Annotated in this window: 55 protein-coding genes (2 of these 55 cut by a window edge); 28 read left to right on the forward strand and 27 right to left on the reverse strand. The window is 68.2% G+C overall.

The genetic code is table 11. The features are described 5' to 3' along the window. The 3 genes in view from FBZ87_RS13900 to tsaE are tightly spaced (at most 4 nt apart) and all read right to left on the reverse strand, a layout consistent with a single transcriptional unit that may run on beyond the window. Positions 1-7: the 5' end (the start) of a nucleotidyltransferase family protein gene (locus FBZ87_RS13900; RefSeq protein WP_145610874.1), read on the reverse strand. The gene continues 791 nt to the left of window position 1, outside the view; the window shows 7 of its 798 coding nt (coding positions 1-7); its start codon is at positions 5-7; its stop codon lies off the left edge, out of view. A gap of 4 nt (positions 8-11) precedes the next feature. Next, positions 12-1055, reverse strand: a complete 1044-nt coding sequence (locus tag FBZ87_RS13905) for an aminoglycoside phosphotransferase family protein (RefSeq protein ID WP_145610875.1) — start codon at positions 1053-1055, stop codon at positions 12-14. Then, positions 1052-1591, reverse strand: coding sequence for a tRNA (adenosine(37)-N6)-threonylcarbamoyltransferase complex ATPase subunit type 1 TsaE (tsaE, locus tag FBZ87_RS13910; protein ID WP_246134397.1), 540 nt, complete (start codon positions 1589-1591; stop codon positions 1052-1054). The genes FBZ87_RS13905 and tsaE overlap by 4 nt, the downstream gene beginning before the upstream one ends. A 268-nt stretch (positions 1592-1859) precedes the next feature. Between tsaE and FBZ87_RS13915 the strand changes: the two genes are divergently transcribed. Then, complete coding sequence (locus FBZ87_RS13915; protein WP_145610876.1) at positions 1860-2903, forward strand: NAD(P)/FAD-dependent oxidoreductase; 1044 nt, start codon at positions 1860-1862, stop codon at positions 2901-2903. A 140-nt stretch (positions 2904-3043) separates the two neighbouring features. On the opposite strand, the gene FBZ87_RS13920 is transcribed toward FBZ87_RS13915, so the two are convergent. The 5 genes from FBZ87_RS13920 to FBZ87_RS13945 all read right to left on the reverse strand — a co-directional run bounded on the left by FBZ87_RS13920 (position 3044) and on the right by FBZ87_RS13945 (position 7343). Then, on the reverse strand, positions 3044-3391 hold the full coding sequence (locus FBZ87_RS13920; protein ID WP_145610877.1) for a HepT-like ribonuclease domain-containing protein: 348 nt from the start codon (positions 3389-3391) through the stop codon (positions 3044-3046). A 2-nt stretch (positions 3392-3393) separates the two neighbouring features. Continuing rightward, complete coding sequence (locus FBZ87_RS13925) at positions 3394-3681, reverse strand: nucleotidyltransferase family protein (protein ID WP_145610878.1); 288 nt, start codon at positions 3679-3681, stop codon at positions 3394-3396. 10 nt (positions 3682-3691) lie between these two features. Then, complete coding sequence (locus FBZ87_RS13930) at positions 3692-3973, reverse strand: BrnA antitoxin family protein (protein ID WP_246134398.1); 282 nt, start codon at positions 3971-3973, stop codon at positions 3692-3694. A gap of 90 nt (positions 3974-4063) precedes the next feature. Further along, complete coding sequence (locus tag FBZ87_RS13940) at positions 4064-6625, reverse strand: ABC transporter permease (RefSeq protein ID WP_145610879.1); 2562 nt, start codon at positions 6623-6625, stop codon at positions 4064-4066. Between the two features lie 7 nt (positions 6626-6632). Further along, positions 6633-7343 carry an ABC transporter ATP-binding protein gene (locus tag FBZ87_RS13945; RefSeq protein WP_145610880.1) on the reverse strand — a complete coding sequence of 237 codons (711 nt, stop codon included), beginning with the start codon at positions 7341-7343 and terminating at the stop codon, positions 6633-6635. Between the two features lie 76 nt (positions 7344-7419). Between FBZ87_RS13945 and FBZ87_RS13950 the strand changes: the two genes are divergently transcribed. The 5 genes from FBZ87_RS13950 (at position 7420) to FBZ87_RS13970 (ending at position 11364) form a co-directional block, all read left to right on the forward strand. After that, positions 7420-8079, forward strand: coding sequence for an arylesterase (locus FBZ87_RS13950; RefSeq protein ID WP_145610881.1), 660 nt, complete (start codon positions 7420-7422; stop codon positions 8077-8079). Positions 8080-8149: 70 nt separating this feature from the next. After that, positions 8150-9187: an aldo/keto reductase gene (locus FBZ87_RS13955; protein WP_145610882.1), complete on the forward strand. Its 1038-nt coding sequence runs from the start codon at positions 8150-8152 to the stop codon at positions 9185-9187. Between the two features lie 25 nt (positions 9188-9212). Continuing rightward, a complete protein-coding gene (thpR, locus tag FBZ87_RS13960; RefSeq protein ID WP_145610883.1) occupies positions 9213-9779 on the forward strand; it encodes an RNA 2',3'-cyclic phosphodiesterase in 567 nt (188 codons plus the stop codon). A 96-nt stretch (positions 9780-9875) separates the two neighbouring features. Continuing rightward, complete coding sequence (gene pyrF / locus FBZ87_RS13965; RefSeq protein ID WP_145610884.1) at positions 9876-10595, forward strand: orotidine-5'-phosphate decarboxylase; 720 nt, start codon at positions 9876-9878, stop codon at positions 10593-10595. Positions 10596-10722: 127 nt separating this feature from the next. Next, on the forward strand, positions 10723-11364 hold the full coding sequence (locus tag FBZ87_RS13970) for a phosphoribosylanthranilate isomerase (RefSeq protein WP_145610885.1): 642 nt from the start codon (positions 10723-10725) through the stop codon (positions 11362-11364). A gap of 69 nt (positions 11365-11433) precedes the next feature. On the opposite strand, the gene katG is transcribed toward FBZ87_RS13970, so the two are convergent. The 4 genes from katG to FBZ87_RS13990 form a co-directional block, all read right to left on the reverse strand. Next, a complete protein-coding gene (gene katG, locus FBZ87_RS13975) occupies positions 11434-13677 on the reverse strand; it encodes a catalase/peroxidase HPI (protein WP_145610886.1) in 2244 nt (747 codons plus the stop codon). A 228-nt stretch (positions 13678-13905) separates the two neighbouring features. After that, entirely contained in the window at positions 13906-14793 is an 888-nt protein-coding gene (locus FBZ87_RS13980; RefSeq protein ID WP_145610887.1) for a hydrogen peroxide-inducible genes activator, read from the reverse strand. A gap of 240 nt (positions 14794-15033) precedes the next feature. Next, the gene (locus FBZ87_RS13985) at positions 15034-15261 is read right to left on the reverse strand and encodes a hypothetical protein (protein WP_004274531.1); all 228 of its coding nucleotides are present in this window, start codon (positions 15259-15261) and stop codon (positions 15034-15036) included. Positions 15262-15324: 63 nt separating this feature from the next. After that, positions 15325-16416, reverse strand: coding sequence for a patatin-like phospholipase family protein (locus tag FBZ87_RS13990; RefSeq protein WP_145610888.1), 1092 nt, complete (start codon positions 16414-16416; stop codon positions 15325-15327). Between the two features lie 504 nt (positions 16417-16920). Here FBZ87_RS13990 and FBZ87_RS13995 point away from each other — a divergent pair. From FBZ87_RS13995 to FBZ87_RS14035, 9 genes are all read left to right on the forward strand, one after another. After that, positions 16921-17385, forward strand: coding sequence for an HPr kinase/phosphorylase (locus tag FBZ87_RS13995; protein WP_145610889.1), 465 nt, complete (start codon positions 16921-16923; stop codon positions 17383-17385). Continuing rightward, positions 17382-18296 (forward strand): RNase adapter RapZ, encoded by a 915-nt coding sequence (gene rapZ, locus FBZ87_RS14000; protein ID WP_145610890.1) that lies wholly within the window; start codon positions 17382-17384, stop codon positions 18294-18296. The genes FBZ87_RS13995 and rapZ overlap by 4 nt, the downstream gene beginning before the upstream one ends. Then, on the forward strand, positions 18293-18694 hold the full coding sequence (locus FBZ87_RS14005) for a PTS sugar transporter subunit IIA (RefSeq protein WP_088872337.1): 402 nt from the start codon (positions 18293-18295) through the stop codon (positions 18692-18694). Before rapZ ends, FBZ87_RS14005 begins: the two co-directional genes overlap by 4 nt. A 3-nt stretch (positions 18695-18697) precedes the next feature. Continuing rightward, positions 18698-19000, forward strand: a complete 303-nt coding sequence (locus FBZ87_RS14010) for an HPr family phosphocarrier protein (RefSeq protein ID WP_145610891.1) — start codon at positions 18698-18700, stop codon at positions 18998-19000. A gap of 7 nt (positions 19001-19007) precedes the next feature. Further along, positions 19008-20801: a phosphoenolpyruvate--protein phosphotransferase gene (gene ptsP / locus FBZ87_RS14015; protein ID WP_145610892.1), complete on the forward strand. Its 1794-nt coding sequence runs from the start codon at positions 19008-19010 to the stop codon at positions 20799-20801. Between the two features lie 227 nt (positions 20802-21028). Beyond that, entirely contained in the window at positions 21029-21322 is a 294-nt protein-coding gene (locus FBZ87_RS14020; protein ID WP_145610893.1) for a FitA-like ribbon-helix-helix domain-containing protein, read from the forward strand. Next, positions 21319-21759, forward strand: a complete 441-nt coding sequence (locus FBZ87_RS14025; RefSeq protein WP_145610894.1) for a type II toxin-antitoxin system VapC family toxin — start codon at positions 21319-21321, stop codon at positions 21757-21759. Before FBZ87_RS14020 ends, FBZ87_RS14025 begins: the two co-directional genes overlap by 4 nt. 180 nt (positions 21760-21939) lie before the next feature. Then, positions 21940-23235 carry an adenosylhomocysteinase gene (gene ahcY / locus FBZ87_RS14030; RefSeq protein ID WP_145610895.1) on the forward strand — a complete coding sequence of 432 codons (1296 nt, stop codon included), beginning with the start codon at positions 21940-21942 and terminating at the stop codon, positions 23233-23235. Between the two features lie 182 nt (positions 23236-23417). Next, positions 23418-25889: a sensor histidine kinase gene (locus tag FBZ87_RS14035; protein ID WP_145610896.1), complete on the forward strand. Its 2472-nt coding sequence runs from the start codon at positions 23418-23420 to the stop codon at positions 25887-25889. A gap of 161 nt (positions 25890-26050) precedes the next feature. On the opposite strand, the gene grpE is transcribed toward FBZ87_RS14035, so the two are convergent. Then, positions 26051-26623, reverse strand: a complete 573-nt coding sequence (grpE, locus tag FBZ87_RS14040) for a nucleotide exchange factor GrpE (RefSeq protein WP_145610897.1) — start codon at positions 26621-26623, stop codon at positions 26051-26053. Positions 26624-26785: 162 nt separating this feature from the next. Further along, entirely contained in the window at positions 26786-27820 is a 1035-nt protein-coding gene (hrcA, locus tag FBZ87_RS14045; RefSeq protein WP_145610898.1) for a heat-inducible transcriptional repressor HrcA, read from the reverse strand. Positions 27821-27994: 174 nt separating this feature from the next. On the opposite strand from hrcA, the gene rph reads away from it, so the two are divergent. The 3 genes from rph to hemW all read left to right on the forward strand — a co-directional run bounded on the left by rph (position 27995) and on the right by hemW (position 30642). After that, positions 27995-28714 carry a ribonuclease PH gene (rph, locus tag FBZ87_RS14050; RefSeq protein WP_145610899.1) on the forward strand — a complete coding sequence of 240 codons (720 nt, stop codon included), beginning with the start codon at positions 27995-27997 and terminating at the stop codon, positions 28712-28714. Between the two features lie 156 nt (positions 28715-28870). After that, a complete protein-coding gene (gene rdgB / locus FBZ87_RS14055) occupies positions 28871-29470 on the forward strand; it encodes an RdgB/HAM1 family non-canonical purine NTP pyrophosphatase (RefSeq protein ID WP_145610900.1) in 600 nt (199 codons plus the stop codon). After that, a complete protein-coding gene (gene hemW, locus FBZ87_RS14060; protein WP_145610901.1) occupies positions 29458-30642 on the forward strand; it encodes a radical SAM family heme chaperone HemW in 1185 nt (394 codons plus the stop codon). Before rdgB ends, hemW begins: the two co-directional genes overlap by 13 nt. Before the next feature lie 2 nt (positions 30643-30644). Here hemW and FBZ87_RS14065 read toward each other — a convergent pair whose 3' ends face one another. Both FBZ87_RS14065 and FBZ87_RS29195 read right to left on the reverse strand, forming a co-directional pair. Continuing rightward, the gene (locus FBZ87_RS14065) at positions 30645-31961 is read right to left on the reverse strand and encodes a P-loop NTPase family protein (protein ID WP_145610902.1); all 1317 of its coding nucleotides are present in this window, start codon (positions 31959-31961) and stop codon (positions 30645-30647) included. A gap of 119 nt (positions 31962-32080) precedes the next feature. Next, on the reverse strand, positions 32081-32218 hold the full coding sequence (locus FBZ87_RS29195; RefSeq protein WP_186454750.1) for a hypothetical protein: 138 nt from the start codon (positions 32216-32218) through the stop codon (positions 32081-32083). A gap of 99 nt (positions 32219-32317) precedes the next feature. Between FBZ87_RS29195 and FBZ87_RS14070 the strand changes: the two genes are divergently transcribed. After that, the gene (locus FBZ87_RS14070; RefSeq protein WP_145610903.1) at positions 32318-33085 is read left to right on the forward strand and encodes a hypothetical protein; all 768 of its coding nucleotides are present in this window, start codon (positions 32318-32320) and stop codon (positions 33083-33085) included. Between the two features lie 98 nt (positions 33086-33183). Here the strand turns inward: FBZ87_RS14070 and FBZ87_RS14075 are convergent, their stop codons facing one another. Then, entirely contained in the window at positions 33184-33750 is a 567-nt protein-coding gene (locus tag FBZ87_RS14075; protein ID WP_145610904.1) for a cysteine hydrolase family protein, read from the reverse strand. After that, on the reverse strand, positions 33747-35273 hold the full coding sequence (locus FBZ87_RS14080; RefSeq protein WP_145610905.1) for a YifB family Mg chelatase-like AAA ATPase: 1527 nt from the start codon (positions 35271-35273) through the stop codon (positions 33747-33749). The genes FBZ87_RS14075 and FBZ87_RS14080 overlap by 4 nt, the downstream gene beginning before the upstream one ends. Before the next feature lie 185 nt (positions 35274-35458). On the opposite strand from FBZ87_RS14080, the gene FBZ87_RS14085 reads away from it, so the two are divergent. From FBZ87_RS14085 to FBZ87_RS14095, 3 genes are all read left to right on the forward strand, one after another. Further along, a complete protein-coding gene (locus FBZ87_RS14085; protein WP_145610906.1) occupies positions 35459-36118 on the forward strand; it encodes an outer membrane protein in 660 nt (219 codons plus the stop codon). A 118-nt stretch (positions 36119-36236) separates the two neighbouring features. Further along, positions 36237-36578, forward strand: coding sequence for a hypothetical protein (locus tag FBZ87_RS14090; RefSeq protein ID WP_145610907.1), 342 nt, complete (start codon positions 36237-36239; stop codon positions 36576-36578). Next, complete coding sequence (locus tag FBZ87_RS14095) at positions 36524-36910, forward strand: outer membrane protein (RefSeq protein WP_246134416.1); 387 nt, start codon at positions 36524-36526, stop codon at positions 36908-36910. The genes FBZ87_RS14090 and FBZ87_RS14095 overlap by 55 nt, the downstream gene beginning before the upstream one ends. Positions 36911-36941: 31 nt before the next feature. Here FBZ87_RS14095 and FBZ87_RS14100 read toward each other — a convergent pair whose 3' ends face one another. Further along, positions 36942-37874 (reverse strand): replication protein RepA, encoded by a 933-nt coding sequence (locus FBZ87_RS14100; protein WP_145610909.1) that lies wholly within the window; start codon positions 37872-37874, stop codon positions 36942-36944. Positions 37875-38866: 992 nt separating this feature from the next. On the opposite strand from FBZ87_RS14100, the gene FBZ87_RS14105 reads away from it, so the two are divergent. Beyond that, positions 38867-39886, forward strand: coding sequence for an RICIN domain-containing protein (locus FBZ87_RS14105; RefSeq protein WP_145610910.1), 1020 nt, complete (start codon positions 38867-38869; stop codon positions 39884-39886). Between the two features lie 169 nt (positions 39887-40055). On the opposite strand, the gene FBZ87_RS14110 is transcribed toward FBZ87_RS14105, so the two are convergent. Next, positions 40056-41309 (reverse strand): histidine-type phosphatase, encoded by a 1254-nt coding sequence (locus tag FBZ87_RS14110; protein WP_186454751.1) that lies wholly within the window; start codon positions 41307-41309, stop codon positions 40056-40058. A 41-nt stretch (positions 41310-41350) separates the two neighbouring features. Then, complete coding sequence (locus FBZ87_RS14115) at positions 41351-43558, reverse strand: TonB-dependent receptor (protein WP_246134399.1); 2208 nt, start codon at positions 43556-43558, stop codon at positions 41351-41353. A gap of 243 nt (positions 43559-43801) precedes the next feature. Here FBZ87_RS14115 and FBZ87_RS14120 point away from each other — a divergent pair, with 243 nt between their 5' ends. Together FBZ87_RS14120 and FBZ87_RS14125 are read left to right on the forward strand one after the other, a co-directional pair. Beyond that, complete coding sequence (locus FBZ87_RS14120) at positions 43802-44407, forward strand: winged helix-turn-helix domain-containing protein (RefSeq protein WP_145610912.1); 606 nt, start codon at positions 43802-43804, stop codon at positions 44405-44407. A 95-nt stretch (positions 44408-44502) separates the two neighbouring features. Then, a complete protein-coding gene (locus FBZ87_RS14125) occupies positions 44503-45171 on the forward strand; it encodes a winged helix-turn-helix domain-containing protein (RefSeq protein WP_145610913.1) in 669 nt (222 codons plus the stop codon). Between the two features lie 47 nt (positions 45172-45218). Here the strand turns inward: FBZ87_RS14125 and FBZ87_RS14130 are convergent, their stop codons facing one another. From FBZ87_RS14130 to FBZ87_RS14140, 3 genes are all read right to left on the reverse strand, one after another. Next, a complete protein-coding gene (locus FBZ87_RS14130) occupies positions 45219-45827 on the reverse strand; it encodes a response regulator transcription factor (RefSeq protein WP_145610914.1) in 609 nt (202 codons plus the stop codon). Next, on the reverse strand, positions 45814-47787 hold the full coding sequence (locus tag FBZ87_RS14135; RefSeq protein WP_145610915.1) for a two-component system sensor histidine kinase NtrB: 1974 nt from the start codon (positions 47785-47787) through the stop codon (positions 45814-45816). Before FBZ87_RS14135 ends, FBZ87_RS14130 begins: the two co-directional genes overlap by 14 nt. Before the next feature lie 150 nt (positions 47788-47937). Continuing rightward, positions 47938-48489 carry a thioredoxin family protein gene (locus FBZ87_RS14140; protein ID WP_145610916.1) on the reverse strand — a complete coding sequence of 184 codons (552 nt, stop codon included), beginning with the start codon at positions 48487-48489 and terminating at the stop codon, positions 47938-47940. Between the two features lie 174 nt (positions 48490-48663). Between FBZ87_RS14140 and FBZ87_RS14145 the strand changes: the two genes are divergently transcribed. Next, positions 48664-49779: a winged helix DNA-binding domain-containing protein gene (locus FBZ87_RS14145; protein WP_211106941.1), complete on the forward strand. Its 1116-nt coding sequence runs from the start codon at positions 48664-48666 to the stop codon at positions 49777-49779. A 49-nt stretch (positions 49780-49828) separates the two neighbouring features. Next, entirely contained in the window at positions 49829-51511 is a 1683-nt protein-coding gene (locus tag FBZ87_RS14150; RefSeq protein WP_145610917.1) for a Na/Pi cotransporter family protein, read from the forward strand. On the opposite strand, the gene FBZ87_RS14155 is transcribed toward FBZ87_RS14150, so the two are convergent. The 3 genes from FBZ87_RS14155 to FBZ87_RS14165 all read right to left on the reverse strand — a co-directional run bounded on the left by FBZ87_RS14155 (position 51512) and on the right by FBZ87_RS14165 (position 54050). After that, positions 51512-52765, reverse strand: a complete 1254-nt coding sequence (locus FBZ87_RS14155; protein ID WP_145610918.1) for a serine hydrolase domain-containing protein — start codon at positions 52763-52765, stop codon at positions 51512-51514. It lies immediately after the preceding gene. Continuing rightward, complete coding sequence (locus FBZ87_RS14160) at positions 52765-53253, reverse strand: MarR family winged helix-turn-helix transcriptional regulator (RefSeq protein ID WP_145610919.1); 489 nt, start codon at positions 53251-53253, stop codon at positions 52765-52767. The genes FBZ87_RS14155 and FBZ87_RS14160 overlap by 1 nt, the downstream gene beginning before the upstream one ends. Positions 53254-53336: 83 nt before the next feature. Next, positions 53337-54050 (reverse strand): helix-turn-helix transcriptional regulator, encoded by a 714-nt coding sequence (locus FBZ87_RS14165; protein ID WP_145610920.1) that lies wholly within the window; start codon positions 54048-54050, stop codon positions 53337-53339. Positions 54051-54163: 113 nt separating this feature from the next. Between FBZ87_RS14165 and FBZ87_RS14170 the strand changes: the two genes are divergently transcribed. After that, positions 54164-54493, forward strand: the start of a protein-coding gene (locus FBZ87_RS14170) for a glutathione S-transferase family protein (RefSeq protein ID WP_145610921.1). It continues 432 nt past the right edge of the window; only the first 330 of its 762 coding nucleotides appear in the window; it begins with the start codon at positions 54164-54166; its stop codon lies off the right edge, out of view.

Raw genomic sequence — 54493 nt, forward strand, 5'->3', positions numbered from 1 at the left:
CGGACATCGCGTCAGAAACTCCGGACGATGGTATCGGCATCAAGGTTAGCGGGCAGATGGCGTTCCACCCAGTGGGCAATCGGCGACAAGGCGGGGTGGCGGATGGCGCCGGTGAACTGGCCCCACACCCGGGGCAGGAAGGACAGCTGCGGCGCGCCGGTGGTGGCCTGGATCAGTTGCGCCACCCGACCCAGGATGCGGGCGTGGCGCACAGCGCCCAGTATGGCGGCGGACGCCCTGAAGGTCCCCTGGTCGATGTCGGGGAAGGCGGCCAGATAGCGCAGGGTCATGGCCTGGCGCAACGCCTCCGGCACGTCGCGCCGCGCATCCTCCAGCAACGACACCAGATCGTAGGCGCGGGGGCCGATGCCGCCATCCTGGAAATCCAGCAGGCCGCAGGCGGCCACGCCGGCCCGGCCTTTCAGCCGCATCAGGTTGCCGGGGTGGTAGTCGCGCAGCAGCAGGGTGGGGGGTAGCGACAGGGCCGCGGGCAGCACCCCCTCCCACGCCTCGGCCAGCTCGTCCCAGGCGCCGGCCGGCAGGGCGCGGCCGCGCACCACGGGCGCGAAGGCGTCGGCGAACAGCATGACCTGGTCGCGGAACAGGCCGACGTCATAGCGCGACAGATCGGGGGCGGAGGCCGGCACGAAACGCTGGTGCAGGGTGACCAGCACGTCGGTCGCCACCTCATACAGCGGCTGCCACGGCTCTTCCCCGCTGTCCAGCAGGCGGGCGTAGTCGTCGCCGCCCAAATCCTCGATCAGCAACAGGCCCTGCGGCTCGTCGCCGGCCAGGATGACGGGGGCCGACAGGGCACAGTCGCGCAGCAGGCCCGCGATCTGGACGAAGGGCGGCACTTGGCTGGCGGCCACCTCGTCGCGGCAATCCATCAGGATGGCGGTGGCGTCGCGTCCTTCGCCTCCCGGCCGCGTCAGGCGCTCATACCGGCGGGCCGACCAGTCGGCGCCCATGGGCTGGCGCCGGGCCGTACCCCAGCCAGCCTGGTCCAGGAAGCGGCGGATGACCGTCTCGCGGGGCGGGGTGTCGCGTCTCATGGCTCGGCAGCTTTCCCAGTCTCAGGGGCCCCAGTCTCGGGGGGGCCAGTCTCGGGGGGGCCAGTCTCGGGGGTCCAATCAGGAGTATCCAGGCGGCTGGCCCAGGTGCCTTGACCCGTCAGGGTGGCGCGCCGGCTTTCAGGTCCGGTGATGGCAAGGTGCAGGTCAAGCCGGTTGGCAGGCAGCAGCGCGCCCAAGCGCACCGGCCATTCCACCAGCGCCACGCCCTCATGAATAACTTCCTCCCACCCCAGTTCCAGCACCTCATCCGGTTCCGTCAGGCGGTAGAGGTCGAAATGCCACAGGGGGAAGCCGGGCAGGTCATAGGTCTGCACCAGGGTGAAGGTGGGGCTGGGCACCTCTTCCTCGGCATCACCCAGGCTGCGGATCAGGTGGCGGGCGAAGGCGGACTTGCCGGCCCCCAGGTCACCCGACAGGGCCACCACGTCGCCCGGCCGCAACAGCCGGCCCAGCCGCGCCGCCAGGTCGGCCGTCGCCTGCTCATCAGCCAGATCCAATGTCAGCGCGTGGGGCATGGGGCTCCTGAGGGTGGGATGGCGGGGTGGAATGGCGGGGGGCCGCCGGCGGATACTGCGGCGGCGTACGTTACCGGAGCAAGCATCCAGGCGGGACGCATCCCGCAAACTGGGCCCCGCAAACTGGGCAGTTGATTAGCGCATCAATTCGCGTGATGAAAGCAACCCGAACCGCCGACCGGCCGTGCGTACCCCTTTGGGCGCACCCTGCGCCGCCGGTCCCCGCGTGCCGTATGCCCAAGTGCCGTTTCAGGAGTAGACCAGACCCATGTCCAGCCAGCTTGAGACCATCGCCCCCGGCGGCGTCCACCGCACCGACGTCTGCATCATCGGCGCCGGCCCCGTGGGCCTGTTCGCCATCTTCGAATGCGGCATGCTGAAGCTGGACTGCCACGTGGTCGACGCGCTGGACATGGTGGGCGGCCAGTGCACCGCGCTCTACCCCGAAAAGCCCATCTATGACATTCCCGGCTATCCGCAGGTGGAGGCGGCCACCCTGATCGACCGGCTGGCCGAACAGGCCGCGCCCTTCAAGCCCAACTACCATCTGGGCCAGCAGGTCACGACCCTGACCCCGGGCCAGGATGGCCGTTGGCTGGTGGGCACCGATAAGGGCACCACCATCGACTGCCGCGCCGTGCTGGTCGCCGCCGGCTGCGGCGCCTTCGGCCCCAACAAGCCGCCGCTCGACGGCCTGGGCGAGTATGAGGGCAAGTCGGTGCACTATCTGGTGCGCCGCCGCCAGGATTTCGCGGGCAAGCGCGTGGTCATCGCCGGCGGCGGCGACAGCGCCGTGGATTGGGCCATTTCCCTGTCGGAGGTGGCGGAGCGGGTGATGGTGGTGCACCGCCGGGCCAAGTTCCGCGCGGCACCCGAAAGTGCGGCCCGCCTGGACCAGCTGGCCAAGGACGGCGTCATCGACATGGTGGTGCCCTACCAGTTGGCCGGCCTTGAGGGGGAAGGCGGCCGGCTGAGCGGCGTGAAGGTCGCGACGCTGGAGGGGGAGGAGAAGACCCTGCCCGCCGACGCCCTGCTGGCGTTCTTCGGCCTGGCCATGGACCTGGGCCCCATCGCCAGCTGGGGCCTGAACGTGGAACACCACCATGTGGCGGTGAACCCGGCCACCATGGCCACCAACGTGCCGGGCGTCTACGCCATCGGCGACATCGCGACATACCCCGGCAAGGTGAAGCTGATCCTGTGCGGCTTCGCCGAGGCCGCCATGGCCGTGCACGCCATCCACCCCCTGGTCCACCCGGGCGAGGCGCTGCACTTCGAGTACTCCACCAGCCGGGGTGTTCCCGGCAGTTAAGTGTTCCCTCAAGTGCCGGGCGCGGGCATCCACCCGCTGGGCTCATCCTCAGTTTCCAATCCACCGCGTTTCCCGGAAACTTCCCGTGGACGCGGTCGCGTTCTAGAGGGAAGAAAGGGGACTGGGGAAGTGCTCCTGCCCTACCGGCCTTCCTCCCGCACGATCAAGCGGTCGATGGCGTCGGACAGCGGGGGCAGGTGTTCCAGCACACTGTTCCACAGCACGCGGGTAGCCACCCGGCGGTCGGGGGGATGCAGCAGCTGGCCCATGGCCGCGATTTGGCGCCAGGGAATGTCCGGCTCCGCCGCCGTCACGTCGGGCGGCAATTGCCGGACGGCGGCCGACACCATCTCCAGCGAACGTTCCACCGCCCGCTGCAGGCCCCAGCTTTCGGCGAACTCCGGATAGGCGATGCCGGCGGTGATGCCGCTGATCCCATCCAGCATTTCACGCAGGTCGCCCAGGCGCAGAATGACGCTCCGCCGCATCGTCAGAACACGCGCAAGGCGTCGGCCTCGATCCCCGGGCGCAACTGGGGGTGCAGGCCGTCGCGGGTGGTGACTTCGGATTGCCGGCCCAGGATGGCGCGCACCTTGTCCTGGATGTCCGCCAGTTCGATCAGGCTGAAACGGGGGTTGTCGCTGTCCAGGAACAGGTCCACACCGCCTTCGCGCTCCGGCGCCGCCAGGCCACCCACCAGGAACAGATGCGCGACACCGGCCCGGTGCAGTTCGGCCTCATGGGCCCGCAGCTTGCTGACCGCCTGTTCCTGGTTCATCGCCGCCTCTTCAGCCGTTCTTGAGGGAAGCTAACATCTCCCGTCGCAGAATGGCATTGATACGGGATTGGTAGCCCTTGCCCTGGGACCGCAGCCAAGCCAGCACGTCGCTGTCAATCCGCACGGTGGTTGACGTCTTGGTCGGCTTGTAGAAGCGGCCGCGCACGGCGTCCTTCCAGAACTCATCCGGCAGCTCGGGGATGTCACTGGTGTCGATCTCGCTGTCCGGCCGTTCGGCCAGGGCCCGCAATTGGGCTTTTTCCTCCTCGGTCAACGGAGGAAGATCGGCCATTCGCATCCTAACGATCTTCGTGCTCATATTGGTGTCTTTCCATCCGCGTGGCTCTTCGCGCTGAAATGATCCGGACGACGGAAAGGCACCTCACTCCTCCCGCAGCAGCGGGGCCGCCGGTTGGCTGAGCGCCCGCCAGGTGGCGACCAGGCCTAGGGCCAGGGTGATGGCGGTGCTCAGCAGGGCGGTCAGCACCAGGGTCTGGGGCAGGAACACCCACTTCATGTTCATGACCTTTGTAAGCACGGCCCAAGCGGTCAGGGTGCCCAGCGCGCCGGAGATCACGGCCGTTACCAGGCCCAGGGCGCCGTATTCAATGAGGAAGGTGCGCAGAATGGTGGCTCGGACCGCCCCCAGCACCTTCAGCACCACGGCGTCGTAGACGCGGCGGCGGTGGCCGGCGGCGATGGCGCCGGCCAGCACCAGGGTGCCGGCTACCAGGGTCACGGCCGCCACCACCCGCACCGCCATGCCGATGTTGACGATGATGGTGGACACGGTGGCCAGCGCCTCCTTCACCCGAATGGCGGTGATGTTGGGGAAGGCCTGGATGACGGCGCGCTGGATGGCGGCCTCGGCCTCCGCCGGAGCGCGCACGGTGGCCAGGTGCGTCTGCGGCGCGTGCTCCAGCACGCCGGGGCTCATCACCAGGGTGAAGTTGATGCCTAGGGTGGTGAAGTCCAGGTCGCGCACCACCGCCACCTCCGCCTCGATCTCGCGGCCCAGGACGGACAGGGTCATGTGGGCGCCGGGGCCGATGCCGAAGGCCTGCGCCACGTCCTTGGAGATGGCCAGCTTGGGCGGCCCGCTGTAGTCCGCCGGCCACCAGGCGCCGGCCACCACCTTGTCGCCGGCGGGGGCGGCGGCCTGGTAGGTCACGCCGCGATCGCCGTTCACCACCCACTTCTTGTCGGGGTCGTGCACCTGCTCCTGCGCTGGCTTGCCCTCCACCCGCACGATGGTGCCGCGCAAGCTGGGCGTGGTTTCCAGATCGTGCGCGCCGGGCACGGCCAGGACCGTCCGGCGGAACTGGTCCAACTGGTCGGGCTGGATGTCGACGAAGAAGAAGCTGGGGGCGTTGGCTGGCAGGCTCTCCCCCACCTCGCGGCGGAAGTTGCCCTCGATCAGGGCCACGGCCACCAGCACGGTCAACCCCAGGCCCAGCGACAGCACCACCATGCCCGACAAATTGCCCGGCCGGTGCAGATTGGTCAGGGCCAGGCGCAGGGCCGGCCGCCGGGGGCGCGGCAGCAGGCGGGCCAGGCGGGTGATGCCGGTGCCCGCGCCTAAGAACAGCAGCAGGGTCGCCGCCGCCCCGACGACGAAGAAGGCCGCCAGCTTTTGGTCGACGGAGGTCAGCACGGCCAGGCTGCCTAGGGCCGCCGCCAGCCAGGCCAGCGCCGCCAGCACCAGGGCCGGCGGCCGGCCCCTGCGCCCCGCCGACCCCTCGCGGAACAGCCGCGCCGCCGGCACGCCCTGCGCCTGCCCCAGCGGCCAGAGGGAGAAGACCAGCGCGGTGGTGAGGCCGAACAGCGCGGCCAGGGCCAGACGGCCGGGATAGACGCCAATCTCCGCCGTGATGGGCAGCAGGCCCGCCAGCGCGCGCCCCGCCGCCAGCGGCAGCACGGCGCCCAGCACCAGGCCGGCGGCGATGCCCAGCCCGGCCAGCGCCAGGATCTGCATCAGGTAGACCTGGAAGATCAGGCGGGCGGGCGCGCCCAGGCATTTCAGGGTGGCGATGGAATGGACGCTGGCGTCCATGTGGCTGCGCACGGCGTTGCCCACGCCTACCCCGCCCACCAGCAGGGCCGTCAGGCCCACCAGGGTCAGGAACTGGGCCAGCCGGTCGATGAAGCGGGTCAACTGCGGGGCGGCGTTGTGGAAGTCGCGCACCCGCCAGCCGGCATCGGGGAAGGTCTGGTCCACGGTCTTGGCCCAGGCGGCGGCGTCCGTCCCCTCCGGCAGGCGCAGCTGGTAGGACCAGTTGACCAGGCTGCCCGGCCGGATCAGCCCGGTGGCCGGCAGGGCGTCCATCGCGATCATCAGGCGGGGCCCCAGCGCGATGCTACCCGACCCTGCCTTGTCCGGCTCATGATCGATGATGCCGCGCACCTCCACCGTCGTGTCGCCGACGGTCAGCCTGTCGCCGGTCTTCAGCGACAGGCGGGTGGCCAGGGTATCGTCGACGAAGGCGCCGAAGACGCCATCGCGCGCCGCTAGGCGGCCCTGCACGTCGCTGCCCCCATCCGTCAGCGTCAGCCGGCCATAGAGGGGATAGCGGCCGTCCACCGCCTTCAGCTCCACCAGGCCGCTGGCGCCTAGGTCGGTTTCTCCGCCGGCTGTGTCCGCCGCCTTGCGCGCCATGGCCCGCATGTCGGCGGTGACGGCCACGGTGCCCTGGCCCTCCAGCCACTGGCGCTGCTCCGCCGTCGCTTCGCGGTAGAGGACGCGGACCGACGCGTCGCCGCCCAGGATGGCCCGGCCGTCCTGGGTCAGGGACCGCTGGATGCCGCCTGCCACCGACTGCACGGCGGCGATGGCGCCCACGCCCAGGGCCAGGCACAAGAGGAAGATGCGGAAGCCCCGGATGCCGCCGCGCAGTTCGCGCCGCGCCAGCCGTGCCGCCAGCTTGAGTTCGATGAGGCTGATCATGGCGGCCTCAGTCGGCGAGTGCTGCGCGCGCCACGGCGGTATCCTCCACCACCCGGCCGTCGGCCAGGCGGATGGTGCGATCGCAGCGGGCGGCCAGGCCGGGGTCGTGGGTCACCAGGATCAGGGTGGTGCCGTGGCGGCGCGCCTGGTCGAACATCAGGCGGATGATCTGCTCCCCCGTCTCCTGGTCCAGGTTGCCGGTGGGTTCATCCGCCAGGATCAGGCGCGGCCGGGGGGCGAAGGCGCGGGCCAGCGCCACGCGCTGCTGCTCGCCGCCCGACAGCTGGCCGGGATAATGGTCCAGCCGGTGGGACAGGCCCACGGCCGCCAAACCGTCGCGGGCGCGATCGAAGGCGTCGGCCTCGCCCGCCAGTTCCATGGGCAAGGCCACGTTTTCCAGCGCCGTCATCGCCGCCATGAGGTGGAAGGATTGGAAAACGATCCCCACATGATCGCGGCGGAAGCGGGCCAGCGCATCTTCCGACAGGCGGTTCAGCGTCTGGCCCGCCACGGCGACCGTGCCGCCGGTGGGCCGTTCCAACCCGCCGATGACCATCATCAGCGACGATTTCCCCGACCCGCTGGGCCCGACGATGCTGATCCGTTCCCCCGCCTGGATCGAAAGGTCGATGCCTTTCAGGATGTTGACGCGCCCGGCGGCGCTTTCCAATGTCAGGGTCAGGCCGTTCAATTCCAGGGCGGGCTGGACAGGGGGCATAGGCGCGTGGCTTTCGGGCTGAAGGTCTCCAGCCGATATGGCCCGGGCCCCTTTTATTTCAACAGGAATACCGGCAATGCGACTTTCCTTTCTACTCGCCTCGCTGTTGCTCGCCCCGCTGTTGGCCCTGGGCCTGGCGACGGGCACCGCCCAGGCCCGGCCGCTGAAGGTGGCGGTGCTGGGCGACAGCCTGTCGGCCGGCTACAACCTGCCGCCGGGCCAGGGCCTGACGCGCCAGCTGGAGGCGGCGCTGCGCCAGGACGGCTTCGATGTCACGGTGGGCGACACCGCCGTCTCCGGCCAGACCTCGGCCGGCGGCCTGGCCGGCTTGGACTGGATGCTGGGCGACAAGCCGGACCTGGTGGTGGTGGAACTGGGCGCCAACGACATGCTGCGCGGCATCGATCCCAAATCCACCCGCGCCAACCTGGACAAGATTCTGTCCACCCTGAAGGACCGGCACGTCCCCGCCATCCTGGCCGGCATGAAGGCCCAGCCCAACCTGGGCGCCGACTACGTCGCCGCCTTCGATGCGATCTATCCGGATCTGGCCAAGCAGTACGCGCTGCCCTTCTACCCCTTCATCCTGGACGGTGTGGCGCTGGACCCGAAGCTGACCATCGCCGACCGCATGCATCCCAACGGCGACGGCGTGGCCATCATGGTCCGGGGGCTGAAGCCGCTGGTGGCCAAGGCGCTGACGACGCTGAACGGTAACGCCGCGGCCGGCAAATAACGGTTACACCAGCTCCCAGGCCTGGCGTATGACAGGCATCAACCTCTCCCGTTTAGAAGGACCCGTGCCCATGGAATACCGCCGTCTCGGCCGCACCGACGTCACCGTCAGCGCCATCTGCCTGGGCACGATGACCTGGGGCCGCCAGAATACCGAGGCGGAAGGCCATGCGCAGATGGACTACGCCTTCGACCGGGGCGTCACCTTCTTCGACACGGCGGAGATGTACGCCGTCCCTCCCACGGCCGACACCTACGGCAAGACCGAGGAGATCATCGGCACCTGGTTCCAGGCTACCGGCCGGCGTACCCAGGTCTTCCTGGCCAGCAAGGTCAGCGGCCCTGGTCCCATGCCCTGGGTGCGCGGCGGCCAGCACCGGCTGGACCGCACCAACATCCACGCCGACGTGGACGCCAGCCTGCGGCGCCTGCGCACCGACTACATCGACCTCTATCAGGTGCACTGGCCGCAGCGGCCCCTGGCCCTGTTCGGCCGGGGCACGCCGGAAGGACTGTACAGCGACGGCGGCGTGCCCATCGAGGAGACGCTGGCGGCGCTGGGTGAGCTGGTGACGGCCGGCAAGGTCCGGCACATCGGCGTGTCGAACGAGACGGCCTGGGGCGTCATGGCCTATCTGCGCGCGGCGGAACGGCAGGGGCTGCCCCGCATCGCCAGCATCCAGAATGTCTACAACCTGCTGTCCCGCGTCTTCGACACCGACCTGGCTGAGGTGGCGGTGCGCGAGCAGGTGGGCCTGCTGGGCTATTCGCCCCTGGCCGGCGGCACCTTGAGCGGCAAGTATCTGAACGGCGCCATGCCGGCGGGCTCGCGCCGCGCCATCGACACCCGCGGGTCCCGCTACGGCGGGCCGGTGGTCGACCCCATCGTGGCGCGCTACCTGGACATCGCGCGCCGCCACGGCCTGAACCCGACCCAGATGGCGATATCCTTCGCCCTGCGCCAGCCCTTCATGACCGCCGTCATCATCGGCGCCACCAGCATGGCCAACCTTGAAAGCAACATCGCCGCGGCCGACGTTACGTTGAGCGACGCGGTGATCGACGAGATCGAGGCCGTGCACCAGTCCAACCCGTCACCCTGCCCGTAAGGACGGGGTCCCGAGGTATAGCGTCATGATCCGCCTGTTCGTGGGCCTGGAAATGCCGGAAGCGGTGCGGGACGCCCTGTCCCGCCTCACCGGCGGCCTGCCGGGGGCCCGCTGGGTCCCACCGGAAAACTATCATCTCACCCTCCGCTTCATCGGCGAGGTGGATGAAGGCGTGGCCCAGGACATCGATGAGGCCCTGGACCTGGTGGTGGCCCCTGCCTTCACCCTGACGCTCGATGGGCTGGGCCAGTTCGGCAAGGGGGAGAAGTCGCGCGTGCTCTGGGCCGGCGTGCGCCCCGAACCGGCGCTGGACCATCTGCAGGCCAAGGTAGAGAGCGCGGTGGTGCGGGCCGGGCTGGGGGCCGAGACGCGCAAGTTCAGCCCGCACGTCACCTTAGCCACCCTGGGGCGCGAGACGCCGGCGGCCCGCGTCGGGCGGCTGATGGAGGAACACGGCCTGTTCCAGGCGGGGCCGTTCCCGATCGACCGCTTCATCCTTTATGAAAGCGTGCTGGGCCGGCAGGGCAGCACCTACCATGCGGTGCGGGATTATCCGCTGGGCGGCTGGCGGCCGGGGGAAGGGGCGCCCTGACGCGCAGGCCCCCTCGCGCATAATTGCGCATGCGCCCGGGGTGCGGATGCCGTATTTCCTCTGGAATCCCCTCGATAGCCGGAGTCGAGCCCCGCCATGATCCAGCCTGCCCGCCGCACCTTCGTCGCCCTGGATATGCCTGAGCCCAAGGCGGCCCGCGCCCTGGCCCAACGGCTGGCCGGGCATGTCGGCGGCGTCAAGCTGGGGCTGGAATTCTTCTGCGCCGCCGGCCCCGACGGCATCCGCACCGTGACCGAGGGCCTGGACATGCCGCTGTTCCTGGACCTGAAGCTGCACGACATCCCCAACACGGTGGCGGGCGCCATCCGCTCCGTCATGCCCCTGGCCCCGGCCTTCATCACCCTGCACACCCTGGGCGGGGCCGCCATGATGCGGGCGGCGGTGGACGCCGCCGCCGACGCGGCGGCCCAGATGGGCGTGCCCCGGCCCAAGCTGCTGGGCGTCACCGTGCTGACCAGCATGAGCCTGTTAGACCTGGCCTCGGTGGGCGTGGACCGGCCGGTGGCGGACCAAGTGGCCCTGCTGGCGGATCTGGCCCATGTCGCCGGCATGGACGGCGTCGTCTGCTCGCCCAATGAATGCGCCGTGCTGCGCCGGCAGCTGGGCCCCGACTTCACCCTGATGGTGCCGGGCATCCGCCCCGTGTGGGCCTCGGCCAACGACCAGAAGCGCATCATGACCCCGGCTGCCGCCGTGACGGCCGGCGCCACCTACCTGGTCATCGGCCGCCCCATCACCGACGCCCAGGACCCCGTCCAAGCCGCGCAGCGCATCGTCACCGAGCTGGCGGCCTGAGAATTTAGCGCATTGCTCTTGGGCCCCGACCGGGGCCGCCGGAAGTTTCCGGGGAGCGTAGCGGACTGGAAACTGAGGACTAGCCAAGCGGCCGCAGGGCCGCGCCGGCGTTTGAGGAGCACGCACCATGCCCGTCAAGGTGAAGATCTGCGGGATCAATCATCCCGAGGCCTTGAGGGCGGCGGTTGACGGTGGCGCCCGCTACATCGGCCTGGTGTTCTTCGCCAAGTCGCCACGCAACGTCTCGCTGCCCCTGGCGGCGGAGCTGGCGCGCATGGTGCCCACCGGCGTGCGCACCGTGGGCCTGTTCGTCGATCCCACGGATGAGTTCCTGGACCAGGCCCTGGCCCAGGTGCCGCTGGACCTGATCCAGTTGCATGGGGAGGAGACGCCGGAACGGGTGGCCGCCATCCGTGCCGCCACCCGCCTGCCGGTGATGAAGGCGCTGAAGGTGGAGACCGCTGCCGACCTGGACGCGGCCTCGGCCTATGAGCCGGTGGCCGATATCCTGCTGTTCGACGCCAAGCCGCCGAAAGGCGCGGTGCTGCCCGGCGGCAACGGCGTCGCCTTCGATTGGACCCTGCTGACCGGCCGGCGCTGGTCCAAGCCCTGGATGCTCTCCGGCGGCTTGACCCCTGACACGGTGGCCGAGGCCATCCGCGTCAGCGGGGCCGAGGCGGTGGACGTGTCCTCGGGCGTGGAGGACAGGCCGGGCCACAAGGACCCCGCCCTCATCCGCGCCTTCCTGGACGCCGTGCGCGGCGCCTGAATGAGAAAAAGGGGCCAGGCGCGATGCCTGGCCCCCGAATGGCGGGTCAATATCGACTGGCCCAAAACCTCAGAACCGATCCAGTTCCATGGTCTTGCTCCAGGCCGCCACGAAGTCCTTCACGAACTTCTCCTTCGCGTCGTCGCTGGCGTAGACCTCCGCCACCGCGCGCAGCTCCGCGTTCGATCCGAAGATCAGGTCGACGGGGCTGGCGGTCCACTTCAGGGCGCCGCTGGCCCGGTCATAGCCCTCGTAGACGCCCTGGGTCTTGGTGGACGGCGTCCATTTGGTGCCCATGTCCAGCAGGTTCACGAAGAACTCGTTGTTCAGCGTGCCCGGATGGGTGGTCAACACGCCGGTCTTGGACTGCCCCTCATTGGCGTTCAGGGCGCGCAGGCCGCCCACCAGCACCGTCATCTCCGGCACCGTCAGGGTCAGGGTGTTGGCCTTGTCCACCAGCGCCTCGGCTGGGGACAGCCGGTTGTGGGGGCCGTAGTAGTTGCGGAAGCCGTCGGCCGCCGGTTCCAGGTAGGCGAAGGAGGCGACATCGGTCTGCGCCTGGGTGGCGTCGGTGCGGCCGGGCTTGAACGGCACCTCGACGGTGTAGCCCGCCTGCTTGGCCGCCTGCTCGATGCCCACGCCGCCGCCCAGCACGATCAGGTCGGCCAGCGACACCTTCTTGCCGCCCTTCGCGGCGCGGTTGAAGTCGGCCTGGATGCCCTCCAGCTTGGCCAGCACCTTCTTCAGCTCCGCCGGGTCGTTGACGGCCCAGTCCTTTTCCGGGGCCAGGCGGATGCGGGCGCCGTTCGCGCCACCGCGCATGTCGGTGCCGCGGAAGCTGGCGGCCGAAGCCCAGGCGGTGCGCACCAGTTCCGGCACGGTCAGGCCCGATCCCTGGATCTTACCCTTCAGCTGCGCCACGTCTTGGGCGTCGATCATGGCGTAGTCGGCGGCCGGGATGGGGTCCTGCCAGCTGAACACCTCCTTCGGCACCTCATTGCCCAGGTAGCGGGCGCGCGGGCCCATGTCGCGGTGGGTCAGCTTGAACCAGGCGCGGGCGAAGGCGGCGGCGAATTCATCCGGGTTCTTCTGGAAGCGCAGGGCGATGGCACGGAAGCCCGGATCCATCTTCAGCGACAGGTCCGTCGTGAACATCATGGGCGGGTGGCGCTTGTTCGGATCATGCGCGTCCGGCACCAGCTCGCCGGCGCCCTTGTCCTTGGGCTCCCACTGGATGGCGCCCGCCGGGCTCTTGGTCTGCACCCAGTCGAAGCCGAACAGATTGTCCAGGTACTGGGTGGTGAAGGCGATGGGGTTGGCGGACCAGGCGCCCTCCAGCCCGCTGCTGACGGTGTCGGCGCCGTTGCCGGTGCCGCACTTGTTCTCCCAGCCCAGGCCTTGCTTCTCGATGCCGGCGCCCGCCGGATCGCTGCCCAGGCACTTGGCCTCATGCGCGCCGTGGGCCTTGCCGAAGGTGTGGCCGCCGGCGATCAGGGCCACCGTCTCCTCGTCATCCATGGCCATGCGGCCGAAGGCCTGGCGGATGTCCTTGGCGGCGGCGATGGGGTCTGGGTTGCCGTTGGGCCCCTCCGGATTCACGTAGATCAGGCCCATCTGGGTGGCGGCCAGGGGGCCCTTCAGCTGGTGCTGGCCGTCGAAGCGCTGGTCGTCCAGCCACTTCTTCTCCGGTCCCCAGAACACCAGGTCGGGTTCCCATTCATCGACGCGGCCGCCGGCGAAGCCCAGGGTCTTGAAGCCCATGTTCTCCAGCGCGACGTTGCCGGCCAGCACCATCAGGTCACCCCAGGACAGCTTGCGTCCGTACTTCTGCTTGATGGGCCATAGCAGGCGGCGCGCCTTGTCCAGGTTGACGTTGTCCGGCCAGCTGTTCAGCGGCTCGAACCGCTGCTCCCCGCCGCCGGAGCCGCCGCGCCCGTCACCCACGCGATAGGTGCCGGCGCTGTGCCAGGCCATGCGGATGAAGAAGGGGCCATAGTTGCCGTAGTCCGCCGGCCACCATGCCTGGGGCGTGGTCAGGACCTTGTCGATGTCCTTCTTCACCGCCTGCAGATCCAGGCTCTTGAACTCGGCCGCGTAGTCGAACTTGTCGCCATAGGGGTTGGACGCGGCCTCGTTCTGGCGCAGCGGGCTGAGATCCAGGCGGTTGGGCCACCAGTCCTGATTGGACATCGGCTTGTCCTGCTGGGGCCTGTCCATTTGGGGCTTGTCCTGGGCATGGGCGGCGCTGGCCAAAGCCAGCGGCGATACCGCCGCCGACAGCAGCAGGGCGAAGGAAAGGGCGCGCGTGTGCATCGAAGTCTCCCTTGTGGGAAAGTCAGAACTCGGATGCATCTGCAGCTAACATGCTGGAAAACACGGAACAAACTAATTGATTCTATAATTCTTATAGGGAAAATCTATAAAGGAAATAAAAATGAAAACGCCGCTAATGGATAAGCGGCATAATTATTAACATAAGGCGGACCGTTGGCGTTAATAATTTGTGCGGCGCGGCAATTCTTCGGCATTGGACATGCCTGCCTAGTGTCGTGCCTCGCGGATCGCCTGCGCCAGGCGCTGGTAGGTGGTGCTGAGCGCGGCACCGCTACGCCAGGCCAGCACGATGCGGCGCTTGGCCTCCGGATCCGGCAGGGTGCGGGTGGTCACGTGCAGGCCATGCAGCAGGCCGGCCTGCACCGCCATTTCCGGCAGCAAGGTGACGCCCAGCCGGTTGTCCACCAGATGCACCAGAGTCTGCAGCGTGGCGGCGGACATGGCCTGGCGTTGCAGGTCGGCGCGGCCGCAGAGCGCCAGGGCATGGTCGCGCAGGCAGTGCCCGTCCGGCAGCAGCAGCAGGCGCTCCGTCCAGTCGGCCTCCTGCGGCGTGGCAAGGCCGCCCACCGGGTCCTCCATATGGAAGGCCAGCATCAGCGGGTCATCGAACAGGAAATCGTAGTCCAGCGCCGTGCAGGGATAGGGCAGGGCCAGGATGGCGCAGTCCAGTTCCCCATGGCCCAGTGCCGCGCACAGGTTGGCGCTGAACTCCTCCCGCACATGCAGTTCCAGCAGGGGATAGCTGCTGGCGAACCTGGGCAGCAGGCGGGGCAGCAGATAGGGACCCACCGTGGGGATGATGCCCAGCCGCAGCATGCCGGCCAGCGGCCCCTCGCCATGGCCGATATTGCCCAGGTCCTGCGCCACCCGCAGCAATTCCCGCGCCTTTTCCACCACCTGCTCGCCCACGGCGGTGAAGGCCACCATGCGCCGCGTGCGTTCCACGAGGTGCAGGCGCAGCAGGGACTCCAGCTCTTGGATGCCGGAGGACAGGGCGGCCTGGGTGACGTTGCACGCCGCGGCCGCCCGGCTGAAATTCCGGTGCTCATGCAGGTGCACGAGATAGCGGAGTTGCTTGAGGCTGGGCAGAGTCATTGGTGGCGTCTTCAAGGGGACGGTGGCTACGCCATCTTAACCCCAAAGCGCCATGATTGGAATTATTCTAATTACAAAACCAATCGAAGTGTGTGGCACCGGGACAGATCCACACAAGATCCCTGGGACGCGCCCCTTTACATAGAAGAGGGCGACCGAAAATTTCCGGGGATCATCAGCGGGCTGGAAATCGGGAATAAGCCAGGCGGCCGGATGGCCGCGCCCGGCGCCTGAGGGACCTCAGAGAAGCACGTCCAGAAACATGCCCCGGCGATAGCGCGCGGGCAGGGTCAGGATGCCGTTGACCATCAGGCTGGCCAACTCACGGGCCGAGGGCCAGCGGTTACCGGGCTTGGCCTTCTGCACGGCGCGCGTGGGCGCCGGCGGCGGCACCAGGATGGAGTGCCGGTCCGAACCGTCGGGGATCAGCCCGCCGAGGCGGGAGGTGGTGGGGCGGGTCTCGACCATGGGGGGATCATATAGCCGGCCTGGGCCGAAGGCCAAGGGGCCTTATGGGCAGCCTCCCAAACCTCATAAATAATCCTGCACGATGTCGACGCTGGTCTCCACGCCCACCTTGTCGAAATTGGCGGCCAGCCAACAGTCGGCCGTCTCCCGCCCCTTGGTGAACAGGTACTGCAGGAATTCCGGCTCGGCGTTCAGCTTGCTGCTGGCGTGCATGTCGGCCAGGGCCTCGTCATTCTCGATGACGTGCATGCGCAGGGCCTTGTACTGGTCGGAGGTGAGGTCGCCGGAGTCGATGAGGCGGGAGACGAAGCGGATGGACCGCATCTCACGCATCAGCGAGGCGTTGAAGGTGATCTCGTTCACCCTGTCGGCGATCTCGAACGGCGTCTTGGGCACGCCCTTGCGCACCAGCGGGTTGATCTGCACGACGATGATGTCGTGGCTCTCGTTCTCGTACGCGATGGGCCACAGCGACGGGTTGCCCATGAAGCCGCCGTCCCAATAATACTCCCCTTTGATCTCCACCGCCTGGAACATCTGGGGCAGGCAGGCCGAGGCCAGCACGGCGTCCACGGTGATGTCGCGATTGCGGAAGATCTTGACCTTGCCCGTCTCCACATTGGTGGCGGACAGGTAGAGGTCGATGCCGGCGGCGAAGCGCACCTGGTCGAAATCGATCAGGTCTTCCAGGATGCGGCGCAGCGGGTTGATGCCCAGCGGATTGCTCTGATAGGGCGAGACCAGCATGTTCATGATGTTGAACCAGGCATAGCCAGGGCTGTCGTCCACCCGCCAGCTGCCGCGCAGGCGTGACAGCAGGCTGCGCTGCAGCGGCGACCCACGCCCGGCCTCGCCCACCTTGGTCCAGAAGGTGCGCAGCGCCTGGCGGGCTCCTTCGCGCCCGTCCTTGCCATAGCCGTCGGCCATGACCACCGCGTTCATGGCGCCGGCGCTGGTGCCGGAGATGGCCTCTACTTCCAGCCGGCCATCCTCCAGCAGACGATCCAGCACGCCCCAGGTGAAGGCGCCGTGCGACCCACCGCCCTGCAGGCCCAGGTTAACCCGCTTGTGCGGCTGGCCGTTGCGCCCCTTCGCCTTGGGGGCGGCGGCCTCGTTGGAACCGGGCGGATTTTGGGGAGGCGTGCTGTCGGGCATCGGGGGACCTTGTCGCTGGGTTGATCCATGATGCGGCGCAACCGAACGGCGGCCGGAACGCGAAGATACCCCTGGGCGGCCGGCCTTGCGGCGCCCCCGGGGCGTCAATGATATGGGGCCGCGCCCCGCAGGTCCAAGAGCGGCAATTCGCGCCGCGCCCGGCCGTTTGCGCGGGCCGTTTGCGCGGAAGGCCGGCCCGACCTTGGCACTCTATCGCGGTCCGCCGCCACGCGTCGTTACAAATCTCCCCTCGAAATGTTGCGCCGCCAAACCGATGTGCCGCCCCGACTTTGCGCCCACCGGCCGCTTCTGCTAAAACCGACGCGCGATCGGTATCCCATATCCGCCTTCGGGGGTTGGCGAAGGGGCCGCGACGGCTGGGATCGCAACGGGGTCTGGAAGGGAAGGCGGGGGGCGATGGTTAGGGCAGGCGGGTCCGGGGGGGCCGCGCATACGCGTCATGCCATTGACAGGGGGGGCCATCGGTCGCACCTTCCCTCGACCATGATCCGCGTCCATGCCACTTGCGTCAGTGTTGGCGGTGCCGGCGTCCTCCTGCGGGGGCCGTCGGGGTCGGGCAAATCCGATTTGGCCCTGCGCCTGGTGGATGCGGGCGGTCTGCTGGTGGCCGACGACCAGGTGGATCTTGCCGCCGACCCCACGCGCACCCTGCTGACCGCCACCGCGCCCGAGCGTCTGGCTGGTTTGATCGAGGTGCGTGGACTGGGCATCCTGCCCGCCCCCGCCACCCCGTCGGCCTTTCTGCGCCTGGTGGTCGATCTGGTCGACCGCGACGCCGTTCCCCGCCTGCCCGTCCCCGCCGCCGTAACCCTGGCCGGCGTGGACGTGCCCCGCGCGGCCCTGTGGCCCTTCGCAGCATCCGCCCCCGCCGCCCTGCGCCTGGCTCTGGCGGCCTTGACCGCGGGGGCGCCCTTGATCCCCGCCGCCTTCGACGAGGTGGCCGCATGAGTGAGCTTCCCATGACCCGCCCGCCCGTGGTGGTGGTCACCGGCCTGTCCGGCGCCGGTCTTTCCACGGCGCTGAAGGCGCTGGAGGATTTGGGCTACGAGGCGGTGGATAACCTGCGCCTGTCGCTGCTGACCCATCTGGTGGAGCAGGCCAGCGACAGGCCGCTGGCCATCGGCATCGACAGCCGCACCCGCGATTTCTCCGCCGATGCCGTGGGCGCGGAACTGGACCGGTTGCGCAAGGCCGCGGGCCGAACCGTCAGCCTGCTGTTCATGGAGGCGTCCGACGAGGTGCTGCAGCGGCGCTACACGGAGACCCGCCGGCCCCATCCCTTGGCCACCGACCGGCCCGTGCCCGACGGCATCGCCCGGGAACGCGGCCTGCTGTGGTCCTTGCGTGACAACGCCGACGTGGTGGTCGACACGACCCAGCTTTCCATCCACGATGTCCGCCGTTTGCTGGGCGGGCATTTCCGGTTGGACACGGCGCCGTCGTTGCATGTCTTCGTGACCAGCTTCTCGTTCCGCCACGGCGTCCCGCGTGAGGCCGACCTGGTGTTCGACGTCCGTTTCCTCGACAATCCCCACTGGGTTCCCGATCTCCGGCCGCTGACCGGCAACGATCCGCCCGTGGGTGCCTTCATCGAGAAGGATGGCGACTTCCCCGCCTTCTTCGACAACCTCACCCGCTTGCTGGCCCCCCTGCTGCCCCGCTACCTGAACGAGGGCAAGCGCTACCTCACCATCGCCGTGGGGTGCACCGGGGGCCGCCATCGTTCCGTCTTTGTCGCCAACCGGCTGGCGGCATGGTTGCAAACCCAGGGCTCCCGGGTGGGCGTCGCCCACCGGGAATTGGACCGGTCCGGCGTGTCCCCGGAGCCCGCGCATGTCGTCAATAGGGAGACCCGATGATCGGTATGGTCCTCGTGACCCACGGCCGCCTGGCCGAGGAGTTCATACTGGCCCTCCAGCACGTGGTGGGGGAACAGGCACAAGTGCGCGCGGTCTGCATCGGGCCGGAAGATGACATGGAACAGCGGCGGGAAGATATTCTGGCCAAGGTCGCGGAGTGCGACACCGGCGACGGTGTGGTGGTCCTGACCGACATGTTCGGCGGCACGCCGTCCAACCTGGCCATCAGCACCATGGACCGCGCCAAGGTCGAGGTCATCGCCGGCGTGAACCTGCCCCTGCTGATCAAGCTGGCCTCGGTGCGCAAGACCGAGTCGCTGGAAAGCGCGGTGCAGGCCGCGCGCGAGGCGGGCCGTAAGTACATCAACGTCGCCTCCTCCCTGCTGGCGGATAACTGAGCCATGACGGGCGGGGGGGAAGGAAACGCGGGCGAATTCGGCCCGTCGCGCACGGCGCTGATCCAGAACCGGCGCGGCCTGCACGCCCGGGCGGCGGCCAAGTTCGTGAAGCTGGCGGCGGAGTTCGATGCCGAGGTGGAGGTGGAGCGGGGCGACACCCAGGTCAACGGGCAGTCCATCATGGGCCTGATGATGCTGGCGGCCGCCATCGGCACCTCCATCACGTTACGGGCGCGGGGGCCACAGGGGGAACAGGCGCTGGACGCCCTGGTCGCCCTGGTCGATCGCAAGTTCGATGAGGACTGAACGGCAAATGGCCGATCGCGCATCTGGCCGGGGCCGCACGACGAAGGCGGCGGCCGATCGTCTGCTGCGGGGCGTGGGGGTTTCCTCCGGTATCGCCATCGGGCCGGCGCATGTGGTGGACGCCAGCGCCCTGCTGGCGCCGGAATACGCCATTCCCGAGGCCGAGCTGGAGGCAGAGGTCCAGCGCTTCGCCACCGCCGCCGACAAGGCGCGCCGCCAGGTGCGCAAGCTGAAGACCAAGGCCTCCGGCCTGCCGGACAGCGCCGCGGAGGAGATCGGCTTCCTGCTGGACGCCCATTTCGCCATGCTGTCGGGCTCCCGCCTCATGCGCGGCGTGGAAAAACGCATCCGTCAGGAAAAGGTGAACGCCGAGGCCGCGGTCCAGGCGGAAATCACCAGCATCGCGCAGAGCTTCGCCGATATGGAGGACGCCTACCTGGCGGCCCGCATCGCCGATGTGCGCGAGGTGGGCCAGCGGCTGCTGCGCAACCTGATGCAGCACAAGTACCAGGCCTTCTCCTTCCTGCCGGAGGGCTGCATCGTCCTGGCGGAGGATTTGAGCCCCGCCGACACCGCCCTGATGGACCCGCGCCGCATCGCCGGCTTCGCCACCATGCTGGGCGGGCCGGAAGGCCATACCGCCATCATGGCGCGATCCCTCAGCCTACCGGCCGTGCTGGGCACCCTGGGCCTGCTGCAGGGCGTGCAGAATGGCGACACGGTGGTGGTGGACGGCATCGCCGGCCAGGTCTGCGTCAACCCCAGCCCGGACGTGCTGGACGGCTATCGCCGCCGCCGGGCTGAGCTGCTGGCCGAACGGGCGCAGCTGAAAAGCCTGCGCAAGCTGCCGGCCATCACCCGCGACGGCACCTCCGTCACCCTGAACGCCAACCTGGAACTGCCGCGTGAGCTGGACGGCGCCATCGAGGTGGGGGCGTCGGGCGTGGGGCTGCTGCGCACCGAGTTCCTGTTCATGAACCGCGAGGACCTGCCCGACGAGGATGAGCAGACGGAGATCCTGACCCGCATCGTCACCAGCATGGACGGCAAGCCGGTGACGGCCCGCACCCTGGACATCGGCGGGGAGAAGATCGCGACCGCCCTGCGGGGGTATTTCAGCGAGCCCACGAACCCCGCCCTGGGCTTGCGCGCCATCCGCCTGTCGCTGAAGGAACCCAAGCTGCTGGAAACCCAGCTGGCCGCCATGCTGCGCGCCGGGGCCCATGGCAACCTGCGCATCCTGCTGCCCATGATCAGCTCGGTGGCCGAGGTGCGGCGGGTGCGCGAGATCATGGCCACGGTGGTGCGCCGTCTGCGCCGCCGGGGGGTGAAGATCGCCCACCCCCTGCCCAAGCTGGGAATCATGATCGAGATACCGGGCGCCGCCCTGTCGGCCGACGGCCTGGCGCCCTTCTGCGACTTCTTCGCCATCGGCACCAACGACCTGATCCAGTACACCCTGGCCATCGACCGGGGCGACGAGCAGGTGGCTGACCTGTACGACCCCCTGCACCCTGCCGTGCTGCGCCTGGTGCAGTTCACCACCGAGGCGGCGCTGCGCGCCCGCATCCCCGTGTCCATCTGCGGTGAGATGGCGGGCGACCCGCGTTACACCGCTCTGCTGCTGGGCCTGGGCATTCGCGAGCTGTCCATGGCGCCCAACAACCTGCCCCTGGTGAAGCGCCGCCTGCGCGGGCTGGATCTGATCGAGGCCACCCGCCGCGCCCGCACCATCATGGACCAGACCGACCGGGGCCGCATCGCGGCCCTGCTGGACGACTTCAACGACGCCGCCGCGTGAAGTTCCCTCAGGCGCCGGGCGCCCGCGTCCGCGGGCTTGGCTTCCTCGCCTTTCAGTCCGCCTTCGGCTCCCCAAAAGGCTCCGGCGGACCCGGTCGGGTCCTACAGCGGCATGAATTAAGTTTTCATGCCGCTGAGGGGGGCGAGAATCAGCCGCTTGACGGGGTTCGGGTCTCTGATTCACCTTCAGGCGTGCCAGCATTGCTGGCATTGCCTGGGAGGATCCCGATGCCCACCGCCCTAACCGTCCGTGGCCTGGATGAGGACCTGGTGCGCCGCCTGAAGCTGCGCGCCGCCCGTCACGGCCGTTCCATGGAAGCCGAGTGCCGTGACATCCTGCGCCAGGCGCTGGCCAACGAGCCGCAGGACTTCCGCGCCCTCGCCTCTTCCCTGCGCCAGTCCCTGGCCGACCGCGCCCACCGCCCCGCCGGCGACGTCATGGCCGCCACGCGGGCCGAGACCTGGGCGGCCCTGCCGGAAGCCATTCCGTCGGACATGCCGGGCGAGGGAGAGGGCGCATGACCCTGCAGTTCGTCATCGACGCCTCGGTCGCCCTGCAATGGGTGGTGCCGGAGGCGACCAGCCCGGTGGCCGACCGCCTGCTGGGCCACCGCCTGCTGGCGCCCGACGTGCTGATGGGCGACTTGGCCCAGGTGCTGGGCGCCAAGGTGGCCCTGGGCGACCTGACGGCGGTGGAGGCGGCCACCGCCGCCATGGCCCTGCAAGGGGCGGAGGTGGAGCTGATGCCGTCACGCCCGCTGCTGGCCGATGCCGTGCGCCTGGCGGCGCAGCTGTCCCATCCGGCCCAGGATTGCCTGTACCTGGCCCTGGCCCAGGGCCTGCAGCTGGTCTACGTCACCGCCAACCCGGCCCTGGTGCGGTCCGTGCGCGGACCCCTGGGCGGCCGCCTGGCGGGGCGCGTGGTGCTGGTGCATGAGGTGGAGCGGTTCTTGAGGTAGTTCCCCCAGGCGGCGGGCGCGGCCTAGTGAGGCTACCGCCTCACCAACAAATGCACACATAAAGATGTCTTTATGCTTGCTGGCGAGGCGGCCCGCTGGTACACCCTGGCGCATCATCCCGCCCGGGCCGCCCAGGCTCGCCTCCGTGCGCCGGCGGGGCACCAAAGGAGCATCGTCCCCATGACCGCCTTCACCGATTACAAAGTCCAGGACATCGGCCTCGCCGGCTGGGGTCGCAAGGAAATCACCATCGCCGAGACCGAGATGCCGGGCCTGATGGCCCTGCGCACGGAATATGCGGGCAAGAAGCCGCTGGAAGGCGCCCGCATCGTCGGCTGCCTGCACATGACCATCCAGACCGCCGTGCTGATCGAGACGCTGGTGGACCTGGGCGCCACCGTGCGCTGGTCCTCTTGCAACATCTTTTCCACCCAGGATCACGCCGCCGCCGCCATCGCCGCCGCCAACATCCCGGTCTTCGCCTGGAAGGGCGAGACGGAGGAGGAGTTCTGGTGGTGCATCGAGCAGACGCTGCGCGGCCCCGACGGCTGGACCCCCAACATGATCCTGGACGACGGCGGCGACGTCACCCAGATCCTGCACGACAAGTACCCCGAGATGCTGGCGGACATCCGCGGCCTGTCGGAAGAGACCACCACGGGCGTGCATCGCCTGTATGAGATGATGAAGAAGGGCACGCTGAAGGTTCCGGCCATCAACGTGAACGACAGCGTCACGAAGTCCAAGTTCGACAACCTGTACGGCTGCCGCGAGAGCCTGGTGGACGGCATCAAGCGCGCCACCGACGTCATGATGGCCGGCAAGGTGGCAGTGGTCTGCGGCTACGGCGATGTGGGCAAGGGGTCCGCCGCCTCGCTGCGCAGCCAGGGCGCCCGCGTCATGGTGACCGAGATCGACCCCATCAACGCCCTGCAGGCCGCCATGGAAGGCTATCAGGTCGTCACGATGGAACAGGCCGCCCCCCTGGGCGACATCTTCGTCACCGCCACCGGCAACGTCGACGTCATCACGCTGGACCACATGCGTGAGATGAAGGACCGGGCCATCGTCTGCAACATCGGCCACTTCGACAGCGAAATCCAGATCGACGCCCTGCGCAACTACGTGTGGGAAGAGGTGAAGCCGCAGGTGGACGAGGTGGTGTTCCCCGACGGCAAGCGCCTGATCGTCCTGGCCAAAGGCCGCCTGGTGAACCTGGGCTGCGCCACCGGCCACCCCAGCTTCGTCATGTCCGCCAGCTTCACCAACCAGGTGCTGGCCCAGATCGAGCTGTGGAACAACGCCGACAAGTACGAGAACAAGGTCTATGTGCTGCCCAAGCACCTGGACGAGAAGGTGGCCCGCCTGCACCTGGCCAAGATCGGCGCCAATCTGACGACCTTGACCGACAAGCAGGCGGAGTACATCGCCGTCAGCCCGCAGGGCCCGTTCAAGCCGGATCACTACCGGTATTGAGAAGAACGCGGGGGCCCCGGTCCCAGCGGTTTCAGGGGAAGGCCGGGCCGTCGCGCTCGGCCTTTTCCTTTGGCGGAACGCGATAGCGGGCATCACTGTTTGGATTCCCAAAGGTTTGCCGCGAAAACGTAGCCTTCCGTTGGCTTGGCACCTACCCCGTCATTAACTAAGATTCGCGCGTCATGCCGAAGAACGCCACCACCCTGCCTCTAGCGCTGACTGTCGCCGCCCTGGCCGCGCCCGGGATCCCGTGCCTGCGCCTGGGATTTCCCGACCTGCCGCTGCCCCTGGTGCTGGCGGGGTCGGCCGCCAGCCTGGTGGTGGTGGGTATCTGCCTGACGCGCCTTACCCGCCAGCGCGCCCGGGTCGAGGCCCAGGCGGTGCGGGCCGACGCCTTGCTGGCCGGTTGCCCTGACGAATGGGTGGCCTGGCAGGACGGTCGCGTCATCGGCGCCAGCGCCAGCGCCGGCGCCTGGCTGGGCATCCCCGACCCGCAGCCTGGCAGCCGCCCGGATGAGATCACGCAGGCCTTCACCACGCCGGATGACGAGGCTTTGCGTCAGGCGCTGCGCGCTTTGGACACCGGTGGCACCCCCTTCACCCGCCAGCTGGCCTGCCATCAGGGCCGCCGCAGCCTGCTGGCGATCGGCCGCCGGGTGGCGCCGCCCGTCACCCCCGGCGACGGGGGCGACCCACCGGCGGCGCTCAGCGTGCTGTGGCTGCGCGATGTCACCGCCGCCACGGCGGACGCCAAGGCTCAGGAGCGGCGCCGCCAAGTGGCGGAGGAGGGCTTGGCCCAGTTCCGCGCCGCCCTGGACCTGCTGCCCTTCCCCCTGTGGATGCGGCGTGCCGATGGGGCGCTGGCCTGGTGCAACCAGGCCTACGGCACGGCGGTCGGCGTGCCGCCGGACGAGGTGGTGGCGCAGGGCGTGGAGCTGGTCACCGGTCCCGGCGCCGGCCAGTCACTCGCCGCCCGCGCCCTGTCGGGCCGGGAGCCGGCCTGGGAAAGCCGCTATGTCATCGTCGCCGGCCAGCGCCAGTTGCTGCGCCTGACGGAAACGCCCCTGGAGATGCCGCTGGAGGGGGGCGTCGCGCTGCTGGGCCACGCGCTGGATACCACCCGCGAGCAGGAATTGTCGTCGGAGCTTGAGCGCCACATCGCTGCCCATGCCGACGTGCTGGAGCACCTGGGCTCCGCCATCGCCATCTACGGCGCCGACACCAAGCTGAAGTTCCACAACCGCTCCTACGCCCGGCTGTGGGGCCTGGACGAGAGCTGGCTGGAGACCGAGCCCAGCTATGGCGAGGTGCTGGAGGATTTGCGCAGCCGCCGGCGCCTGCAGGAGGAGGTGGACTTTCCCCGGTGGAAGCGCGCGCAGCTGGCCCAGTTCACCAACCTGACGGAGCCGCGCGAGGACCTGACCCACCTGCCGGACGGCACCACCCTGCGCACCATCGCCGTCCCCCACCCCTTCGGCGGCCTGATGTTCGTGCTGGAGGATGTGACCAACGCGCTGGCCCTGGAATCGTCCTACAACACCCTGATGGCCGTGCAGCAGGAGACGCTGGACAATTTGGCGGAAGGGGTGGCCGTGTTCGGCGGCGACGGCCGGCTGAAGCTGTGGAACCCCTCCTTCGCCCGCATCTGGCGGCTGAAGGGACCGGACCTGAACGGTGAGCCGCACATCACCCAGGTGATCGACAAGCTGCAACCCCTGCTGGACCACGACGGCGACTGGCCGGCCCGCCGGCGCACCATGATCGCCGATCTCCTGGAACGGTCCAGCTACGCCGGCCGGCTGGAACGCACCGACCGGTCCATCGTCGACGTGTCCAACGTGCCGCTGCCCGATGGCGCCGTGCTGATCAGCGTGCTGGACATCACCGACAGCGTGCGGGTGGAAGAGGCGCTGCGCGCCAGCAATGAGGCGCTGGCGACCGCCGACCGCCTGAAATCGGAATTCATCGCCAATGTCTCCTACCAGCTGCGCACGCCCCTGAACGCCATCATGGGCTTCGCCGAAATCCTCAATAACCAGTATTTCGGCGCACTCAATGAACGCCAGGCGGACTACACCAAGGGCGTGCTGGAGGCCAGCCGCCGCCTGCTGGCCCTGATCAACGACATTCTGGATTTGGCCACCATTGAGGCCGGCTTCATGACCCTGGACCGCTCTCCCGTGGATGTCGGCCAGCTGCTGGAGGCGGTGTCGGGCTTGACCCTGGACTGGGCGCGCAAGCAGGACGTGACCCTGCTGGTGCAGGTGCCGTCCGACATCGGCAACCTCGACGCCGACGAGCGCCGGCTGAAGCAGGCGCTGTACAACCTGGTCAGCAACGCCGTGAAGTTCACGCCGCCCGGCGGCCAGGTCACCCTGTCGGCCAGGCGCCAGATGGGGGAGGGGGGGCCGGAGATGGTGCTGTCGGTCAGCGACACCGGCATCGGCATTCCCGCCGCCGACCGCCAGCGCGTTTTCAACAAGTTCGAGCGCGGCGAGGTGCAGAACCATCCCGCCGGCGCCGGCCTGGGCCTGTCATTGGTGAAAAGCTTCGTCGAGCTGCACGGCGGCCATGTGGAGATCAGCGACAGCGACCAGGGCACGCTGATCCAGTGTCATCTGCCATTACGGCAGAATGCCGTAATGGCGGTTTAGAGTGATGTTCCTCAAGCGCCGGCAGGCCCATACGGGCCTTTGGCTGTCCTCGGTTTTCAGTCCGCTGCCGCTCCCCGAAAACCTGCGGCGGACGCGGTCGCGTCCTAAAGCCTGGCCCAGAAGGGCCAGGCTTGTGGTGCTTCAAGACGCGATTTCCGGAATTACGCGCTGGTATCCACCTTGCCGGGGTTGGCGCCGGCCTTGGCGACGCAGACCATGGCCTCGCGCAGCAGGCGGCCCTGGATGGTGTAGCCGGGCTGCAGGATGGTGACGACGGTGCCGGCGGGCTTGTCCGTGCCGTCGACCTCGGCCACCACCTGGTGGAAGTTGGGGTCGAAGGGCTGGCCCATGGGTTCCAGTTTCACGATGCCGGCGCGGTCGAAGGCGGCGATCAACTGGCGCTCCGTCGCCTCCACGCCGGTCAGCAGGGTGTTGACCTGGTCGTTGCCGGCGCGGGTCTCGGCCGGGACGGCCTCGATGGCGCGGCGCAGGTTGTCGGCCACGGCCAGCAGTTCCTTGGCGAAGCCGGACACGGCGTACTTGGCGGTGTCCTCACGCTCCTTCTGGGCGCGGCGGCGGGTGTTCTCCGCCTCGGCCATGCTGCGCAGCAGCTGGTCCTTCAGGGACGCGACCTCGGCTTCCAGCGCGGCGACGGCGTCCGAGGATGCCGGCGCTTGCTGCTGGGGGGCGGCGTCGGTTTCGGGGGCGGTGGTCGTCTCGTTGTTATCGGTCATCTTAGCGGCAGTCTCAAAAAGGGTGCGGAACAACGGCGGCTCACCACCGCCGGAACGGGCAGAAGATAGGCATCCCGCGCCCGCCGCGCCAGAGGCGATGCGGGGATCCGGCCAGGAATAAAGCGCGGGTGGGCCGAATTGTTCGGCCGACGGTCGACCGGTCTACCCGATCATCCGGCTGATGACCTTGGCGGTGTAGTCCACCATGGGGATGATGCGGGCGTAGTTGATGCGCGTGGGCCCGATGACGCCGATGGCGCCCACGATCTGGTCCTTGCCGTTGGTGTAGGGCGAGACGATCAGGGAGCAGCCGGCATGGCTGAACAGATTGTTCTCGGCGCCGATGAAGATCTGCACGCCCTCCGCCTGGCCGGTGGCCTCCAGCAGGCGCATCATGGCGTCGCGCGTCTCCAGCGCCTCGAACAGGCTGCGGATGCGTTCCAGGTCCGACAGGGCGCTGACGTCGTCCAGCAGCTTGGCCTGGCCGCGCACGATCAGCACGCCGCTGTTGCGGCTGCCGGCCCAGGTGGCCATGCCGGTGTCCACCACCCGGCGGGTCAGTTCGTCCAGCTGGGTGCGCTGCTCTTCCGCCTCGGCCTGCAGCCGGGTGCGGGCCTCGGCCAGGGTGCGGCCCACCACGCGGGCGTTCAGGTAGTTGCTGGCCATCTGCAGGACGGAGGAGGGGATGCCCATGGGCACCTCCACCACCCGGTTCTCCACCAGGCCGTCCTCCGTCACCAGCACCACCAGGGCGCGGCCGGGCTGCAGGTTCACGAACTCGATATGTTTCAGCGGGCGGTCGGTCTTGGGCGCCATGACCAGCCCGGCGCAGGACGACAGGCCCGACAGCATGGTCGTCGCCTCCTCCAGCGCCTCGGGCAGGGACCGGCCGGAGGCGGCGCACTGGGCGTCGATGCTCTCCCGCTCGTCATCCGACAGGTCGCCCACCTCCAGCAGGCCGTTGACGAACAGGCGCAGGCCCACGTCCGTCGGCACGCGCCCGGCGGAGGTATGCGGCGCCTTCAGCAGGCCCAGCTCCTCCAGGTCCGCCATGACGTTGCGGATGGTGGCGGGCGACAGCGCGATGCCCAGGCGGCGCGACAGGGTGCGGCTGCCCACAGGCTCCCCGGTTTCGACATAGGCTTCCACGATCTGGCGGAAGATGTCGCGGGAGCGCTGGTTCAGCTCGGTGATCATGCCTGGGGGTGGGGCCTGATGGATGGGGAGGGATGCCCTTAAATCTAATGATGGACGGCGGTGTTATCAATCATCGCCGGGGCCGCCCGCCACATCCGGGGTGGACAGGGCGATGGTTCCGTCGCTAGGTAGGGCCTTCAAAACACCCTATGACAGCTACGGGACCGCCCCGCCATGACCCGCCCCTCCGGCCGCGCCGCCGACCAGCTCCGCGCCGTCTCGCTTGAGACCGGCTTCGCCAAGTACGCCGAAGGCTCCTGCCTCGTGCGCTTCGGCGACACCCACGTGCTGTGCACGGCCAGTGTCGAGGAAAAGGTGCCGCCCTTCCTGCGCGGCCAGGGCCTGGGCTGGGTAACGGCGGAATACGGCATGCTGCCCCGCGCCACCCACAGCCGCACCGACCGTGAGGCCGCCAAGGGCAAGCAGTCCGGCCGCACCCAGGAAATCCAGCGCCTGATCGGCCGCGCGCTGCGCGCCGTCACCGATCGCAAGGCCATGGGCGAAATCCAGGTGAAGATCGACTGCGATGTGCTGCAGGCCGACGGCGGCACCCGCACCGCCGCCATCACCGGCAGCTACGTCGCCCTGCACCAGGCCTTCACCCACCTGATGCGCATCGGCGTGCTGAAGCAGATCCCCCTGATCGACAGCGTGGCCGCCATCTCCTGCGGCATCTACAACGGCCAGGCCGTGCTGGACCTGGACTATGCCGAGGACAGCAACGCCCAGGCCGACGCCAACTTCGTCCTGACCGGCGCCGGTGGCATCGTGGAAATCCAGGGCACGGCCGAGGAACGCCCCTTCGACGAGGCGCAGTTCAACGAGCTGCTGCGCCTGGCCCGCCACGGCATCACCCAGATGACCGCCCTGCAGAAGACGGCCCTGGGGCTCTGACCGCAGCAAACCCAGATGAGTTCCCTAGGGGCTTGGCGTCACAGTCAAGCCCCTAGGCCCCGACCGGGGCCGCCGGAGTTTTCCGGGGAGCGTAGCGGACTGGAAAACGAGGATAAGCCAAGGGGCGGATGCCCCGCCGGCGTCTGAGGCGAACGAATGACAAACCGCAAATTCACCGGCGACACCCTGATCATCGCCACCCACAACAAGGGCAAGGTGAAGGAGATCGCGGCCCTGCTGGGCGATCACGTCGCCCACTTCCCCACGGCGGGGGAGCTGGGCCTGCCCGAGCCGGAGGAGACCGGCCTGACCTTCCGCGAGAACGCGGAGCTGAAGGCTCTGGCGGCGGCCAAGGCGGCGGGCAAGCCGGCGCTGGCGGACGACAGCGGCATGGCGGTGGTGGCGCTGGACGGCGCCCCCGGCATCTATTCCGCCCGCTGGGCCGGGCCGGAAAAGGACTTCGCCGCCGCCATGGCCCGGGTGGAGCGGGAGCTGCCGCCCGGCGCGGCGCGCGACGCCAGCTTCATCTGCGCCCTCACCATCGCCTGGCCGGACGGCCACGTGGAAACGGTGCAGGGCGAGGTGCACGGCCAGCTGGTCAACCCGCCGCGCGGCGACCGGGGCTTCGGCTATGACCCCATGTTCGTCCAGGACGGCTACACCGTGACCTATGGCGAGATGGAGCCGCACGAGAAGCACGCCATCAGCCACCGGGCCCAGGCCTTCCGCCAGTTGGTGGAGCGATGCTTCCGCTGACCGACACGGTACCGGGCGGCTTCGGCCTCTACGTGCACTGGCCGTTCTGCGCCAGCAAATGCCCTTATTGCGACTTCAATAGCCATGTCCGCGAGGGCGTGGACCAGGCCCGCTGGCGTGCCGCGATGCTGCGGGAGATGGACCATTTCGCCGCGCGGGTGCCAGTGGGGCGCCGTCTCAGCAGCGTCTTCTTCGGCGGCGGCACCCCCTCGCTCATGCCGCCGGAAACGGTGGCGGCCATCCTGGAACGGGCCAACCACCATTGGGGAATCACCGATGGCGTCGAGGTGACGCTGGAGGCCAACCCCACCTCGTCCGAGGCGGCGCGCTTCGCCGGGTTCCGCGCCGCTGGCGTCAACCGCCTGTCCATGGGCATCCAGGCCCTGAACGACGCCGACCTCAAGGTGCTGGGCCGCAAGCATTCCGCGTCCGAGGCGATGGCCGCCATCGCCATGGCCAAGGGCATCTTCGATCGTTTCAGTTTCGATCTGATCTACGCCCGCCCTGGCCAGACCGTGGCGGTGTGGCAGGATGAATTGTCCCAGGCGCTGGACATGGCGGTGGGCCACCTGTCGCTGTACCAGTTGACCATCGAGGAAGGCACCCAGTTCCACACCCTGCACCAGCGCGGCGACCTGGTGGTGCCGGATGAGGACCTGGCCGGCGACCTGTATGAGGCGACGCAAGTCCTGCTGAACCAGGCCGGCATGCCGGCGTACGAGGTTTCCAACCACGCCCGCCCGGGGCAGGAAAGCCGGCACAACCTGGTCTATTGGCGCTATGGCGACTATGTCGGCATCGGCCCCGGCGCCCACGGCCGCCTGACGCTGGGCACATCAGGGGGGGGCGGCCAGAAGATCGCCACCCGCACCCACCGCGCCCCGGAAATCTGGCTGCAGCGGGTGGAGGAAGGCGGCACCGGCGCCCATGCCGATGAGGGGGTGACGCCCGAGCAGCGCGGCCGCGAGGCCCTGATGATGGGCCTGCGCCTGGCCGAGGGCGTCAGCCTGTCGCGCCTGACGGCCGAGGCGGGCGGCATGGTTCCGGTGGATATGGCAGCGGTAGACCGCCTGTCCCGCCACGGCCTGCTGACCCTGGACGGCGACCGCCTGACCGCCACGGCGGATGGCCGGCAGCGGCTGAACGGCGTGCTGGCGGCGCTGCTCGGGTGAAATTATTCTTGCCTTATTAATAATGCTTCGAAGAGATCTAGTTGCGTTGGAGTTGCATTGTGCTTTGCGCGCCACCTGACATAGAACAAAAATGAGGGCTCGATTATATATAATTTATTTTCATTTTGTATCCATTCTATTAATTCAAAGCCACGTGTTTCTTGAAATGTCTTTAACGCTCCAAGAGTAGAGTTAAGAGAGGCGGCAGGAGGTGGCTTTTGATTTTCTAGAGGAAGCTTTTTCAGTCTTTCATTTATTTCTGATCGAGTTAGGGAGAATTTAATAGGATTTAGCGTGAAGCAAGCGATGACGAGCTCGTATGTGTTGTATTTTCTTGTTTTTTCTTTTGGTCCGCGAATTAAAGTGGCGTAGTGGCTGGCAAATTGTAGGTACTTTGTGTTTGCTGTATCATGCATACAGGATAGCAGAATATCTTCCGTTATTCTAAAATTTGACTGTCTTGCTTGTTGTACTGTTGCGATATTTTTACTTTGGAAAATAGAGAGGCATATTTGCTGAACTACTATCGGGAGTCCGACAGCTTCTTCAGCTATTTTTCTAATGAGCGATTTTGATATTCTTTGCTCCAGGTGTCCAAAACCCTGGATACAAATAGCTTCGAGATCGGGGCATTCCCAATGGCCAACATCAATTTGAGCTATGCGTCCGATTAAATCTTTATTACTGTTAGCAATATCGACCGCTCTATGCGTTGTACCAAGGACCAGCACGGAAACTTCTTCATCTATAAAACCTTTCCATTGTTGAAAAAGTAATATCTTCTCGTCGTCATTTAGATAATGGAAATCTTCAATAACAAGAACATAATTAGTCTCTTTCAATATTGGTATAAGAAGGTCTGGGCCTGCCTCAGATAATATCTTCTTCTTTATATCCGTCTCTCCCGTATCTCGGGCTATGGTTCCTTTTATTCTAATGGCTGTATTCGCAAGCCATTTCCAACCAAAGGCTCCGCTGCCTTCAAGTTCGCCGGAAATTTTCGATGTTTTTTGAGTTGATATACTTTCTATTCTATCGAAATCAACGGCCTCCAAAGCTTTTTTCCATATGTCATCGCATTTTGTTTTCTTGTCACATCGAACAATAAGAGGTTCTTTTCCGATATTTGAAATTACTTCTCTGTAAAGAGTTGTTTTTCCTGTCTTTGATGGTCCCGTAATTAAGCAAAGTTGTCCCGATTCCTCGATTGCGCTCTTCAGCTTTCTCTCCAGACTACCGCTATCTCTTTTTACATAAGTAACAGTCGGTTGTCCGGTGGCTTTAAATATGTCAGCAATTCTTTCAGAAGCCTCGGGCATGGGATTTTCCAGTTCTTGCGGAAGCGACGATGCGAACGAGTCCTCTATCGAGAGGCAATACTTAGTAAAGTATCAGCTCCGGTGTGCACGTCAAAGAAAGCAATTGAACTGGCTAGTTACTAGATCACTGTCAGCACCGCCTTCGTTGTCGCCACAGTGGCGTACCGGCCGCCCATGTTGGCCAGCGCCTGACCGCCACGGCGGATGGCCGTCAGCGGCTGAACGGCGTGCTGGCGGCTGCTGCTGGGATAAGACACCCCCCTGCGTCATATTGCGCTGTCCACCGAGCTTGAGGGCTTGGCCGGCCGGTGCCATGCTTGCGTGTGCCGGACCCTTTGCAACCAGGCCATTCCCCCATGCCCGCGTTATCCCGCCTGCCTGCCGCCGCTCTGCGCCGGATACTTTGCTGCGCCCTGGTCATGGGGGCGGCATTCAGCCTGGAACCCGCGGCGGCCGCCGGCATCCCCTTCGTCGGTTGCCCCGCCGATGGCCAGATGGGGCCGCAGGCCGCGCCCAGGAAAGGGACCGTTCCGTCCTTAGCCCCCGCGCTGGCCGCCAGGGCGGCGGGGCGTTTGGCCTATTACGCGGGGCCGGCCGAGGCCGGTGGTATTGGCAGCTTCGCGCCCAAGGGCTGGCACTGCTTCGCCCTCTATGGCTCCAACGGTTCCCAACTGCTGGTGACGGCCAACCCCCTCGCCAGCCCCGACCTGATCAAGGCGGCCCAGCAAATTCAGGGTCCGGCCCTGCAAGTGGCCTGGCTGGACGGTGATACGTCGGGCCGGTTCGAGGTGGCCAAGATCGCCGCCCGCCTATTTCCTGTCGCCAAGGATTATGTCCAGGGCGTGATGGACGAAGGGTTGGCGGACAAGTCGGAGTTCGCCTGGGGGCCCTATCCGACGGACACGGTCGTGCGCCACAGCCCCACTTCGGTGGATTTCGTGACGCCCGCCGGACAAAAGGGCCTGGGCACGGCCAGCCATCTCACCCCAGGGCCCCTGCCCATCATCGGCAGCGTCTTGCTGTTCCCGGATGACGACATGGCCTTGCGCCAGCTGGTCGTGCGCCTGCCGCCGGAGATGGCGGACCTGGGCCCCATCATCCAGGCGGCGTTCCGGCCGGAGTAGCGAAGCGCCTTCTGGAATTATGACAATCAGGGTCCTTGTCCTTAAGGCGTCCTGCCCTCGGCGTCATATTGGCTGACGGTCCTCAGCTATGGCCTGGCTTAGCCAGGAAGAAGGGCGGCCAGCACCGCTTCAGTCGTCGCCACGATGGCATACTCGCCGTCCATGTTGGCCAGCGACAGGGCATGCACGTCTTCGGCACTCCACACCCGGCCCCGGCCATCGCGCTTGGCGTAGGTGCAGGTCGCGTCGCTGACGACCGTGGTGGCATAGCCCAGGTTGCCCGCCATGCGCACCGTGGCCTCCACCGAGTTGTTGGTGACGACGCCGGCCACCACCAGGGCGGTGATGCCCCGCCCGCGCAGCAGATCGTCTAGGCCGGTGCCGATGAAGGCGCTGTTGGTGCGCTTGGCCACCACGATCTCCCCGGCAGCCGGAATCGCCTCTTCCTTGAAGGCGTGGCCCGGCGTGCCGGGACGGTAGGTGGAATTGGGCTCCACCGAATCATGCCGCACATGGATGACCGGGTGCCCGGCCGCGCGCCAGGCGGCCAGCAGCCGGGCCACATTGGCCTCGGCCTCCGGGTTGTTGCGCGGCCCCTCCGCCGCCCAGCGCGGATCGTTGATGGCGCGCTGCAGGTCGATGAGGAGAAGGGCGGGAGCGTTCACCGCACCACCACGCGCCGGTAACTCAGCGCCTCGGCGATATGGACGCGGCGCACGGTGTCGCTGCCTTCCATGTCGGCCAGGGTGCGGGCGACGCGCAGGACGCGGTGATAGCCGCGGGCGGACAGGCGCAGGCGGTCGGCGGCCTCGGTCAGCAGGGCGCGGCCGGGGGCCTCGGGGGCGGCCACCTTTTCCAGCAGCTCGCCATCGGCCTCGGCATTGGTGCGGATGGTGGGGTGGCCCGGCTTCACCAGCGCGGCGTAGCGCGCCGCCTGGATGGCCCGGGCGCGGGCCACGCGGGCGGCCACGACGGCAGTGGTCTCGCGCGGCGGCGGCAGCGACAGGTCGGACGCCTTCACTGCCGGCACGTCGACATGCAGGTCGATGCGGTCGAACAGCGGGCCGGAAATCTTGGACTGGTAATCGGCGGCGCATTTGGGGGCGCGGCCGCAGGCCTGGGCGGGGTCGTCCAGGTGGCCGCAGCGGCAGGGGTTCATGGCGGCCACCAGCTGCACCCGCGCGGGGTAGGTGACATGGCCGTTGGCCCGCGCCACCGTGGCCCGCCCCGTCTCCAACGGCTGGCGCAGGGCCTCCAGCGTGGGCCGTGCGAATTCCGGCAGCTCATCCAAGAACAGCACGCCCTGGTGGGCCAGGCTGATTTCCCCCGGCTTGGCGCGCACACCACCCCCGACCAAGGCCGGCAGGCTGGCGCTGTGGTGCGGGTCGCGGAAAGGGCGGCGGCGCATCAGGCGCCCGCCCTCCAGCTTGCCGGCCACGGAATGGATCATGGACAGGTCCAGCGCCTCCGCCGGTTCCAGGGGCGGCAGCAATCCGGGCAGGCGGGCGGCCAGCATGGACTTGCCCGACCCCGGCGGTCCCACCATCAGCAGGTTGTGCGCGCCGCTGGCCGCCACCTCCAGCGCGCGCTTCGCCGTCTCCTGGCCCTTGATGTCGGCCAGGTCCGGCAGGGCGCCCGGCTCATCCTCCTCCATCTTGGGCTGGGGCCGCGACAGCACCTGGGTGCCCTTGAAGTGGTTGATCAGCTCCAGCAGGGTGCGCGGTGCCAGCACCTCCAGCTCGCCGGCCCAGGCGGCCTCCCCGCCGCAGGCCGCCGGGCAGATCAGGCCCCGGTCGGTGGCCACGGCGTGGATGGCGGCGGGCAGGGTGCCGGCCACGGCCGTCAAAGCGCCGTCCAGCGCCAGTTCGCCCAGGGCGCAGAAGCCCTTGATGTCCTCATCCGGCAGGATGCCCATGACGGTCAGCAGGGCGATGGCGATGGGCAGGTCATAGTGGCTGCCCTCCTTCTGCACATCGGCCGGCGCCAAGTTCACGGTGATGCGCTTGGGCGGCAGGGCCAGGCCCAGAGCATGCAAGGCCGCCCGCACCCGCTCCCGGCTTTCGGCCACCGCCTTGTCCGGCAGGCCCACCACGGTGAAGGCCACCTGCCCGCCCGACATCTGCACCTGGACGTCGATATCCAGGACGTCCACCCCCTGGAAGGCCACCGTCGAAACCCGCGCTACCACCGGCCCCATCCTATCCGCTTCTGCACGCCGGGGTAGTGTAGGCGGACGCGGGCCCCGGCGCCAGCGATGGCGGGAACCGGGGTGCGACATTCGGGCGCCCGGGGTGCGACATCGGGGTGCCTGCAACCTTGTGACGGAAAACTATAACGCTTGCGTCTCTACTGGTTAAATGGGGACAAGCGTCGATGCGCAAATTGGGTGTGATGGCCGGGGCCGCTGTGACGGCGATGGCAATGGTGTCGGTGGCCGCGTCGGCGCAGGAGGGGGCGTCGTGGGGCGGCCTGTATGTGCAGGGCTTCATCGGCGACGCCGCCGGCCAGGCGCGGCAGGACCTGACCAATGGCCGCACGACCGGCGACCATTCGGAAAACCAGGTCTCCGGCGGTGCCGGCCTGGGCTATGGCCTGCAGGTGGGCCGCCTGCTGGTGGGGGTGGAGGGCGACATCGCCAGCGGCAGCGGCGACATCACGGCGCACAACCCCACGCCCGATTACAATTACACTACCCACAATGGCTGGCTGGCCACGGGTGTCGTCCGCGCCGGCTATGATTTGGGGTTGGGCTTTCTGCCCTATGCCCTGGGCGGCGTGGCGGCGGGCGACGTGCGGCTGCACACCTACCGCACCGATGGCCCGGGGTCGTCGATCGACTTCAGCCACACCCAGGTGGGCTGGACCCTGGGCGCCGGGGCGGAGGTTCCGCTGCCCCTGGATGCCTTCCGCCTGAAGGTGGAATACCGCTATGTCGACCTGGACAGGGCGGACGGGAGCGGCAGCCAGGGCAATGCCGTCAGCGGCACCCTGCACCAGAACCTGGTGCGGCTGGCGCTGGCCTTCCGCATCTGAGGCGAGGGGGCGGCCTGTGGGGGCGATCACTGTCGCCGGCCGCCCCTCCGCCGTCCTGTGGCGTGTTTCGCGCTACGGATACAATTCCTGACGAACACCGATGAGGGGAGGGGACAGGATGAGCATGAGGGGGGCGCCGCGAAAGGGGAGCATCGTCGGTCGCGCCGCCGCCGTCTGGGCCATACTGGCCTGTGGCGCCGCGCAGGCGCAGGATTTCGTGCCGCCGCAGTCCACGGGGGATATCTATCTCCAGGGCTTTATCGGCGGCGCGCTGGTCCAGCAGCGCCAGGGATACTACCGGAGATCGGACGGCAATGACGACGTGGGGCGCTCGGTCTATGGCGGCGGCGGGTTGGGATACGCCCAGCGCTTTGACAACTGGCTGGTGGGGGGGGGGAGGCTGAAATCGGCAGCGGCACCGGCGATGTCACCACCCATGGCGGTGCGTTCGATTACGTGACCCATACGGATTGGCTGGCAACGGCCACGGGGCGCTTGGGTTATGACCTTGGCCCGGACGTGGTGCCCTATATTACGGCCGGCTTGGCGGTGGGCGATGTCGGTGCCAGCACGCGCGGCGGCGCAAGCGTCCAAAATACCAGCGACACCAAGGCCGGCTGGACGGCCGGCGCGGGAATGGAGGCGCCGCTTCCCCTCTCCCTGCTGAAGATACGGGTGGAGTACCGCTACGTGGACTTCGGCCAGGTCAACGGGCCCGATGGCCTGGGCGGCACCAGCCCCCTGTCCATCCACCAACACCTGCTTCGCCTGGGCCTGTCGTTGCGGCTCTGATCACCGGTGGGGAGTGCCGGCGGGGGCGGCGTCACGCGATCAGCGCCGCTTCCCTGCGCGCGATGGGCGGGCGCGAGGGGTGCAGGACAATCCCGTCGTCGGCGATCTCGACCTTGGCTTCGGGGTAGACAGCGGTGGCGAGCGCCAGGGCGTCCAGGAACACCGGCTTGAAGTGGCTGAGCTTGGCGTAGTGCTCGCCGAACTGGCGGCGCAGGGCCGCCCAGCGCACCGGCGTCGCCTGGTTCAGCACATGCAGGCGGTAGGCCAGCCAGATGTAGACGTCGATGGCGGTGCTGCTGGCGCTGATGTGGCGCAAGGCGGCCTCGGAGACGGGGACGGCGTGCTGCTTCAGGCTGTCGTAGAAGCTTTCGTTCAGTTCGATCACGTCCTGGAACAGGGCCACTTGGCGCTGGTCGGGGTTGGATTTGAACAGAATGGAATTGTTGACGAAGCCGGCGTTCTGCCGGGTGACCGAGGCGTCCGTCTCCCACAGGAACTGCAGGCTGCAGGCGGTGATGCGCTGCGCCTGTTCCATCACCAGGCGATAGGTCTTGCCACCGGGGCTCTCCCCCATGGCCTTCAGCCAGGAATGCCAGCTCTTGCCCAGCTCCACCTGGCGGGAGTTGGTCTTCAGCGCCTCCGTCTGCAGGTACAGCAGGATCATGCGTGCCTTGGCACCGTAGGGCACGCCCACCAGGCTGCCGTCGGCATGCCGGCCGCTCTGCACGATCAGGGTGCAGCGCCCCGTTTCCTTGCGGTGGTATTCCGGCTCCGCCGCCTTGTCGATGGAACGGTGGGGCAGGCTGGTGAGGGCGAAGCCGGCATGGGTGATGCCCATGCTGTCCTCTTCCTGGGCCAGCATGGCGGCGGCCACATCCACCAGGGCGCGGCCGCTCTTGCTGGTCGCCATCTCGCGCGCCCGGTCCACGCCATGTTCCAGGATGAGACGGTGAATGTCGGCCATGGCGCCCTTCGCTCCCTGCCAGTCGGTCGGTCGATGTCGGTTGATGGCCGGAGTGTTTCAAAGCCAAATCACTAAATCTAGGTCGGACTTTACCGGCCCCCGCTATTTGTGGGGTATTTGGAGTCTGTTATTTGAGGTGCCGGTTAAGTCCGGGAAATAAACCCGAGTCGGGCCGGTAGAGTCCGGCATCCGGCCGGCAAGGTCCGGGGGAAAACTGTTCTTCCCATGCGCCCCATGGGCGCCGGCGCATCCTGTGGCCGGTAAAGTCCGGGGGAGACGCGCCCCGAGTCTGTGGATAACTCTACCATGGCCGGTAAAGTCCGAGCCGAATCGTGACGAATCACCCCGTCCGGGCGCGCGGGATCGACTCCGGTGGACTCGAAAGCGGTTCCGACTCGCCCTTGGGTTCGGACTTTACCGGCCTTGCCGGTGGGAGTCCGGGCCTTTCCGGTGGGCAGGATGGTTGAGGGAAGGAGGCGGCATGGCCGCGAGCCGCCGCTCAGGCCCAGGGGCGCCCGGTCCACTCGGACTTTACCGGCCCCGACCTTGGAACGGGGCTGTTCTGCTGTGGCGCTTTTTCCTGGACTCGGACTTTACCGGCCCTGGCCGGGCGGGGCACGGACTTTACCGGCGGTCGGGGATGGAGGGCAGGAAACGAAGGTCACAAATCCTAAACATTAAAGATGGCAATAATGAAGTGGCGACATCCTATCAATACGCCGTTAACAAAAATATCCCCTTAAGGTTTACTGACTCAGATACTCTACTATTTAAACGGTGGTGATGACATTGTAAGGCCGCCGGATGGGACCGGGGCGGTTGCCCCTGTCGAGTATCGCAAAGGTCCCCCGGCCATATGCCCTCAGGTCCGGACTATAAGGGGTGCAGGCGCCGCCGGTGTCCGCCCCTGGGCGGCCGTCCCATGCCTCATGAACGACGCACCTGTCCCGCGAGGCAGGAATGGGCCGCCGCAGACAACGGGAGAAAACGACATGAGCGTCAACTCGAACCTTGTCATCCAAGTCGGTGCCCTGCCTGATCTGGTCGTCTCCAACGACCCCGCCAACCCCGGCCGCATCATCATGCGATGGTTGGACGGCACCGACACCAACCAGCAATGGGTGGAGGAGCCGGCGCTGAACGGCTTCTATCTCAAGAACGTGGCCACCGGCACGTATCTGGCCTTCGGCGGCGATGACCAGCCGGTCGGCCTGTCCGGCCATGGCGACGTCTGGCAGAAGACCGGCCCCAACCAGGATTTCACCGCCATCCGATTGGCCCTGCGGACATCCCAAAACCTGAACGCCCTGGGCGGCCACCCGGCGGTGGGCACCGTCGTCGGCACGTGGACCTGGGGCGGGGGCGCCGGCAATGAGATCTGGCAGGTCCAGACCGTCAGCGCCGTGTGGCCGCGGCCCACCCAGACCTTCTCCTTCATTTCGGGCATGGCGCCCTATCTGCAGCTCTGCGTCGACCCCAAGAACACGGCCGGCGCCCTGGTGGTGGATGATAACTACGCCACGCAGGCGCCCGCCGCCTTCGTCTTCACTGCCACCCAGTGGACCAGCGGGTTCTCCATCGTGAACAAGGCGTCGGGCCTGCTGGCCTATGTCAGCGGCGACGGCAACGGTTCGTCCCTGCTGCAGCGGGCGCCCAACCAGTTGAACGTCGATTCCCTGTGGACCTACGGCGGCGGCGGCGCCTTCCAGGCCATCCGGCCCTGGATCGACTCGGGCCAGAACTGGAACGTCTTCGGCAACCCGCATCCCATCCCCAAGGGCCCGCTGGCCATGGGAACCTGGAGCTGGGGCCACGGCCAGGCCAATGAGATCTGGCAGACCGTGGTGCCCGCCACGCAGGCCCGTGCGGCCAGCATCCTATGGACGGGTGAGGCCATCCAGGCCGATGGAGAGGCGGAGCATGACCGGCCGGTGGCGGCCGCCGTCGCCGAGGTCTGGGCCCAGGCCCAGGAAAAGGCCGGTGTCGCCGCCCGGGCCAACGGCCATCACTGACCGTCGACCGGCGGGCGGGATGGCCAGGCTGTCCCGCCCGTCATTCCGGCAGCGGCGATTCGGATCTTGCCGGCTCCCAAAAGACGGAAGGCGGGGCGGTTCCGCAGACCGCCCCGCCTCTCCCTCACGGGCGGCGGATGATGGGAAGGCCGCCCGTCGGTTTCACCCCTCAGCGCCAGCAGGCCGCCGGCACCGCCTTGCGCACCAGGGTGGCGAAGTCCTCCACCGTGCAGCGGTCGCCGCCGCAGGCGGGCAGGGACAGGTCAACCTTACCCGCCGGATGGGCCGGCGTCAGGGCGGCGGCTTGCCGCAGATCCTCCAGGGTCTGGTAGTAAAGCGCCACCCGGACATAACGCTTGCCCGTGGCGGTGTCGCGGCTGACCTCGAACGCCAGGGTGGTGTCGGGGGCGGTCTTGTCCGGCTGGCCGGGAAGGGTCCAGTCCAGGCCCAGCAGGCCGGCCACGTTGGACAGGTTGGTGTCATGCCCCAGGATGGAGATCAGCCTGGCCCCCGCCGGCACGGGCGCCAAGGGGGGCGCCAGGGGTGCGGCCACCGCCCCGCCCGTCACCCCGGCCACGATCTGGCGGGCCAGCAGCGCGCCGTTGTGGCTGGCGATGTAGGGCGTGCGGCGGGTCAGGTCGGCCTGGTAGTCATGCACCGGCAGGATGGCGGCCAGCGCCTGCGGCGTGCCGGCGCGGCCCCAGCCCACCTGGTCGGCGGGCATGCCCTGCACATATTCCAGGAAGATGCTCTCGGCCAGCATGGCGCCCCGCGCCAGGGGCCCGTCCACCTTCACCTCGCCGCCCTTGTCCACCACCTTGGCGGGGCCGGTGGCGAAGCAGGCGCTGGCGGGGGTGGCGCCCGGCGCGCAGGCCTTGGGCGCCACCACCTGCACCAGGGCCGCCAGGGCGGGCGCGACGCTGGCCGGCACGGTGGCGATGTCGCCGCCGTTGGCCGCGATCACCGCCTTGGTGGCCTCATCCGCGTCCATGGGGCAGGCCCCGCCCGACGCGGCGTCGAACAGCACGTCGGGGCTGTCCGGCGCCAGGCCATGGGCCTTCAGGCCGCAGCCGGGGGCTAGCCCCTCGGCCAGGGCCTGGGCGCTGGCGCGGGTGCGCTGGTCGCCGCTGTCGCCCCAGACGAAGATGCTGTTCTCGGCGGGACAGCTGTCGGCAGCCAGCAGGCCGCGCCGGCGGTACTGGGCGCCCAGGTACAGACCCAGCTGGCGGATGGCGTCGGCGCCATGGGGGGTCAGGATGCCCCGGTCCACGGGCCAGGCCGGCCAGTCCTGGTCGGATAGGCGGCGCAACTCCGCCAGGCCTTTGGTCGGGCTGCGCACGCCGTGGCGAGACAGCATGACAACCCGTTCCAGAACTTCGTGGGAGGCGGAGGCGGTGGTGTCGGCCCGGACGGGGCCAGCCATCAGGCTGGCCGCCACTAGGCCAAGAAACAGGCCTTTTTTCATCACCACCCCGTCACCGACAGGTTGAAGAACACGCTGCGGCCCGGCGTGGTCCAGTACAGCGCGTCGCCGGTGGCGGACTGGGTGCCGGCGAAGCCGTTGATGCGGTGGGTGTCGAACAGGTTGCCGATCTTCAGGCTGGGGGTGACATCCACCAGGTGATAGCCCAGGTCCTTCAGGCGCCAGCCCACCGAGACATCGGCGGTGAACACCGGGTGGATGCGATAGGCGTTGGCGAAGTCCGGCTGGCCGGTCTTGGCGTCGGTGGTGTTGTCCTGGCCGTAGAACGGGCCCACCACCTTGCCGATGGCGGAGAAGTACAGGCCCTCGGGGCTGTCATACATGACGCCGGTGGTGGCCATCCATTGCGGCGTGTTCGCCACCCAGACGTAATTGTCCTTGTACTGGGCGTGGTTCAGGCTGGCGTTGGCGTACAGCGACAGGGCGTCCGTCAGGGCGTACTGCGCCTCCATCTCCAGGCCCTTGTAGATGGCGCCGGACCCGTTGACGAAGGTGGTCTCCGTCGTGCCGGGCACCTGGCTGGTGGAGATGTAGTTGCTGAAGTCGATGTAGTAGGCGTCAGCGCCCACCATCCAGCGGCCGTGCTGCACGGCGGTGCCCACCTGGTAGTTCATGGTCTCTTCCGGCTTGATCGAGGCGATCTTGGCCACCTGGAAGACGTCGATGGGCGGCGCCAGGAAGCCCTTGGCCACCTGGGCGTAGGCGGTCCACCCTTCCTGGATGGTGTAGTGCGCGGCGATGGAGGGCTGGGCCTCGGTATAGGTCTCGCTGTAGTTCAGCGGCGCCGGCGGCTTGGTCTTGTTGTACAGCGCGTCGACATCGCGGGTGAAGCTGGTGACCTTCACGCCCGGGATCAGGGTCAGGTCCGGCGTGACCTTCCAGTCGAACTCGGCATAGGGCTGCCAGGTGGTGTTCAGGTCGCGATACTTGTAGGTGTAGGGCGTGCCGTACTTGCCCGTGACCAGAATGTTCTGGGTCCAGTCATAGGATTCGGAATGGCGGTGGTCCAGCTGGCGGTCGTACCAGACGCCGGCCTTGATGTCGCCGAAGGACAGGCTGTCGGTCAGCCGCAAGGTGTCGCCGAAGGTGCGGTAGTTGGCGTTGGCCTCCTTGCCTGGGATGTCGCCGGCATAGGTGGCCACCTTCTTGCCGGCGGCGTTGTAGACGGTGACGCCCACATCCTTGGGGTTGCTGTCGCTGGCGTCCGACGATTCCTTGTAATGGTGGCCGAAGCCGTTGGTGTAGGCGGTGTTGTCCAGCTTGAGGGCGTCCGTCAGTTCCGACTGCACCCGGATGTAGTCGAAGTCCGAGGTATAGCGGCTGGGCTGGTACTTGTAATAGGACTGGGCCTTGGGGTTGTCGCCCAGGCCCCAGTTGTCGCCGTACTTGGCCAAGTCGGCCAGGGTGACGCCCTGCGTCGTGTACTCGAACGAATGGTTCTTGCTGGCCACCAGCGTCACCGTCGTGCGCTCCCCGATGTCCAGCACGTCCTTGAAGAAGTAGTTGGTGCGCTGTTCCTCCGCCCCGGTCAGGTAGCCGTCCGAGGTGGTGCGCTGCACGTCGAAGAACATGCGGCCCAGCACGGTGCGGCCGGTGTCGATCTCGCCGCCGATGCCCTTGGTGTTCCAGCTGCCATAGGTGCCGTAGGCGGTGACGCCCGGATCTTCCGACGGGGTTTTGGACAGGAAGCCCAGGGTGCCGCCGAAGGTGGCCTTGCCGATGGTGGAGGCGGTGCCGGGGCCCCGGTCCACCTCCGCCTGGCCCATGTCATGGGCCACGAACAGGGCGGAGCTGGTGTGGTGCAGGTCGGTGGCGTCGCCGAAGGGGATGCCATCGAAGGTGATGTTGAACTGGCTGTCCTGGAAGCCGCGCAGGCTCAGCGTTTCCGCCTTGCCCAGGCCGGGGCCGTTGGGGCTCTGGGCATAGACGCTGGGCTGGAACTTCACCATGTCGTCGAAACTGGACAGCGGGACGATGTTGTCGCGCAGGAAGCCTTCTGGAACGATGGAAGTGGGCTCCGTTGCCTCCAGCGGCACGTTGGAGGGCGAGACGCGCATGACCTTGGCCACCACGTCGATCTCGGTCATGGGCGCATCGGCGTCGGCTGCGCCAGAGGGGGCAGGGTCCGCCGCGCGGGCAGGCGGGGCGAGGGCGCCCAGCGCCATGGCCACGGCGGCGGCGCCCATCATCAGTCTGGCCCGGTTTGGGCGGGTCTCCGGTTTCGTCGTCATCATCGTCCCCCTTCGTTGATCGCGGCACCTTGGACGGCGCTTTGCAAAATCGCGTGCCGCGCTGGTACAGTCGGGACGGGATGCGGATCTTGACGGCAGCCTGACGGAAATTTCAGGTATCGCCGATCGCTACGGCGGCATAAGGCCTTAGCCACTGCCCATTTTCTTGTGAATTTCATTTGACCGATACATGACGGGACGATGACGGGCCGCCTTGCCTTGACCGCGCTGAACTACGACGCCGGGGGACTGATTCAGGAGCTGTCGGCGCTGGGGTGGGACACCACGGGGGACGGCACGCCCGATGTCCGCCTGCTGATCGCCGCCGATGCCGGGGCGCTGCCGCGTTATCTCAAGGAAGGATGGCCCACCCTGTGCCTGGCCACTGTGGGAACGGAGGCCGAGTCCGCCCTGCTGCGGGCCGGCGCGCACATGGTGCTGCCTTTGGATACGGCGGCGACGGCGGTGGCGGCGGCCCTGTCGGCGCTGGCCCGGCTGGCGGCGCCCGGCGACCGCGCCCTGCGGGTGGGCGATCTCGCCCTGCACGTCGACCGCCGGCTGGCCTGGTGCCGGGGGCGGCCGCTGGCGCTGGCGCCCCTGGATTTCGATCTGTTGGTGCTGCTGGCCGAACGGCCCGGGCAGGTGGTGCCGGCGGCGGAACTGCGGGCCCGGCTGTGGCCCGATGCGACCAACAGCGCCGGCCGCCTGACGGCGCACATCCACAGCCTGCGCCGCGCCCTGGGGCCGGCCGTGCCGCTGCACACCCGTGGCCACCAGGGCTATGTGCTGGGGGGCGCCGGCCCCTAAACGGTAGACTGGAGCGTTAGGTAGTATACCGGATATCGGCGCTGGCGGCCGCCGCCTAGGGTAGCCGGCATGGTTCCACCAGGCGGGTGATTCCCATGCGCGCCCTTATCATCGGCAAGGCCTCGCCCGGCGTCGCGCGGCTGTCGCGGCTGTTGCGGGAACGCGGCTGGCAGGTCGACACCCTGGCTGCCCTGCCGCCGGCGCCCCGTATGACCGACGTCGTGGTGCTGTCCGATGACACCCGTCAATTGCGCGAGCGCCTGAGCCGCGCACGGCGAATTTTCGCCGACGCCCTGGTGGTGACGCTGGCGGCGGAGCAGGCGGACCGCACCGGCGCCCTGGCGCTGGGCGCCGATGACCAAGTGGATGCAACCCTGCCCGGCGACTTGGTGGTGGACCGCCTGTTGGCCCTGCTGCGCCTGAAGCGCCAGGGGCCGCGCCTGGCCTATGTCCTGGATGATCTGGCCGTGGATGTCCGCCAGCGCCGGGTACGCCGCGCCGGCCGTGACATCCTGCTGTCCTCGCGCGAGTTCCAACTGCTGGTCCTGCTGCTGCAGGCGGAAGGGGCGGTGGTGCCGCGCAGCGCCATCCTCGACCGGCTGTGGGCCGGCGACCTGGACGTGGCCGACAATGCCGTGGATGCCCTGGCCTCCCGCCTGCGCCGCCGGCTGGATGGGCCGGGCCAGCCCCGCCTGCTGCACACCCTGCGCGGCGTTGGCTACTGCCTGCTGTCCGCCGTGATGGAGACCCGGGCCGCCGCCTGATGCCGCCACCGGCTGTCCATCATGTAGGCGTCGTCATGTCGGGGCCGTCATGTCGCGGCCATGCTCAGGTGGATCAGGGCGGGTACGTTGTCGCAGCCCGTCTTTTCCATGACCCGCGCGCGATGGTTTTCCACCGTGCGGGCGCTGATGCCCAGCTTCCAGGCGATGACCTTGTTGGGGTGGCCGGCCACCAGCAGGTCCATGACCTCGCGCTCACGGGTGCTCAAGGTCTCCAGCCGGCTTTGCGCCGCCTGGGATTCCGCCTGGTGGCGCAGGGTATGGCCGAAGCGCGCCATGGCCGTCTCCACCGCCCGCACCAGGGCGTCGATGGCGAAGGGCTTCTCGATGAAATCCACCGCCCCAGCCTTCAGGGCCGTCACCGCCTTGGGCACGTCACCCTGGCCGGTCAGGATGATCATCGGCAGGGGACAACCGCGCCGCGCCAACTCCGCCTGCAGCTCCAGGCCCGTCATGCCCGGCATGTTGATATCGGCGATGACGCAGCCGGGCACGCCGTCGGCCCCGGCTTCCAGAAAGCCTATGGCCGAGGGGTATGTCGCCACGGGGTATCCTTCGGCCTGGAACAGGGCGCTCAATGCGTCGCGCACGGCCTCGTCATCATCGACGATGGCCAGGGTCAGCTCAGGCTGCGGCATTGGGCACCTCCTGGGCGGGCAGCACCGAAGGTAGCGGGGCCAAAGGCAGGGAAAACGAGAAGGCGGCGCCGCCCAGCGTGCCGGTGCCGGCCCGCAGGCGGCCGCCATGGGCCTCGACGATGCTGCGGCTGATGCTGAGGCCCAAGCCCATGCCCGTGGGCCGGGTGGTGGTGAAGGGCGCGAACAGGCGGCCCGCCACCTCCTCCGCAATGCCGGGACCGGTATCGGCCACGCGAATGTCGGCCCGGGTCGGGGGGGCCGTCCCGTCTTCCGCCGCCCGCATGTCGATCAGGATGCGGCGGTCGGTGGTGGTCCCGTCGGCCAGGGCGTCCAAGGCGTTGCGCACCAGGTTGATCAGCACCTGTTCCACCTGCACCCGGTCGATGGACAGGATCAAGCCATCCCCCACCACCACGTCCAGCCGCGCGCCGGCGTTGGCGACCTCATCCGCCAGCAGGCGGGCGACGCCGGCCACCAGCTCGTCAGCCGGTACCGGGGCGCTGTCCACCTGGCCGGTGCGGTAGAATTCGCGCAGGTGGCGGATGATGGCGCCGGCCCGCTCCGCCTGGGCGGCGGCCTTGCCCATCAGTTCCAGCGCCTTGGATTGGCTTTCGGATTCCAGGATGCGGCGGCAGGCGCCGGTGTAGCTGACGATGGCCGACAGGGGTTGGTTCAGCTCGTGCGCCAGGGCGGCCGCCAGTTCCTCCGTCAGGTGGCTGCGGCTGGCCTGCTCGGCGGCGGCGCGGTGCTGGCCCAGGGCCGCGGCGGCGCGCTTGCGGGCGGAGATGTCGCGGATGGTCAGCACGCCCATGACCCCGCCCGTCTCCTCGACTATGGACAGGGACGATTCCACCGGCAGGGGGCGGCCGTCGGCGGCCACCAGCCATTCCTCGCCGCCTTCCTCACGGCGCAATAGATTGGCCAGGGGACGGCCGCGCAGGGTGTCGGGTGCCCGTCCCGTCAGGTCGGCCACCAGGCGGTTGACCTCCTCCACCCGGCCGTCGGCGTCCAGGATGACGATGCCGTCTGGCGCCAGCTCGATCAGGGTCTTCAACCGCGCCTCGCCCCTGGCGGCGGCGGCCCGCACCCGCTCGCGTTCCGAGATGACGGCGCCCAGCAGCAGGCCGGTCATGGCCAGCGACAGCATCAGGATTTGCAGCTTCAGCGCCTGATAGGGCTGGATGTCGCACACGGCGATGCCCAGGCTGAGGGCGGCCTCCAGCCCCGCCAGGGCCAGCACGGCGCCAGGCAGGCCGCTGCCGGCCGCCACCCAGACCAGGGGGATGAACACGGGGTAGAAGCGCGAGCCCACCACCCGGGGGAAAATCACCGCCACCGACAGGCAGATGCCGGCGACCTGGCCCAGGGTCTGGGCCCGCAGCAGGCGGGCGGGGTGCAGGTGGCACGGCAGGCGCGGCGCCATCAGGGCCAGGGTCGCGGTCACGGTCACGCCGGCCACGTCGCCCACCCAATGCTGCAGGGCCACGGTCAGCGGGTCGGCGGTCATGGCGCGCCCGTCCCAGCCGGTCAGCGTCCATCCCGCCAGGGGCCAGGCCGGCAGGACCAAGGCCAGGGCCAGCAGCAGCAGGCTCTGCCCTAGCGCCCCGGCCATGGTCAGGCCAGCCAGCCGCATGACGCCGTCCACATCCTCCAGCACGAAGCCCTCGTCATCCTGGCGCAGGCGGCGGGCCAGCAGCAGGGCGGGTAGGGCGAAGACCAACGGTTCGGCCAGGGTGGGGATGGCCATGCTGGCGGCCAGGGGGTGGCTGGCCGGCATCAGGACGGCGCGCAGGGTCAGGCCGATGACGGCCGCCAGCATCACCAGGGGCAGGCGGTGCGCACCCCACAGCATGACCAGCGCCAGGCCGATGCCGGCACGCAGGTTCCACGGTGCCCAGCCGGGCACAGCCGAGACCAGCAGCGGGTCCAGCAGCCCGGCCAGCGGGTACAATGCCAGCAAGGCCCAAGGCCAACGGGAATTTGACGTCGACAGCAAAAGGCCCCATCACGGACAGGATGAAGGCGGTTCCTTCATCTGACTGTGATAGGGCCCTTGCGTTACGGTCTTGTGACGCCACGCCTTATCGGGACGCCGTCTTCGACGCCGCCTTTAACGGGACGCCGTCTTCGACGGCGGGGCCCATTTGGCCAGCCAGTCGACCACGGCCTGCGGGTCCATGTGGCGGGCATCGGTCAGGTCGAAGCTGGCGTCGCCGTTCACCAGGGTGCCGTCGGCCTCCACCACCAGCACGGTGGGCACGCCCTTGAACTTCGGCACGCCGAAGCGCGCGGGCACGTCCATGTTCTTGGTGTAGCGGCCCACGTCCACCGTCACCATGACGTAGTTTTTGTCCAGGAAGCTGTGCACCTGCGGCAGTTCCACCAGGCCGGCCAGCACGCGGCAGTCGCCGCACCAGTTGCCGCCGAAGTCCAGCAGCACGCGCTTGTGCTCCTTCTTCGCCTTGGCTAGGGCGGCGTCCACCTGGGCGTTCACGGCGGCGTTGTCGATGGCCTCGTCATAGGGGTAGGGCAGGGGCTGTTTCAGTTCCACATTGCCCACCTGCGGGGCGGCGACCTGGGCGGTGGCCGCGGTGGGGGCCAACAGGGGCAGGGCCAGCAGGGCGGCGACGCCCAGGGCGGAGAGGGTGGTGCGGACGGTCATCGCAGGCTCCTGGGCTACAAGGGGACAGTCGCACTTTTCCAAGCGCGAATTCAGGTCATTATGCCTGATATGGGCACCAGGGAAAGCCCCGCCAGGGACCTATTCCCACCACCGGCCGCATGACGGCCCGGCATTTGACGAATAATGGGCGTCCGGTTCGGGAGGATTACCACAATGACCAATGTAGATAACAAGGTCATGAGCCGCGCGGACCTGAACCGCGCCTTGCTGGCCCGCCAGATGCTGCTGTCGCGCCATGCCGCCGGCGTGGTCGCGGCGGTGGAGGCGACGGCGGGCCTGCAGGCGCAGGAACCCCGCCCGCCCTTCATCGGCCTGTGGTCCCGCCTGCTGGGCTTCCGGCGCGACGACCTCCTGACCGCCTTGCGTGAACGCCACGTGGTGCGCGCCACCCTGTTGCGCGGCACCCAGCACCTGGTCAGCGCCGCCGACTACGCCGCCTGGCGCGGCCTGATGCAGCCGATGCTGACCGCCGCCTTCTTCGGCTTGGGTGACCGCACCCGCCATATCGACCCACTGCCCATCGCCGCCGTGGCCCGACCCTTCATGTCCCTGCCCCGCACCTTCAACGACCTGCGCGCCCATCTGGCCCAGGCCTTCCCGGATGAGACGGACGACCGCGCCATGGGGCACGCGGTGCGCTGCCACCTGCCGCTGGTGACGGCGCCGGACGGCGGCCCCTGGGGCATCGCCAACGATCCGCTGTACGTGGCGGCGGAGGAATGGCTGGAGCGACCGGTGGATTTGCAAGGCGACCTGCAGGGGCTGGTGCGCCGCTATCTCGCCGCCTTCGGCCCCGCCACCCCCGCCGACATGCAGGCCTGGTGCGGGCTGAAGGGATTGAAGCCGGTGCTGGAGTCCATGGCGGCGGAACTGGTGGTGCTGCGGGATGAGAAGGGCAAGGCGCTGTGGGACCTGCCCGACGCGCCCCGTCCACCGCCGGAGACGCCGGCGCCCGTCCGCTACGTGCCCGCTTTCGACAACCTCATCCTGGCCCACGCCGACCGCACCCGTATCGTGGATGAGGCCTGGCGCCCCCGCATCGTGTCCAAGAACCTGCAGGTCGCCGCCACCTTCCTGGTGGACGGCTTCGTCGCCGGCATCTGGAAGACGGCGCGCAAGGCCAAGCTGGCCACCCTGACGCTGGAGCCCTTCGTTCCCCTCGCCACCGTTGATGAGGCGGCCTTGCGCGAGGAAGGGGAGGCGCTGCTGCGCTTCCTGGAACCGGATGCACCGGCGGTGGAGGTGAAGGTGGTGCCCCCATCTTCCTAGTCCCATGGTCCGTGTTGCGCCGCGGCGCCTTGGGGCGGACCCTGCCGTCATGGACTTCACCTTCGCCATCGCCGAGCTGGCGGGCGCCGTCGCCCTGCTGCTGTGGGGCGTGCACATGGTGCAAACCGGTGTGCAGCGCGCCTTCGGCGCCCGGCTGCGCGCGGTCCTGGGCCGGGCGCTGGCCAACCGGTTCCAGGCCTTCCTCGTGGGCATGGGCGTCACGGCGCTGCTGCAAAGCAGTACGGCCACCGGCCTGATGGTCTCCGGCTTCGTGGCCGGCGGGCTGGTGGATCTGGTGCCGGCCCTGGCCGTCATGCTGGGCGCCAATGTGGGCACCACCCTGATCGTTCAGGCCCTGTCCTTCAACGTCGCCTCCATCGCTCCGGTGCTGATCCTGGTGGGCTTCCTACTGTTCCGCCGGGGCGTCAGCCCATCGCGCGACATGGGCCGCGCCTTCATCGGCCTGGGCCTCATGCTCATGGCCCTGCACCAGTTGCTGGCGATCATAGCGCCCTATGAGGATGCGCCCAGCCTGCGCATGATCCTGGGCGCCATTGCCACCGAACCGGTGGTGGATGTCATCCTGGCGGCGGCGCTGACCTGGGCCGCCCATTCCAGCGTGGCGGTGGTGCTGCTGACCATGTCGCTGGCGGCGCAGGGGGCCGTGCCGCCCCACGCCGCCTTCGCCCTGGTATTGGGCGCCAACCTGGGTACCGCCATCAACCCGGTGCTGGAGGGGGCCGCCGGCAACGACCCCGCCGCCCGGCGCCTGCCCTTAGGCAACCTGCTGAACCGGGCGGCGGCGGTGCTGCTGGGTCTGGCGGCGCTCGGGCACCTCGGCCCCCTGATGGTGGGGCTGGAGCCGGACGTGACCCGGGCGGTGGCCGATTTCCACACCCTATTCAACCTGGCGGTGGCGCTGCTGTGCTTCCCCTTGCTGCCGTTCTACGCTCGGCTGCTGGCCCGCCTGCTGCCGGCCAGGATGGATGCGGCCGACCCGGGCCGTCCGCTCTACCTCGACCCGTCGGCCCAGGACACGCCGGTGGTGGCCCTGGGCAACGCCGCGCGAGAGGCCCTGCGCCTGGTGGATGTGCTGGAGGCCATGCTGCAGGGCCTGCGCGACGCGCTGGACGACGGTGATCGGCGCCGCATCGCCGAGACCAAGCGCATGGACGACGTGTTGGATCGGCTGAACACTGCCATCAAGGCCTATCTCTCCGCCCTGGACAGCGACGCCCTGTCGGACGCGGATCAGCGTCGGGCGCTGGAAATCCTGACCTTCGCCATGAATATGGAACACGCGGGCGACGTGGTGGACCGCAACCTGATGGGTCTGGCGCGCAAGCGGCTGAAGCGCGGGCTGGTCTTCTCGGCCGAGGGGCAGCGGGACCTGCTGGCCATGGTCGACAGCCTGATCGTCAATCTACGCACGGCGGGCTCGCTGTTCATGACCGGCGACGCCCGCGCCGCTCGCCTGCTGGCCGGCGAGAAAGAGGCGTTCCGCCGGCGCGAGAACGAGGCCACCACCGCCCACTTCGCCCGCCTCAGCGCCGGCCGGGTGGACAGCGCGGAAACCAGCGCCCTGCATCTGGACCTGCTGCGCGACCTGAAACGGGTGAACACCCATCTGGTGGAAGCGGCGGCCTATCCCGTCCTGGAACGCTCCGGCGACCTGCTGCCCAGCCGGCTGAAAGGGCGTCAGCCGGCGGATACGCGGGAGGACGGGGACTGATCACTTATCCCATTCGCGGATTACCGCCAGCCATAGGGCCAGCGTCTCCGAATGCGGGCTGGTCAGGGGCAGGTTGTCGGTTTTGACCGAGGTCTGGACCATGACCAGCTTGGTCTTGGGATCGACGAAGATGTATTGGCCCTCGGCACCTAAAAGCGCGAACAGCCGGCGCCCGTCGGGGCTGACCTTGGGGGGCAGCACCCAGACTTGGTAGCCGTAGCCGTAAAGGTGCGCCGCCGTGCCCGACGCCACCTGCGCATCGGCCGGGTCCAGGGTGGTGGCGGCCAACAGCCAGTCTTTGGGGATCAACTGCTTGCCCTCCCAGGCGCCGTCGTGGGCCAGCAGGCGGCCCAGGCGGCCATAATCGCGCAGGGTGGCGTTGAAGCCGGAACAGCCGATCTCCTGCCCGCTGGCGTCCACCTCCCACCGCGCATCCACCTCCGCCCCCATGGGCTGCCAGACCTTGGCGGTCAGATAATCGGACAGGGACTGGCCGGTGGCGTGACGCACCACCGTGGCCAGCGCCTCACTATCACCGCAGGAATATTGAAAATGGCTGCCGGCAGGGGTGGCACGGCTGTATTTGGCCAGCGCCGTCCCTTCGTCCACCCCGCTGTGTATGTCCTGGAACAGGCCATGCGGATCAGCCTGCTCAAAGGCCACGCCGGATGACATCTGCAGCAGCGCCTTCAGCGGCGTCTGGCCATAGGCGCTGCCCTTCAGGGTGGGGACGTAGGCCTCGGCCGGATCGCCGATACCCTTGACGCGGCCGTCGGCGATGGCGGCCCCCAGCAGCAGGCTGACCAGCGTCTTGGCCATGGATTGCGAGGTGAAGCGGTCCTTGTCCGTGCGGCCGTACTGGTAACGCTCCACCAGGATGGTGTCGTCCTTCAGGATCAGCAGGCCGGTGGCCGGCACCCGCGCCATATAGTCCGCCAGGCCCAGCACCGGCCCGTCCTTCACGTGCAGGATGTCGGGCACGTAGTGCAGTTCCGGTTCCGCCGACGCCCGCTTGAAGGTCCAGGGCTTGGCCGCCGCCGGCAGGGTGTGGGTCTTCACCAGGCTGTCGTAATGGCTGAAGCCCCAGACCATGTGGGGCTTCTCATACCAGTTGTCCCAGGTGCCGGCGGGATAGCCTTCCGCCTGGCCATAGGCGGCGGCGTCGGGGCCGCCGGGCTCGAAGGTCTGGGCCTTTGCGGAAGGGGGCAGCAGTGACGCCGCTAGCGCGGCGAGGATCAATCCGGCACGGCGCATCAGGTATCCCCTTCTTCAGATATCGGGTTGTCGGACCCCGGATCGGCGTCGGCCAGCCTGTCCATCAGGCCGGCCGCCAAGCGCAGCAGCTCGCGCTCCGTCGGGGTCAGGGTGGTGATCATGGCGCGGGCCAGGGCGGTGCGCCGGCCGTGCACATCGCCGAACAGGGCCTGGCGGCCGGTATCGGTGATCTCGATACGCACCTGGCGGCGGTCCACTGCGTCTGGCCGGCGGGCGATGTGGCCCTGGCCTTCCAGATCAGCCAGCAGCCGGGTCAGCGACTGCGGCTGGATGCGCAGATAGGCGGCCAGCGCCGTGGCCGTGGCCGGCCCTTCACGATGCAGTTGGCCCAGCACGCCCAGCTTGGTCGTGCTCATACCCTCCGCCGGTCGGTTGGCCAGCAGGCGGCGGGACAGGGTGGTGGTGCTGCGGTGCAACCGCCGCGCCGTTTCCAGCGCCGCCGCAAAGACATCGTCGTGCTCGTTCATATACTAAGATATGTCTTAGTATATAACGGGAGTCAACGGGCGATTTCGGCGGTATTATGATGACAGAAAGAAAGATGATCTTATCAATTTTCCGCAACGCCGTTCGCCTGCCAGCGTCGGCGCATATCCTCCAGCCAGCGGCCGCGCAGGGCGGCGGGGCGGTCGGGATAGCGCTCGTCGAGGAAGTCGGCGGCCGTCACCCGGTCGGTGCGGAAGTGGCGGAAGTCTTGGCGCAGCTCGCACCACGCCACCAGCAGGCGCACGGTCTGGAAATAGGCGACGGTGACGGGCCAGACGGTGCGGTCGCTGGGCCGGCCCAGCTCGTCGGCGTAACTCAGGCGGATCTTACGCCCGGCATGGATCCACGTGCGGGTGCGGGCCATGTCCAGGCTGTCCGGCGTGCTGGCCGGCCGCCGGGGCGGCATGCGCGTCGCCGGCTCCAACACATAGGGGCGCAGGCGATCAGGCACGGCGGCGGCGATCTTGGCGATCAGGTCCTGGGCCGCCCGCGCCAGGGCGGGGTCGGCCTGGGTGCTGACCCATTGCGCACCCAGCACGGCAGCCTCGATCTCATCCGGGGTCAGCATCAGGGGCGGCAGGTCGTACCCCTCCTCCAGCACATAGCCGATGCCGGCCTCCCCCCGGATGGGCACGCGCTGGGCCATCAGGTCGGCAATGTCGCGATAGACGGTGCGCTTGGACGTCTCCAGTTCCGCCGCGATGGCGTCGGCCGTCAGGGGGCGCCGCGTGCGGCGCAGGATCTGGATGATCTGGAACAGGCGGTCGGCGCGTCTCATAGGGGCATCCTGGTGTCACGCTGCTGACAGCATGTTGGCAGCAGGATGGCAGTAGAACGGGGCCATCCACAAGCCACCGTGCCCCAAGCCACCACCCCTCGAGGAAGACCGCCATGACCGCCACCCAGAGCAACCCCCGCCAGCCGATTTCCCTCTACACCGGCGGCGCCCTGTTCGGCCTGCCCGACGCCAGCCCCTTCTGCATCAAGGCGGAGGTGCAGCTGAAAATGGCCGGGGTGCCCTATGTGAAGGCCCAGGGCATGCCCGACCAGGGTCCCAAGGGGCAGATCCCGTATATCGAGGATGAGGGGCGGCGGCTGGGCGACAGCACCTTCATCCGCGCCCATATCGAGAAGACCTACGGCGTGGATCTGGACGCCGGCCTCACGCCCCAGCAGCGGGCCCTGTCCTGGACCATCGAGCGTCTGCTGGAAAACCAGCTG

It is taken from the genome of Nitrospirillum amazonense (genome assembly GCF_007828035.1).
GTDB classification, from domain to species: Bacteria; Pseudomonadota; Alphaproteobacteria; order Azospirillales; family Azospirillaceae; genus Nitrospirillum; species Nitrospirillum amazonense.

Coding starts and splice junctions, on each gene's coding strand:
- FBZ87_RS13915 (WP_145610876.1), top strand. CDS start 1,860: ATGTCCAGCCAGCTTGAGACCATCGCCCCCGGCGGCGTCCACCGCACC.
- FBZ87_RS14035 (WP_145610896.1), top strand. CDS start 23,418: ATGCCGAAGAACGCCACCACCCTGCCTCTAGCGCTGACTGTCGCCGCC.
- FBZ87_RS13945 (WP_145610880.1), bottom strand. CDS start 7,343: ATGCCCCCTGTCCAGCCCGCCCTGGAATTGAACGGCCTGACCCTGACA.
- FBZ87_RS14025 (WP_145610894.1), top strand. CDS start 21,319: ATGACCCTGCAGTTCGTCATCGACGCCTCGGTCGCCCTGCAATGGGTG.
- FBZ87_RS14165 (WP_145610920.1), bottom strand. CDS start 54,050: ATGAGACGCGCCGACCGCCTGTTCCAGATCATCCAGATCCTGCGCCGC.
- FBZ87_RS13905 (WP_145610875.1), bottom strand. CDS start 1,055: ATGAGACGCGACACCCCGCCCCGCGAGACGGTCATCCGCCGCTTCCTG.
- FBZ87_RS14145 (WP_211106941.1), top strand. CDS start 48,664: ATGACCAATGTAGATAACAAGGTCATGAGCCGCGCGGACCTGAACCGC.
- hrcA (WP_145610898.1), bottom strand. CDS start 27,820: ATGATCACCGAGCTGAACCAGCGCTCCCGCGACATCTTCCGCCAGATC.
- FBZ87_RS14065 (WP_145610902.1), bottom strand. CDS start 31,961: ATGCCCGAGGCTTCTGAAAGAATTGCTGACATATTTAAAGCCACCGGA.
- FBZ87_RS14020 (WP_145610893.1), top strand. CDS start 21,029: ATGCCCACCGCCCTAACCGTCCGTGGCCTGGATGAGGACCTGGTGCGC.
- katG (WP_145610886.1), bottom strand. CDS start 13,677: ATGCACACGCGCGCCCTTTCCTTCGCCCTGCTGCTGTCGGCGGCGGTA.
- pyrF (WP_145610884.1), top strand. CDS start 9,876: ATGATCCAGCCTGCCCGCCGCACCTTCGTCGCCCTGGATATGCCTGAG.
- ptsP (WP_145610892.1), top strand. CDS start 19,008: ATGGCCGATCGCGCATCTGGCCGGGGCCGCACGACGAAGGCGGCGGCC.
- FBZ87_RS14130 (WP_145610914.1), bottom strand. CDS start 45,827: ATGCCGCAGCCTGAGCTGACCCTGGCCATCGTCGATGATGACGAGGCC.
- grpE (WP_145610897.1), bottom strand. CDS start 26,623: ATGACCGATAACAACGAGACGACCACCGCCCCCGAAACCGACGCCGCC.
- FBZ87_RS13925 (WP_145610878.1), bottom strand. CDS start 3,681: ATGAACCAGGAACAGGCGGTCAGCAAGCTGCGGGCCCATGAGGCCGAA.
- FBZ87_RS13980 (WP_145610887.1), bottom strand. CDS start 14,793: ATGACTCTGCCCAGCCTCAAGCAACTCCGCTATCTCGTGCACCTGCAT.
- FBZ87_RS14120 (WP_145610912.1), top strand. CDS start 43,802: ATGACGGGCCGCCTTGCCTTGACCGCGCTGAACTACGACGCCGGGGGA.
- FBZ87_RS13995 (WP_145610889.1), top strand. CDS start 16,921: ATGATCCGCGTCCATGCCACTTGCGTCAGTGTTGGCGGTGCCGGCGTC.
- FBZ87_RS13940 (WP_145610879.1), bottom strand. CDS start 6,625: ATGATCAGCCTCATCGAACTCAAGCTGGCGGCACGGCTGGCGCGGCGC.
- thpR (WP_145610883.1), top strand. CDS start 9,213: ATGATCCGCCTGTTCGTGGGCCTGGAAATGCCGGAAGCGGTGCGGGAC.
- FBZ87_RS14110 (WP_186454751.1), bottom strand. CDS start 41,309: ATGGCTGGCCCCGTCCGGGCCGACACCACCGCCTCCGCCTCCCACGAA.
- FBZ87_RS13990 (WP_145610888.1), bottom strand. CDS start 16,416: ATGCCCGACAGCACGCCTCCCCAAAATCCGCCCGGTTCCAACGAGGCC.
- FBZ87_RS14155 (WP_145610918.1), bottom strand. CDS start 52,765: ATGCGCCGTGCCGGATTGATCCTCGCCGCGCTAGCGGCGTCACTGCTG.
- rapZ (WP_145610890.1), top strand. CDS start 17,382: ATGAGTGAGCTTCCCATGACCCGCCCGCCCGTGGTGGTGGTCACCGGC.
- FBZ87_RS14150 (WP_145610917.1), top strand. CDS start 49,829: ATGGACTTCACCTTCGCCATCGCCGAGCTGGCGGGCGCCGTCGCCCTG.
- FBZ87_RS13950 (WP_145610881.1), top strand. CDS start 7,420: ATGCGACTTTCCTTTCTACTCGCCTCGCTGTTGCTCGCCCCGCTGTTG.
- FBZ87_RS13930 (WP_246134398.1), bottom strand. CDS start 3,973: ATGGCCGATCTTCCTCCGTTGACCGAGGAGGAAAAAGCCCAATTGCGG.
- tsaE (WP_246134397.1), bottom strand. CDS start 1,591: ATGCCCCACGCGCTGACATTGGATCTGGCTGATGAGCAGGCGACGGCC.
- hemW (WP_145610901.1), top strand. CDS start 29,458: ATGCTTCCGCTGACCGACACGGTACCGGGCGGCTTCGGCCTCTACGTG.
- FBZ87_RS14005 (WP_088872337.1), top strand. CDS start 18,293: ATGATCGGTATGGTCCTCGTGACCCACGGCCGCCTGGCCGAGGAGTTC.
- FBZ87_RS14010 (WP_145610891.1), top strand. CDS start 18,698: ATGACGGGCGGGGGGGAAGGAAACGCGGGCGAATTCGGCCCGTCGCGC.
- FBZ87_RS14140 (WP_145610916.1), bottom strand. CDS start 48,489: ATGACCGTCCGCACCACCCTCTCCGCCCTGGGCGTCGCCGCCCTGCTG.
- ahcY (WP_145610895.1), top strand. CDS start 21,940: ATGACCGCCTTCACCGATTACAAAGTCCAGGACATCGGCCTCGCCGGC.
- FBZ87_RS14160 (WP_145610919.1), bottom strand. CDS start 53,253: ATGAACGAGCACGACGATGTCTTTGCGGCGGCGCTGGAAACGGCGCGG.
- FBZ87_RS13920 (WP_145610877.1), bottom strand. CDS start 3,391: ATGCGGCGGAGCGTCATTCTGCGCCTGGGCGACCTGCGTGAAATGCTG.
- FBZ87_RS14070 (WP_145610903.1), top strand. CDS start 32,318: ATGCCCGCGTTATCCCGCCTGCCTGCCGCCGCTCTGCGCCGGATACTT.
- FBZ87_RS14105 (WP_145610910.1), top strand. CDS start 38,867: ATGAGCGTCAACTCGAACCTTGTCATCCAAGTCGGTGCCCTGCCTGAT.
- rdgB (WP_145610900.1), top strand. CDS start 28,871: ATGACAAACCGCAAATTCACCGGCGACACCCTGATCATCGCCACCCAC.
- FBZ87_RS14125 (WP_145610913.1), top strand. CDS start 44,503: ATGCGCGCCCTTATCATCGGCAAGGCCTCGCCCGGCGTCGCGCGGCTG.
- FBZ87_RS14090 (WP_145610907.1), top strand. CDS start 36,237: ATGAGCATGAGGGGGGCGCCGCGAAAGGGGAGCATCGTCGGTCGCGCC.
- FBZ87_RS13955 (WP_145610882.1), top strand. CDS start 8,150: ATGGAATACCGCCGTCTCGGCCGCACCGACGTCACCGTCAGCGCCATC.
- rph (WP_145610899.1), top strand. CDS start 27,995: ATGACCCGCCCCTCCGGCCGCGCCGCCGACCAGCTCCGCGCCGTCTCG.
- FBZ87_RS13985 (WP_004274531.1), bottom strand. CDS start 15,261: ATGGTCGAGACCCGCCCCACCACCTCCCGCCTCGGCGGGCTGATCCCC.
- FBZ87_RS14100 (WP_145610909.1), bottom strand. CDS start 37,874: ATGGCCGACATTCACCGTCTCATCCTGGAACATGGCGTGGACCGGGCG.
- FBZ87_RS13970 (WP_145610885.1), top strand. CDS start 10,723: ATGCCCGTCAAGGTGAAGATCTGCGGGATCAATCATCCCGAGGCCTTG.
- FBZ87_RS14085 (WP_145610906.1), top strand. CDS start 35,459: ATGCGCAAATTGGGTGTGATGGCCGGGGCCGCTGTGACGGCGATGGCA.
- FBZ87_RS14115 (WP_246134399.1), bottom strand. CDS start 43,558: ATGATGGGCGCCGCCGCCGTGGCCATGGCGCTGGGCGCCCTCGCCCCG.